Genomic DNA, 54141 nt, shown 5'->3' with positions numbered 1-54141 from the left:
GGCATAGGCTCCTCCTTGTGGATGGGTAGTTTCTGATACGTTTATCCTAACACATTGAAGCGATGAAGTAAACGGTTTTTTTCACTCCGCCTTGCGGCGGGTTTCTTTTGCACCGGGGGAGAAGTCGTGATATGATAAAAGGGAATACATGCCACACGGAAGGATGAGTCCCATGAGTTCCACAGCTAAGGTCCTACGGCCTGACATTGCCCCGGGCAGACGGGTGCTGGCCATCAGCGATATCCACGGAAACCTGCCCTTTTTTCGTGGCGTACTGAAAAAAGCCGAATTTACCCCTGAAGATGTGCTCGTCCTGGTGGGAGACTTGTTTGAAAAAGGGGAGGAGAGCCTGGGCCTCCTGCGCTATCTCATGGAGCTGGGGGAGACCCACACCGTGTACCCCCTGTGCGGCAACTGCGACCACCTGGACCTCATCTTTTTGGAGGGGCGGCCGGGCATTGACGAGGCCCTGTGGCCGGTGTTTCGCACCTGGGACCGCCGCTCCCTCATCCTCCAGATGGGGGCGGAGCTGGGGCTGCACCCCCAGGGGCCGGAAGACCTGCCCCAGCTGCGGGCGGAGATTTTGGAAAAAATGCCCCGGGAGGTGGCATATTTGCGGGGGATGGCCCACATCCTACAGGCAGGGCGGTACATTTTTGTCCACGGCGGCATTGACCGGGAGGAGGACATGGAGTCCCTGCCCGCCTACGGCTGTATGAAAAACGACAACTTTGTGGGCCAGGGCCGGAACTTCCACCACTGGGTGGTGGTGGGCCACTGGCCGGTGACCCTCTACCGCACCGACATTCCTGTGGCCCGGCCCTGGATGAAAGAGGACCAGCACATCGTCTCCATTGACGGCGGCTGTGTGCTCAAGGTGGATGGCCAGCTCAACGCCCTCATCATCCCCGACATCACCCAGGAGCACATGGACTATGTGGCCTATGACGGCCTGCCGGTGGTGACGGCCCTGGACGACCAGGCGCCGTCCCAGGACTCCTTTAACATCCGCTGGAGCGACAGCGTGGTGGAGATTTTAGAGGAGGGGGAGGACGTGTGCTGGTGCCGCCACGTGTCCACCGGGCGGGAGATGTGGATTTTGCGCCACTACCTGTACACCCGCCAGAGCGACGGCCTGACCCACACCGAGGACACCACCGACTATGAGCTCCCCATCCAGGCGGGGGACCGGCTGGCCCTGGTTACCGAATGCAGCCGGGGCTACCTGGTGAAAAAACACGGGGTGACGGGCTGGTACCGGGGAAGGATAAAGGGCAGGGAATAGGTAATAGTGAAGAGTGAAGAAGTAAGGTGTGCCGCATAGCGGCACGGATTTTAGTCGAAGGGGCCTTTCTTGACAGAAAACTCCATTGCAACAATCCCAAACCTCTGCTATACTGCATCGGGGCTTTGCCCCTACTATTACGGAAATGAGGAACGTTCATGACCAATCGTTATGATGTTATGGTGCTGGGCACCGGAGAGGCGGGCATTTTTGCCGCCTATGAGCTGGCGCTGCGCTGCCCCGAGGCCAAGGTGCTGGTGGTGGACCAGGGCGCCGATATCTACCACCGCAGCTGTCCCATTGTGGCGGGCAAAGTGAAGGCCTGCATCAACTGCAAGGTGTGCGACACCATGTGCGGCTTCGGCGGAGCCGGGGCCTTCTCCGATGGCAAATTTAACTTTACCACCGATTTCGGCGGCTGGCTCACCGACTTCCTCAGCCAGGAAGAGGTGATGGAGCTCATCGACTACGTGGACTCCATCAATGTCCAGCACGGCGCCACCACCCAGTGCTTCTCCACCACCACCCCCCAGGCCCGGGAGCTGGAGAAAAAGGCTCTGGAGTTCGACCTGCACCTGCTCCAGGCCCGGTGCAAGCACCTGGGCACCGAGAACAACCTGCGCATTTTGACCAACATCTATGAGCACATCCGGGACAATCACGACTTCCGGTTCCGCACCGCCATCCGCTCCATCACCGTGGAGGCCGACGGCACCTACACCCTGGCCAGCGAGAACGGGGACACCTTCAACGCCCCCTATCTCATCGCCGCCCCTGGCCGCTCCGGCGCGGAGTGGTTTGCCAACCAGTGCAAGGGGCTGGGTCTGGAGCTCATCAACAACCAGGTGGACATCGGCGTGCGGGTGGAGCTGCCCGCCACCGTCTTCGAGCACATCACCGACGTGGTGTACGAGTCCAAGCTGGTGTACCGCACCAAGCAGTACGGCGACTCGGTGCGCACCTTCTGCATGAACCCCTACGGTCACGTGGTGGCGGAGAACGTGGAGGGCATCAACACCGTCAACGGCCACTCCTACTCCGACCCCAAGCTGCAAAGCCGCAACACCAACTTCGCCCTGTTGGTGTCCAACCGCTTCACCCAGCCCTTCAATGAGCCCTACCGCTACGGCAAGCACATCGCCTCTCTGTCCAACATGCTGGCGGGTGGCGTGCTGGTGCAGCGGTTCGGGGACCTGGTGTCCGGCATCCGCACCAATGAGCACCGCCTGTCCAAGTCCTTTGTGCGGCCCACCCTCACCGCCGCCGTCCCCGGCGATTTGTCCCTGGCTCTGCCCAAGCGGCAGCTGGACGACATCATCGAGATGATCTACGCCCTGGACAAGCTGGCCCCCGGTACCGCCAACTATGACACCCTGCTGTATGGTGCCGAGGTGAAGTTCTACTCCGCCCGCATCTCCCTGTCCAACCAGCTGGAGACCGCCCTGCCCGGCTTCTTCGCCGTGGGCGACGGCGCCGGTGTCACCCGTGGCTTGGCCCAGGCGGGCGCCTCCGGCGTCAAGGCCGCCCGAGTGGTGGCAGACCGCTTATCAACCCGCAACTGACAAAAAAGCCGCTGTGCAGCCTTTGCACAGCGGCTTTTTCCTTACAGTTCCACAGGCGGGTGGCCCAGGCGGTACACCACATCCACAAATCGGCGGTTGCGGATGGAGCTGCGGATGGTGGGCACAGCGCCGCCCAACATGAATACATACAGCAGCACCAGGTTGGTCCAGTAGGCAGAGGGCACGATGATCTCCTCGGCCAGCAGCACGGGCACGGCCTGGAAGGCCATGGGCAGGGGCATTTCCAGTTGCTGAGACACCAGAATGGCCCAGTCGATCCGGTCTCCCACAAAGGTCATGACAATCATCACCACAATGCTGATGACAATGCCCCGGTTGGACAGCTTGCCCCCCAGCATCTCATAGCCCTTGAGGGTACACACGGCCATGATGAGGCCGGACAGGGCGGCCACATAGCCCAACTGGCTGAGCAGGATGATGCACAGCACTCCCAGCAGGGAGCCGATGAGGCTGCCCACGATGCCGCCCACCACGTTCTCGCTCTTCTGGGTCCGCTGGGCCTGGGCGGTGTTGTGGGACTGCTTCAGGGCCTGGGCGCAGTTGTCGCACACCTGCATGTAGCCGCCGGAGACAAAGTAGCCCTCCACAGGCAGCTCCTGGCCGCAGTTCTGGCAGCAGGGCCGGAAGGACTGGGTGCGCAGCAGCTCGGTGAGGGCGTTCATGGCCGCCTCCAGCCGATCTGCCCCCTTGGAGCCCTTGACCCGGACGGTGATGGAGATGGCGTTCTGGCGCTGATGGAGGAGAAAAATCTCCTTGTGCTCCCGCTTGAACTGGCGCACCTCCTCTTTGCTGAGAGGTCCGGCGGTGCGGTGGACGGGGGTGGTCACCAAAAGCTGATAGGGATAGCGGGGGTCCGTGGCGAAGATGGTCCAGGCGTAGCCGCCCCGCTGGCCGTACAGGCCACCACTGTCGTCCATCTGCAACCCCAGGCGCTGGGCAAACCCAGCATAGGCGTTGGAAACGTTCTTGTTCATAAACTCTCTCTCTTTCTCTCCCCAGGGTGGGGATGAGAGCATCTTAGCACAGGGGGAGAGAAAAGTCCAGTATCCCCCCAGGATAGCCAAACATCGGCAACAAACGGGAAACAACCCACCACCTATAGCGGCCTGTGTGGCAGGGAAGGGGGGAACAACCTCGCAGAGTTCCCGCCGCCAGGCGGGAAACATGGAAATGCATGGAATCCCAGGACATGCGCATGGGATCCCATACTTCTCGCCCTGCAAGTGTGGTTTTGGCCGCCTGTGGCGGACAAAAATGCGCGCAGCAGGGTGCAAAAAAAGACACCGGGAAAGGCGGTCTGCCTTTCCCGGTGAGAGAGACTTCCACAGCTTCCACAAAGTTTTCCACATGGTGTGTGAGTGGTGGAAGGCTATCCATAGATATGGTGTCAACCCCTAAAAAGTGACAAAAACTGTCATTTACCCACGCAAAAGCGCTGGAAAATTTGGGAAGTAATGTCGTCCCGCACCACGCGCCCGGTGAGCTGACCCAGATATTGTAGGGCGTCTTCCACATCGGTGAGGACGGCGTCGGGGGAGAGCCCGGCCTGGAGGGCCAGCTGGGCACGGGTGAGGCAGTCCCGGGCCTGAGCGGCGGCCTGGGCCTGGCGGGCGTTGGTGAGGAGCGCTCCGGGGCGCAGGCCGGGGTCGTGGGGGAACAGGCGGCCGATGGCCAGCTCCAGCTGGTCGATGCCGTCCCCGGTGAGGGCGGACAGGGTCACCGTTTCCACCCCGGTGGGGGGCTGGGGCAGGGGAGCGGCGGAGGGCAGGTCCTCCTTGTTGTACACCAGGATGGTGGGGCCGTTCTGGGCGGCCAGCCGCAGCAGCTCTTCCTCCTCCTCGTCCCGGGGCCGGGAGGCGTCCACCACCACCAGGGTCAACTCGGAGCGGCGCAGGGCTTCCCGGCTGCGCTCCACCCCCAGCTGCTCCACCTGGTCGTCGCTGTCCCGCAGTCCGGCGGTGTCGATGAGGCGCAGCAGCACGCCCCCCAGGTTCAGCCGCTCCTCCACGGTGTCCCGGGTGGTGCCGGCAATGGGGGTGACGATGGCCCGGTCATAGCCCAGCAGGGCGTTGAACAGGGTGGATTTTCCGGCGTTGGGCTTGCCCACAATGGCGCAGGGAATCCCCTCCACCAGGGCTTTGCCCCGCTGATAGGTGGCGGTGAGCTGGTCCAGCTGTTTCTCCGTCTGGCCCAGGGTGTCGGCAATCTCCTGGGCCTCGAAGGGGTCGATGTCCTCGTCGGGGTAGTCCAGGACGGCGTGGAAGTGGGCCATAAGGGCGGTGAGCTGGTGGTAGATGTCCTCAATGACCTGGGCCAGAGCGCCCCCCAGCTGTCCGGCGGCCTGATACACCGCCCCCTGGGTCTCAGCGTGGATGAGGTCTGCCACCGCCTCGGTGCGGGTCAAATCCATTTTTCCCGCCAGGAAGGCCCGCCGGGTGAACTCGCCCGCCTGGGCCTGGCGCACCCCACAGGCAAACAGGGCCTCTAGGGCCATGGTCAGCAGCACCGGGGAGCCGTGGCATTGCAGCTCGGCGGTGTCCTCTCCCGTATAGCTGTGGGGGCCACGGGAGACGGTGGCCAGGCAGTGGTCCAGGGCGTTGCCCTGGGCGTCGTGGAGGGTGCCGTACACCAGCAGGCGGTTGGGCTGCTCTGCCATGGGCTTGCCACGGGCGGGGGTAAACACCTGGTCCAGGGCAGAAATGGCCTGGGGCCCCGAGAGGCGGAGGATGCCGATGGCAGTGGCCTGGTGCCCGGTGGCAATGGCGGCAATGGTATCATTCATAAAAATCACCTCGAAAAGCCAGGGGGCGTGTGTGCAAAAGAGAGAGAAATTTACACAAGGACGGTTGCACACCCTGTCAAGTTATGGTACAATAGCGGCAGTGTCGCCAAAGGCGAGGGGCGTCAGAGACGTCCGGCCATGGTATCTCTATGGTACAATGGAACACAGGAAAAATCAACAAGAAGGGCGAGGTGCCAACCATGGCAGATTTGCAAATGCTTTCCTACAAGCTGGAGGACCTCCAGTTTTTCAACAAGCTGGACAAGGCTGGGCAGGTCCAGCTGGAGAACAACTCCAATTTCACCGTCAAGTACAACGCGGACTCCACCAAGTGCGTGGCCAAGCTGTATCAGTGCGTGAAGGACAAGACCGACAACCCCGATCACCGTTTCTTCGCCTCTGTGGAGCTGGTGGGCCTGTTCCAGGTCACTGGTGAGGTCACCGACGACGATAAGAAGGAGTTCCACGTGCGCTGCTACGAGCAGCTGTTCTGCTACGCCGACACCCTGGTCAGCCGGGTGTGCGAGGCCGGCGGTATGCCCAACTTCCGCCTGCTGCGCCGTCCCATGACCAAGGACTCTGTGCAGGTCAAGCAGCCCAACCAGAACAAGTAATTGCATAAAAAATGGGTCGGACGTTCGTCCGACCCATTTTTTTAACTTTTTTCCTCAAAGGTGGCCCCGCAGGAGCGGCAGTGGACGGTGATACGTCCCTTGCCTCGGGGCACCCGCATCTGCTGGCCGCAGCTGGGGCACTTGAAGTAACGGTGCTCCCGGTCTTTCATCCGGGTGCGGAAGGTGCGGAATTTATGTTGGATGGGCCGGACAATCTGGAGAAACCGGGTGTTTTCTGCCTGACGGCGGTAGATGTCCCGGGACAGCATCCGAAACAGCACCACCAGTAATAGTACCAGTACGATCATGTCCAGCACCCACAGCCCGGTGAGGAAAAACACCAGGTAGAGCACCAGATAGGTGACCATGAGAAACAGATTGAGTTGGTCCATGCCATAGCGGCCAGTCATAAAACGGCTGAGATATTGACGAATCACAGGTTCTTACCTCCTGACAGCCTAAGGCGTCGCTGTATTGTTTACTATTATGATAATCGCAACCCTTGACAACGTCAATGGGGTAACGGTAAACAAAATGTGAATTTGACCGTTGTGTCACGGAAAAAAGGCTGATATAATGGCAGGCAGTACGAAATATGGAGGGATGGTCCCATGCCACGCATTGACAAGACAAACTATTATCTGGACATTGCACAGACGGTGTCCGAGCGCTCCACCTGCCTGCGCCGCCACTATGGGGCCATCATCGTCCAAAACGACGAGATCGTGTCCACCGGCTACAACGGGGCTCCCCGTGGCCGGAAAAACTGCATCGATTTGGGCTACTGCACCCGGGAGGCCATGAACATCCCCTCCGGGGAGCGGTACGAGCTGTGCCGTTCGGTGCACGCCGAGGCCAACGCCATTATCTCCGCCTCCCGCCGGGAAGTGCTGGGGGCCACCTTATATATGGTGTGCGTCAACCCCAAGACCCGGGAGCTCATGGCCGGGTCCACCTCCTGCTCCATGTGCCGCCGCCTCATCATCAACGCGGGCATCTCCCAGCTGGTCATCCGGGACACCCAGACGGAGTACCGCATTGTGGATGTGGAGAAGGAGTGGATTGAAGAGGACGAGTCTCTGCCCAGCCATCTGAGAGAGGGGCAGGGGAGTTCTTGCGGTTGCAGCGGCGGCTGTTGTGGGTAATGAATAGTGAAGAATGAATAATGAAGAATTGTGGTGTGCCGCTGGGCGGCACGGATTTTAATTGAGGGTAAAGGCCTAGGGCTCGGCGCACCGTTCCCGGCGGCGGGAACGCCGCACACCAGGGTAAGGCCCTGGAAGGAGCGGTGCCGTCTCACAGAGAAGGGGGCACGGTCCATAGACTTGCCAGACCATCCATGTGACCCCACCGGTGCCAGGGCCGACCGTAGAACTGACGCAGGGTCAGCCTCGTACCCCGGGGAGGTTCTTAGGGGGGAACGCCCTAAGCGATTCTTTCCCCGATTTCTCATCGTGGAGAAATCGGGCCCAGCGGAGCGTCCCCCGTTGGGGCGCAGGTTTGCGCCTGAGACATGGGAGAAGAACAGGCCCCCGGCAAAGCGGGCCGGGCAAGCCACGGCCCCTACCACAGCGCCGCATGGGGGGCGGAAACGTCAGGAGAGCGGCAGAGGTTTTGAGGGCCTGGAGGCCGGAAAAGCAAAGGTCAAATTGCACACAAAAACCCCCTGGTTTTCCCCGGGAACTGGCGGAGTTTGCAGCGAAAAAACTTGAATTTTCCCTTGACTTTACAAAGTGTATATAGTACAATAATCAAGCGCCTGCAAAGGGTGCACTATGCGATGATGCGGGAGATTGCTCGTGAAAACGAGGTAACTTCCGCGGAGTATGTCCGAGAATCGGGCGGCTGAGAGACTCAGTTCACGGCGTATATCGCCGGGAAATGGGTGAAACCGGCCAGCTTTTGTGCCGGTTTTATTCATGCCCCAGAGTGATACGCACGGAAACGTGGACGGAGTTTTTCACCGTACGAAGGGACGACCAATCATCACTTCGTATGTTATTAAGGAGGAAAACCCAAATGGCAGCTCAGAAAGAAATGATTCGCATTCGGCTCAAGGCTTACGATCATCAGCTGATCGACCAGGCCGCCGAGAAGATCGTGGAGACCGCCAAGCGCTCCGGCGCCACCGTCTCCGGCCCCATCCCCCTGCCCACCAAGAAGGAAGTGGTCACCATCCTGCGCGCTGTCCACAAGTACAAGGACAGCCGTGAGCAGTTTGAGCGTCGCACTCACAAGCGTCTGATTGACGTGGTGAAGCCCTCTGCCAAGACTGTGGAGGCTCTGATGAGCCTGGACCTGCCCGCTGGTGTGGACATCGAGATCAAGCTGTAAGGAAGCGTGGAAAAGCCGGGAGCAGGAAGCTTGGACCGTAGCGAGCTTTTCAAAGGAGAAGTGAGCAGCACTTCGAGTTTGGAAAGCGAGTCGAAGGGAAAGCGACCGTCGCGAAGGCTTTGGAACGTGACAACATTACAACTGACTCTCACACAACTTTGTTGTACCCGCAGCTCACCGCTCAATTGAGGTGAGCGGGTCATGTTGGAAAACCAATGAGCACCCAATGTCTCACGTTTTTCAACCAATAACCTTATTAAGGAGGAATACACATGCAAAAGGCCATTATCGGCAAGAAGCTGGGCATGACCCAGATCTTCGATGAAGCCGGCAAGGTCATCCCGGTCACTGTCATCCAGGCAGGCCCCTGCACCGTGGTGCAGAAGAAGACCGAGGAAAAGGACGGCTACACCGCCGTTCAGCTGGGATTTGAGGAAGTTCCCGAGCGCAAGCTGTCCAAGCCCGAGGTGGGCCACAGCAAGAAGTCCGGCAAGGTCCTGCGCGTCCTGAAGGAGTTCAAGCTGGATAACGCCGCCGAGCTCAACGTGGGCGACGAGATCAACGCCACCGTGTTCGCCGTGGGCGATCGCGTGGACGTGACCGGCATCAGCAAGGGTCACGGCTATCAGGGCGTCGTCAAGCGCTGGGGCGCTCACACCCTGAAGAATACCCACGGTACCGGTCCTGTGCACCGTCACGCCGGTTCTATGGGCTCCAGCACCGATCCTTCCCGCATCTTCAAGGGCAAGATCGGCGCCGGCCAGATGGGCAACGAGCAGGTCACTGTGATGAACCTGGACGTTGTGGTGGTCGACGAGGAGATGGGCCTGGTTGCCGTGCGCGGCGCTATCCCCGGCCCCAAGGGCGGCGTGGTCGCTCTGCGCAGCTCCGTCAAGAAGGTCATGGAGAAGAAGGTCACCGAGGCTGGCCGCGTCAATCCTCAGAAGGCTTCCGCCCGTGTCAATCCCCAGAAGGCCTCTGCGCGTAACAAGTAAGAAAGGAGAGAATGACAAATGCCTAAAGCTAACCTTTATGATATGGCCGGTAAGCAGATCGGCGAGGTCGAGCTCTCCGAGTCCATCTTCGGCATCGAGCCCAACCAGTACGTCGTTCACGATGTGGTCAAGAATCACCTGGCCAACTGCCGTCAGGGCACTCAGAGCGCTCTGACCCGTGCCGAGGTTTCCGGCGGCGGCCGCAAGCCCTGGCGCCAGAAGGGCACCGGTCACGCCCGTCAGGGTTCCACCCGTGCTCCTCAGTGGACCCACGGCGGTATCGTGTTCGCTCCCAAGCCCCGCGATTACAGCTACACCCTCAACAAGAAGGTGAAGCGTCTGGCCCTGAAGTCCGTTCTGTCCGCTAAGGCTGCCTCCGGCAACCTGCTGGTGGTGGACGGCCTGGGCATGAACGAGATTAAGACCCGTACCTTCCAGGGCTTCCTGAACGCCGTGGAGGCCGACAAGGCTGTGGTTGTCACCAGCTGCGCCAACGTGGTCAAGTCCGCTCGCAACATTCCCGGCGTGGTCACCACTCCCGCCAACCTGATCAATGTCTATGACATTGTCAACGCCAACCAGCTGATCATCGACAAGGCTGCGCTGGCCACCATCGAGGAGGTGTTCGCCTAATGAAGACCGCTTACGATATCATTAAGCGCCCCATCGTCACCGAGCAGTCCATGATGCTGGCCACCGAGAAGAAGTACACCTTCGAGGTCGCCAAGGACGCCAACAAGATCGAGATCGCCAAGGCAGTCGAGGAGATCTTCGGCGTGAACGTGGCGAAGGTTAACACCCTGAACATGCAGGGTAAGGTCAAGCGCATGGGCCGTTATCCCCAGGGCCGTCGGGCCAGCTGGAAGAAGGCCGTTGTGACTCTGACCGAGGAGTCCAAGACCATCGAGTTCTTCGAGGGTATGGTGTAAGAGGAGGAAATTGAACTATGGCTATTCGCGTATACAAGCCCACAACGCCCTCCCGCCGTCACATGACTGTGTCCGCCTTCGAGGGCATTGATAAGAAGGCCAAGCCGGAGCGCTCCCTCACCGAGGTGCTCCAGAAGCACGCCGGCCGTAACAGCTACGGCCGCATCACCGTCCGCCACCGCGGCGGCGGCAACAAGCGCAAGTACCGTATCATCGACTTCAAGCGTGATAAGGTGGGCAGCGCTACCGTCATCAACCTGCAGTACGACCCCAACCGCTCCGCCAACATCGCCCTCATCGAGTATGAGGACGGCGAGCGCCGTTATATCCTGGCTCCCGTGGGCATCAAGGCCGGCCACATCATCATGACCGGCGCCGACGCCGACATCCTGCCCGGCAACTGCCTGCCCATCGCCAACATCCCCGTGGGTGAAATGATCCACTGCATCGAGCTGTATCCCGGCAAGGGCGCTCAGCTGGTTCGTTCCGCTGGCGTGGCCGCTCAGCTGATGGCTAAGGAGAACGGCATGGCTCAGGTGCGTCTGCCCTCCGGCGAGGTCCGCCTCATCCGTGAGGAGTGCAAGGCCACCATCGGCCAGGTTGGCAACACCGACTGGGCTAACATCCACATCGGTAAGGCCGGCCGTAAGCGTCACATGGGCTGGCGTCCCACCGTGCGCGGCTCCGTGATGAACCCCAATGACCACCCCCACGGCGGTGGTGAGGGCAAGAGCCCCGTGGGCCGTCCCGGTCCTGTCACTCCCTGGGGCAAGCCTGCTATGGGTTACAAGACCCGCAAGAAGAAGAACCCCACCGACAAGTTCATCGTCAAGCGTCGTAACGGTAAGTAAGGAGGCAGTAAAAGATGAGCAGAAGTATCAAGAAAGGCCCCTTTTGCGCTCCCGAGCTGCTGAAGCGGGTCGACGAAATGAACAAGGCCAACGAGAAGAAGGTTCTGAAGACCTGGAGCCGCGCCTCCACCATCTTCCCCTCCTTCGTGGGCCACACCTTTGCTGTGCATGATGGCCGCAAGCACGTGCCCGTGTACGTCACCGAGGACATGGTCGGCCACAAGCTGGGCGAGTTTGCTCCCACCCGTACCTTCAAGGGTCACGCTGGCAGCAAGACCGGTAAGTAAGGAGGAGAGATAGAATGGAAGCTAAAGCAACACTGAGATACATTCGTATCTCTCCCCGCAAGGTCGGCATTCTGTGCGACCTGATCCGTGGCAAGAGCATTGCTCAGGCCAACGCCATCCTGGCTCTGACCCCCAAGGCCGCTGCTGAGCCCCTGATGAAGCTGGTCAACAGCGCCGCCGCCAATGCCGAGAACAACCACGGCATGGACCCCGAGAAGCTGTACGTTGCTGCCACCTTCGCCACCCCCGGCCCCATCATCAAGCGCTTCATGCCCCGGGCCCAGGGTCGTGCCTATCGCATCAACAAGAGAACTTCTCACGTGACCGTTGTGGTCAAAGAGCGCTAAGTAAGGAGGTCAAAGAGTAATGGGACAGAAAGTTAACCCCCACGGCCTTCGCGTGGGCGTCATCAAAGACTGGGACTCCCGTTGGTATGCCCGCAATGAGAAAGTGGGCGACCTCCTGGTTGAGGACTACAATCTCCGCCGCGATCTGAAGAAGCGTCTGTACTCCGCCGGCGTGCCCAAGATCGAGATCGAGCGTGACAACGCCAAGATCCGCATCTATGTGCACTGCGCCCGTCCCGGTGTCGTCATCGGCAAGGGCGGCGAGGAGATCGAGAAGCTGCGCGTGGAGCTGGAGAAGAAGCTGGGCAAGCCCGTGGCTCTCAACATCGTTGAGGTCAAGAACGTGGACACCAACGCTCAGCTGGTGGCTGAGAACATCGCTCAGCAGCTGGAGAAGCGCATCGCGTTCCGCCGCGCGATGAAGAACGCCATGGGCCGCGCGATGCGCATGGGCGCCCTGGGCATCAAGGTGCAGGCTTCCGGCCGTCTCAACGGCGCTGAGATCGCCCGCACCGAGCAGTACCACGACGGCACCATCCCCCTGCAGACCCTGCGTGCCGACATCGAGTACGGCTTTGCTGAGGCTGCCACCACTTATGGCCGCATCGGCATCAAGGTGTGGATCTACAAGGGCGAGGTTCTGACTCAGACCCTGCGCACCACTCCCCGCACCATCGACACCAAGAACTACAAAGAGCGTGAGCAGCGCCCCCGTCGTGACCGCCGCAATGGCGATCGCCGCAACGGTGGTGATCGTCGCCAGGGCGGCTTCAACCGCAATGGTGGCAACCGCCAGGGCCGTCCCGCTGCTAAGGAAGGAGGCGCCCAGTAATGCTGCTGCCTAAGAGAGTGAAATATCGCCGCGTGCACCGTGGTCGTATGACCGGCGTCGCCACCCGTGGCAACACCATCGCTTACGGTGAGTTCGGCCTGGTGACCACCGAGCCCGCTTGGATCACCGGTAACCAGATCGAGGCCGCCCGTGTGGCCATGACCCGTTACACCAAGCGTGGCGGTAAGGTCTGGATCAAGATCTTCCCCGACAAGCCCGTGACCAAGAAGGCCCTGGGTACCCGAATGGGTTCCGGTAAGGGCGCTCCCGAGTACTGGGTTGCCGTTGTCAAGCCCGGCCGTGTCATGTTCGAGATCGCCGGCGTTTCCGAGGAGGTCGCCCGTGAGGCCCTCCGTCTGGCCAGCCACAAGCTGCCTGTCAAGTGCAAGATTATCAAGAAAGAGACGAATGGTGGTGAATGAAGATGAAAGCTAACGAAGTCCGTAAGATGAGCGCAACCGAGCTGGAGACCAAGCTGGTGGAGCTGAAGAAGGACCTGTTCAACCTCCGTCTTCAGCACGCCACCAATCAGCTGGAAAATCCCATCCGCATCGCAGAGGTTAAGAAAGACATTGCCCGAGTCAAGACCATCCTGCGTGAGCAGCAGGGCCGATAAGGAGGAGTAAACGATGAGCGAAGTGAGAACCTCTTCTCGTAAGACCAGAGTCGGCCTGGTGGTTTCGGATAAGATGGATAAGACCGTGGTGGTCGCCATCGCCGACCGCGTGGCCCACCCTCTGTATAAGAAGATTGTCAAGCGCACCTACAAGCTGAAGGCTCACGACGAGCTGAACCAGTGCGGCGTAGGTGACCGTGTTCGTGTGATGGAGACCCGCCCCCTGTCCAAGGACAAGCGCTGGCGCGTGGTTGAGATCATCGAGAAGGCGAAGTAAGAAGGAGGTGCCAGTATGATTCAGGAAGAAAGCTATCTGAAGGTTGCCGACAACACCGGCGCCAAGGAGATCAAGACCATCCGCGTACTGGGCGGCTCCAAGCGCAAGTTTGGTAACATCGGCGACGTGGTGGTCGCCTCCGTACGCAAGGCCGCTCCCGGCGGCACTGTGAAGAAGGGCGAAGTGGTCAAGGCCGTTATCGTCCGCTCCAAGCGCGGCGTGCGCCGTGCCGACGGCAGCTATGTGCGTTTCGACGACAACGCCGCCGTTATCATCCGCGACGACAAGAACCCCCGCGGCACCCGTATCTTTGGCCCAGTGGCTCGTGAGCTGCGTGACAAGGACTACATGAAGATCCTGTCCCTGGCTCCCGAAGTGCTGTAAGAGGGGGGTTACGAGGTATGAGTATGAACGTAAAGAAGAACGATACCGTGGTTGTCCTGTCCGGTAAGGACAAGGGCAAGCAGGGCAAGGTCCTGTCCGTCAACCCCGAGGCCGGCAAGGTGGTCGTGGAGGGCGTCAGCGTCGCTACCCGTCACCAGAAGGCCCGCCGTCAGGGCGAGGAGGGTGGCATCGTCAAGAAGGAGACCCCCATCTACGCCTGCAAGGTTATGACCGTGTGCCCCAAGTGCAACAAGGCCACCCGCGTCGCCCACAAGATCGTGGACGGCAAGAAGGTGCGCGTGTGCAAGCACTGCGGCGCTGAAATCTGAGAAAGAGGAGGAGTATAGAAAATGGCTAACCCCAATCTGAAGGCTAAGTACAATGCCGAGATCGCTCCTGCTCTGATGCAGAAGTTCGGCTACAAGTCCACCATGGAGATCCCCCGCATCCACAAGATCGTGGTGAACGTGGGCTGTGGTGAGGCCCGTGACAACGCCAAGGTGCTGGAGAGCGTGGTCAACGACCTGGCCACCATCACCGGCCAGAAGCCCGTCATCACCCGGGCCAAGAAGTCCGTGGCTAACTTCAAGCTCCGTGAGGGCATGCCCATCGGCGCTAAGGTCACCCTGCGCCAGGACAAGATGTGGGAGTTCATGGATCGTCTGTTCAACGTGGCCCTGCCCCGTGTGCGTGACTTCCGTGGCATCAACCCCAACGCCTTCGACGGCCGCGGCAACTACGCCCTGGGCCTGAAGGAGCAGCTGATCTTCCCCGAGATCGAGTACGATAAGATCGACAAGATCCGTGGTATGGACATCGTCATCTGCACCACTGCTAAGACGGACGAGGAGGCCAAGGAGCTGCTGACTCTCCTGGGCGCTCCCTTCACCACCAACGGTTAATGGAAGGAGAAACCAGCTATGGCTAAGAAGTCTATGATTCTCAAGCAGCAGGCTGAGCCCAAGTTCTCCAGCCGCCGCTACAACCGCTGCAAGATCTGCGGTCGCCCCCACGCTTACCTCCGGGACTACGGCATCTGCCGTATCTGCTTCCGCGAGCTGGCCTACAAGGGCCAGATTCCCGGCGTGAAGAAGGCCTCCTGGTAATTTGCCGCAAAACGGTCGAATACCGGAGAAAAATTTGGATAACAAGTCCCAGGCGGGGGGTTGCACCCCCGCCTATGGGCATGTTATAATAAATCGTTGGCCACCGTGCCAATGGTAAAAGAGACCCCCAGCGTGGGAAAAGACGGACAAAAGGTCGGAGGAACCAACCTAGCCTTCGATACCTTTCCGCCTGTACGGGCATCAAGCCCGTAAATTTTATAGGAGGTAAAAATCATGCAAATCACCGATCCCATTGCGGATATGCTCACTCGCATCCGCAACGCGAACAACGCAAAGCATGACACCGTGGATGTTCCTGCTTCTAACATGAAGAAGGCCATCGCTCAGATTCTGCTGGACGAGGGCTATATCAAGAACTTCCAGACCATCAACGATGGTACCCAGGGTGTCATCCGCATCACTCTGAAGTATGTGCAGCCCGGCAAGGAGAAGGCCATCACTGGTCTGCGCCGGGTGTCCAAGCCCGGCCTGCGTGTGTACGCTGGCGCTGAGGAGCTGCCCCGCGTGCTCCGTGGCCTGGGCATTGCTATCGTGTCCACTTCCAAGGGCGTCATGACCGACAAGAAGGCCCGCGAGGCCCATGTCGGCGGCGAAGTCCTGGCTTTCGTTTGGTAAGGAGGGTATAGGAATGTCTAGAATTGGTAGAGCTCCTATCGCCGTCCCCGCCGGCGTGGAGGTAAGCATTGCTGACAACAACGTGGTCACCGTCAAGGGCCCCAAGGGCACCCTGGTGGAGCAGTTCCACCCCAACATGACCATCACTCTGGCTGACGGCGTCATCACCGTCACCCGTCCCAACGATCTGAAGGAGAACCGTGCGCTCCACGGTCTGACCCGCACCCTGGTGCACAACATGATCGTGGGTGTCACCGAGGGCTACAAGAAGTCCCTGGACGTCAACGGCGTAGGTTACCGTGTGGCTCTGGAGGGCGGCAAGCTGGTGATGAACCTGGGCTTCTCTCACCAGGTCGTCATGGAAGCTCCCGAGGGCATCACCATTGAGGTTCCCAACCAGAACCAGATCGTGATCTCCGGCTACGACAAGCAGCTGGTCGGCCAGTTCGCTGCCAAGGTCCGTGAGAAGCGTCCCCCCGAGCCCTACAAGGGTAAGGGTATTAAGTACTCTGACGAGGTCATCCGCCGCAAGGTTGGTAAGACCGGTGCTAAGAAGTAATTAAGGAGGTGTGCCGATTATGATTAACAGACCCAACACTAAGGCTCAGCGCCTGCATCGTCATAAGCGCGTTCGTGGTAAGGTGTCCGGCACCTCCGAGCGTCCCCGTCTGAATGTGTTCCGCAGCGAGACCAACATCTATGCTCAGATCATCGACGACACCAAGGGTGTGACCCTGGTTTCCGCTTCTTCCCTGGAGAAGGGCTTTGAAGGCTCCGGCAGCAACTGCGAAGCTGCCAAGAAGGTGGGCGAGGCCATTGCCGAGCGCGCCCGTGCCAAGGGCATTGAGACCGTTGTGTTTGACCGTGGTGGCTACCTGTACCACGGCCGCGTGAAGGCTCTGGCCGAGGGCGCCCGTGAGGGCGGCCTGCAGTTCTAAGGGAGGAGGAAGAAAGTATGGCTCGTTTTGAGAAAGAACCCAAGGAGTTCGTAGAGAAGGTTGTGTACCTCAACCGCGTCTCCAAGACCGTCAAGGGCGGCCGTGTGGCCAAGTTCTCCGCCCTGGTTGTTGTGGGCGACGAGAAGGGCAAGGTCGGCTACGGCCTGGGCAAGGCCGCTGAGGTGGCCGAGGCCATCCGCAAGGGCATCGAGGATGCCAAGAAGAACATGGTGACCGTGACCCTGTCCGGCACCACCATTCCCCACGAGGTCATCGGTGAGTTCGGCGCCGGCCGCGTGCTCCTCAAGCCCGCTTCCAAGGGTACCGGTATCATCGCCGGCGGCCCCGTGCGTGCTGTGATGGAGGCCGCGGGTGTCTCCGACATCCGTGCCAAGTGCCTGCGCACCAACAACCCCCAGAACGTGGTGGCTGCCACCATGGCTGGCCTGAAGGCTCTGCGCAGCCCCGCTGAAGTCGCTCGTATCCGCGGCAAGAGCGTGGAAGAAATCATCGGTTAAGGAGGCTCACGACTATGGCTAACATTGAAATCAAGCTCGTCAAGAGCCTGAACGGCCGTCTGGCCAAGCACAAGGCCACTGCCGAGGCTCTGGGCCTGCGTCACATCGGCGATGTGACCGTGCAGCCCGACAACGCTGCTACCCGCGGCAAGATTGCCGCCATCGGTTACCTGCTCCAGGTCACCGAGAACGCCTAAGGAGGTGCCCAACATGAATCTGCATACTCTCTCTCCCGCCGCTGGTTCCACTCAGGTGGGCAAGCGCAAGGGCCGCGGCCCCGGTTCCGGTAACGGCAAGACTGCCGGCCGTGGACACAAGGGTCAGTGGGCTCGTTCCGGCGGCGGTGTCCGTGTGGGCTTCGAGGGCGGCCAGATGCCTCTGGCTCGTCGTCTGCCCAAGCGTGGTTTTAACAACATTTTTGCCAAGCGTCTGGAGACCATCAATGTCTCCGCTCTGAACAAGTTCGAGGATGGCGCCACCGTCAACGTCTGCGACCTGCTGGAGCAGGGCATCCTCTCCAAGTGCGAGTACGGCGTTAAGGTGCTGGGCAACGGCGAGATCACCAAGAAGCTCACCGTGCGTGCTTCTGCTTTCTCCGCCTCCGCGAAAGAGAAGATCGAAAAGGCAGGCGGTACAGCGGAGGTGATCTGACATGATTCAGACCATCCGTAGTGCCTGGAAGGTGCAAGAGCTGCGCAACAAGCTGCTGTTTACCATCTTTGCTCTGCTGATTTTCCGGGTTGGTTCTGCCATTCCCGTCCCCTTCATTGATACCGAATCTCTGAAGACCTACATGGCCTCTCAGTCTTCCAGTATCTTTGGTCTGCTCAATGTCATGAGCGGCGACGCCTTTGCTCAGGCTACCGTCTTCGCTCTGTCCATCCAGCCCTATATCAACAGCTCCATCATTGTGCAGCTGCTGACCATCGCCATCCCCGCTCTGGAGAAGATGGCTCGGGACGAGGGCGAGGAGGGCAAGAAGAAGATTGCCGCTATCACTCGCTACGCCACTGTGGCCATCGCCCTGCTTCAGGCCTTTGGCTACTACAAGCTCATCAGCTACTACGAACTGGTGGCTGACGGCCTGTGGCCCGCTTTCGTGATCATCTTTGCCTTCACCGCCGGCTCCGCCTTCCTGATGTGGCTGGGCGAGCAGATCACCGAGTTCGGTGTGGGCAACGGTATTTCCATCATCCTGTTCGGCGGTATCATTGCCCGGGGACCCCACATGGTCTCCTCCATGATCAACGGCGTGCGCGTGTGGGCCTCCGGCTCCACCAGCACCACCACCGCCTCCCTGCACCCCGCGTTCATCCCCCTGATTCTGGTGGGTATCCTGCTGCTGGTGGTGTTCATCGTGTTCATCACCAACTCCGAGCGCCGCGTGCCCGTGCAGTACGCCAAGCGCGTGGTGGGTCGCAAGATGTACGGCGGTCAGTCCAGCCATATTCCCATCAAGGTGAATATGTCCGGCGTGATGCCCATCATCTTCGCTCAGGCCATCGCCTCCATCCCCGCCACCATCGGCATGTTCGTGCCCTCTGCTCAGACCGAGGGCTCTGGCTGGAACACCTTCCTGAAGGTGTTTGACTCCAACGGCCTGATCTATTGCGTGGTGTACTTCCTGCTGATCATCGTGTTCAGCTACTTCTACAACACCATTCAGTTCAACCCCGTGGAGATCGCCAACAACCTCAAGAAGAACGGCGGCTTCGTGCCCGGCTTCCGTCCCGGCAAGCCCACCGCTGACTTCTTGGCCCGCGTCATCAATCGCCTGACCATGTTCGGCGCCATCTACCTGGCTGTGGTAGCCCTGCTGCCCGCCATCACCGGTAACATCATGCTGGCCTTTGGCAGCTCCGCTGGCAACAGCCTGGCCATCGGCGGTACTTCCATCATCATCGTGGTGGGCGTCGCCCTGGAGACCGTGAAGGTTCTGGAGGCTCAGCTGATGATGCGTCACTACAAGGGTTTCCTGGAGTAATTGGAGAAGGTGAACGAGATGAAGCTGATTATGCTGGGCGCCCCTGGCGCCGGTAAGGGTACTCAGGCCGCTATCTTGAGCGAGAAGCTGGGTATCCCCACCATTTCCACTGGTAACATCCTGCGCTCTGCCGTGAAGAACGGCACCCCCGTGGGATTGGAGGCTAAGAGCTACATGGACGCCGGTAAGCTGGTCCCCGACCAGGTCATCATCGGCATCGTGGCTGAGCGCTTGGCCCAAGATGACTGCTCTAAGGGCTACATTCTGGACGGCGTGCCCCGCACCATCGCCCAGGCTGAGGCTCTGGAGCAGGCCGGCGTGGTGTTCGACCACGTCCTGTCCATCGAGATCTCCGACGAGGAGATCAAGAAGCGCATGAGCGGCCGCCGCTTCTGCGCTTCCTGCGGCGCCACCTACCACGTGGTCAACGCTCCTTCCAAGGTGGAGGGCGTGTGCGACAAGTGTGGCGGCACCCTGGAGCTGCGGGACGACGACAAGCCCGAGACCGTCCAGCACCGCCTGGAGGTCTATCATGCCGAGACCGAGCCTCTCAAGGCGTTCTATGCTGAGCGGAACCTGCTCTGCTCTGTGGACAATCAGTCCAGCATCGAGGCCACCACTGAGGTCATCGAGAAGGCTCTGGGGATCTAAACGATGGAGCTGATTACGCTCAAGTCGTCCAGAGAGCTGGACGCAATGCGCCGCGCGGGCCGCATCGCCGCCCAGGCCAGAGAGCTGGCCGGGCGCCTGGTGGCCCCCGGCGTGACGACCTTAGACATTGATACCGCGGTACGCAAGTTCATCGAGAGCCAGGGAGCGAAACCTTCCTTCCTGGGCTACGGCGGATTCTCCGGATCTGCCTGCATCTCGGTCAACGACGTGGTCATCCACGGCATCCCCTCCAAGAAGGTGGTGCTGAAAGAGGGTGACATCGTCAGCGTAGACGTGGGTGCCTGCATCGATGGTTTCCACGGCGACTGTGCTGCCACCTATCCCTGCGGGAAGATCTCCGAAGAGGCTCAGCGCCTCATCGAGGTCACCCAGCAGAGTTTCTGGGAAGGCATGAAGCACGCCAAGGCCGGCCAACGAGTGTCCGACATCTCCCATGCCGTTCAGAAGTATGTGGAGAGCTTCGGCTACTCGGTCGTTCGCGACTTCGTTGGCCACGGTGTGGGCGCGAAACTCCACGAGGCCCCCGAGGTGCCCAACTACGGTCCCGCTGGCCACGGCCCCCGGCTCCAACCCGGCATGACCATTGCCGTGGAGCCCATGGTGTGTGCCGGTGACTGGCAGGTAAAGGTGCTCAAGGACGGCTGGACCACTGTGACGGTGGACGGCTCTCTGGCGGCCCATTACGAAAACACCGTACTCATCACCGACGGAGAGGTCGAGATTCTCACCCAATGCGGAGAGATGTGACATGAGTTTCCAACAAGCCCAAATCGTGCGCTCCCTCAGCGGCCACGACAAGGACCAGCTGTTCTGTGTCCTGGCCTTAGACGGCAGCTTCGTGCTGCTGGCAGATGGGAAGCGGCGGCGGGTGGAGAACCCCAAGCGCAAAAACGTCAAGCACGTCCAGTGCGTGGGAGAGTTCCAACACCCAACCATCGAAAAAGTCCGGGCCGGCGAACCTGTCCGCAACCGCGAGCTGCGGGCGGCGTTGGCGGCCATCCGGGACGAAATGGAGGTATGAAGCTTTGGCGAAGGACGATATGATCGAGCTGGAGGGCGTCGTCACCGAGGCCCTGCCCAATACGACTTTCAATGTGGACATCGGGAACGGACACATCATCCTGGCCCACATTTCCGGCAAGCTGCGCATGAACTTCATCCGCATCCTGCCCGGCGACAAGGTCACCGTACAGATGTCGCCCTACGACCTGACCAGGGGTCGCATCACCTGGCGAAGCAAGTAAGAGATAACACGACCGAGAAGGGCCGGGGCCTTGCCTCCGCCCAACTCGGGGCCATCAGGCATTCACAGGAGGTTAACCGATATGAAAGTAAGACCGTCTGTCAAGCCCATGTGCGAGAAGTGCAAGATCATCAAGCGCAAGGGCAAAGTAATGGTCATTTGTGAAAACCCCAAGCACAAGCAGAGACAAGGTTAAAGGAGGGGCAAGGAGAATATGGCACGTATTGCAGGCATTGATCTGCCTAAGGAGAAGCGAGTCGAGATCGGACTCACCTATATCTACGGCATTGGCCGTACCAGCGCTACCAAGATTCTGGAGAAGGCTGGCATTAACCCTGATACCCGCGTGAAGGACCTCACCGACGCCGATGAGGCCAAGCTGCGTGAGATCATCAGCCACGACTACGTGGTGGAGGGCGACCTGCGCCGTAATGTGGCTATGGACATCAAGCGTCTGACCGAGATCGGCTGCTACCGTGGTGTCCGTCACCGCAAGGGCTTGCCCGTCCGCGGCCAGCGTTCCAAGACCAACGCTCGTACCCGCAAGGGTCCCAAGCGCACCGTGGCGAACAAGAAGAAGTAAGGAGGGATTAGACACATGGCTACTGCTAAGAAAGTGATCAAGCGCCGTCGTGAGCGCAAGAACGTGGAGAAGGGTCAGGTGCACATCCGTTCCTCCTTCAACAACACCATGGTTACTGTGACCGACATGCAGGGCAACGCCCTGTCCTGGGCTTCCTCCGGCGAGATGGGCTTCCGTGGCTCTCGTAAGTCCACCCCCTTCGCCGCCCAGACCGCTGCTGAGACTGCCGCCAACGCTGCCATCGAGCAGTGCGGCCTCAAGAGCGTTGAGGTGTACGTCAAGGGTCCCGGCCAGGGCCGTGAGGCCGCCATCCGGGCTCTGCAGGCCGTGGGCCTGGAAGTCACCCTGATCAAGGACGTGACCCCCGTGCCCCACAACGGCTGCCGTCCCCCCAAGCGCCGCCGCGTGTAATCTGGAAGGAGGAAAAGCAATATGGCTAAGAATATGCAGCCCTATCTGAAGCGTTGCAGAACCCTGGGCATCTCTCCCGCCACCATGGGCGTGAATAAGGAGTCCAACCGGAACCCCGGCCCCCAGCGCCGCAGCAAGAAGAGCGAGTACGCTCTGCAGCTGACTGAGAAGCAGAAGGTGAAGTTCATCTACGGCGTGCTGGAGAAGCAGTTCCGTTCCTACTACGAGAAGGCCGCCCGCATGAAGGGCAACACCGGCGACGAGCTGATGACCCTGCTGGAGCGCCGTCTGGACAACGTGGTGTACCGTCTGGGTCTGGCCAGCACCCGCCGCGAGGCCCGTCAGCTGGTCAACCACGGCCATTTCACCGTCAATGGCAAGCGCGTGAACATCCCCTCCTACCTGGTGAAGGTGGGCGAGGAGATCGCCGTGTGCGAGAAGAGCCGTTCTTCCGCCAAGTTCAAGAAGCTGGTGGAGGAGGATAAGTTCGTGGCCGCTCCCGCTTGGCTGGAGAAGACCAAGAACGCCCCCCTCCAGGGCAAGGTCGTGGCCATGCCCACCCGTGAGGATATCGACTTCGAGGTCGCTGTCAACCTGATCGTGGAGTTGTACTCCAAGTAATCGTCACCCTCAACTCAAGCAGTTCGCAACCGTTTTGGAAGCTACGCCACAGTAAAAGGAGGGTATTCACGATATGGTAGAAATTCAGAAGCCGCGCATTGAGTGCATCGAAAACGTGGGTGAGGAGACCTACGGCAAGTATGTCGTAGAGCCTCTGGAGCGGGGCTACGGCACCACCATTGGCAACTCCCTGCGCCGCATTCTTCTGTCCTCTCTGCCCGGCACCGCAGTGACCACGGTGAAAATCGCCGGCGTCCAGCACGAGTTCTCCACCATCCCCGGGGTGAAGGAGGACGTGACCCAGATCGTTCTGAACATCAAGGGCATCATTGCCAAGCTGTACAGCGAAGGGGTCAAAACCGTCTATATCGAGGCCTCCGGTGAGGGGGTCGTGACGGCTGGTGACATCAAGGCCGACAGCGATGTGGAGATTCTCAACCCTGAGCATCACATCGCCACTCTGGGCCCCGATGCCACTCTGAACATGGAGCTGACCTTGTCCCAGGGCCGTGGCTACGTCACCGCCGACCGGAACAAGAATGCTCAGACGGTCATCGGCGTCATTCCCGTGGACTCTGTGTACACCCCTGTGCGCAAGGTCAACTACACCGTGGAGAACACCCGCGTGGGAGACGCCACCGACTACGACAAGCTGACCCTGGAGGTCTGGACCAACGGCACCATCTCCGCCCGGGACGCCGTGTCCCTGGGCGCCCGCATCCTGCTGGACCACTTCACCCTCTTCACCGATCTCTCTGAGACCATGGGCTCCAAGTCCACCGTGGTGGAGAAGGCTGAGACCCAGCGCGATAAGGTGCTGGAACTGACCATCGAGGAGCTGGACCTGTCCGTCCGTTCCTTCAACTGCCTCAAGCGCGCCAACATCAACACCGTGGAGGACTTGATCTCCAAGACCGAGGACGAGATGATGAAGGTGCGGAACCTGGGCCGCAAGTCCCTGGAAGAGGTCATCAACAAGCTGGCGATGATGGGTCTGTCCCTCGCTAGTGAAGAGAACTAATTAATAGTGTGTGCAATCCCCACGGGGCAACCCGTGGGGGCCCACTGGAGGCAGGGTAGAGGGTATGTAACGTTCCTCCTCACCCACACTCTAAGGGGTGTCCCTTTTCGGGTGCCAGAACGAATTTGAATGAGATCTCGCAACGCGAGGTCGGAGGAGTGTTAAAAATGGCTCAGAACCGTAAACTGGGTAAGACCAGCGATCAGCGCCGCGCCATGCTGCGCGCCATGACCACCTACCTGCTGGAGAATGGTCAGATCAAGACCACCTACGCCCGCGCTAAGGAGGTCGCCCCCATTGCCGAGAAGATGATCACCCTGGCTAAGAAGAACAACCTGGCTTCTTACCGTCAGGTGCTCAGCTACATCACCAAGGAGGATGTGGCTAAGAAGCTCTTCGACGAGATCGGCCCCAAGTACGCCGACCGCAATGGCGGTTACACCCGTGTGCTGAAGATGGGTCCCCGTCGCGGCGACGCCGCCGAGATGGCCATCATCCAGCTGGTGTAATGGAATACGGGCTACCGTATTAGAACAAAAAGAGCCTGGACTCACGAGTTCTCGTGGGCCCAGGCTTTTTTGCATCTGTACAAGGGGGCGCTTTTGTGCTATACTGACAAAAAGAGGACGGATTTCTCCGCCTTCTGTTGTGAGAATTGGGAAGAAAAGGGGGCGTCATCATGAAAAAGCGTAGAAAATTGGTGGCCATGGCCGGGGCAGCGGTACTGGCCCTGTCTCTCACCGCCTGCGGCAGCATCAGCCTGAACCTGGGCAGCGAGAAGAGCCGCATGGAGGGCTATGTCCAGGGCTATTTGGACCTGACATACCTGGGCAAGCTCAACAAGGACTATCAGACCGAAATGGAGCTGTCCGAGGAGGAGGCCCAACAGCAGTACGAAGAGGGCATCCAGGTGGAAGTGGAGTTCTTTGAAAGCGGCATTGGCCTCATTGACTACCCCACCGAGGAGATCACCCAGCGTTTGACTGAGCTATACAAGGAGATTTACAGCCACAGCGACTACACCGTGGGGGCTGCCACCAAGCTGGACAGCGGCAACTACGCCGTGGAGGTGACGGTGCGCCCCATTGATCTCATGACCAAGGTGACCTCGGACGACTTCGAGAAAATCTTCGAGCAGATTCTGGCGGACCGGGGCATCACCACCCAGGAGCAGCTGGAGGCCCTCAGCGAGGAGGAGTACCAGGAGATTGACGCGGTGTACGCCGAGAAGATCGTGGACCTGTTGGAGAAGGAGCTGCCCAACACCGGAAACGGGGAGGCGGAGACCTTCACCGTGCAGATTGAGGACGACGGGAACATCTGGACCCCCTCTCAGGACGACTTTAACTCCATTGATCTGGCCATGATCGACTACAGCAACTTTGGATATTGACGAATCGAGACAGATAAGCGGCGGGTGGAAGAACTCCACCCGCCGCTGTTTTCCTGCAAGACTTCCACACCTCTTAGAGGTTTTTGTGGAAGTATTCCTCCAGTACCGCCCACTCCGAGAAGGGCAGGCGCAGCCCACAGGTCTCAATGTACCCCTCGTGGCCCTTGCCCAGAAGGGCCACCATATCCCCGGGCTGGGCCAGGTCCAGGGCCCGGAAAATGGCCTCTCTCCGGTCGTAGATCACCTCCCAGGGGATTTGACGGCCCAGGGCCTGGGTGATGGAGCGGCAGATGTCCTCCACCGGCTCCCACCGGGGATTGTCGGTGGTGACGATGGCGCAGTCCGCCAGTTCCGCCGCCACTTGGGCCATGTCCAGCCGCCGCATGGGGGGACGGTTGCCCCCGGCCCCAAACACCACAATGATGTTCCCGTGGGGGTAGCAGTGGAGGCAGCTCAGAATGGCCCGGAAGCTGGCGGCGTTGTGGGCGTAGTCCACCACCACCCGTATGCCCCGGTCATTGGGGAACACCTGGGCCCGCCCGGGCACGGCGGCTCCCTCCAGCCCCTGGCGGATGGCCTCTTCCGGCAGCCCCAGCTGGCGACACACCGCCACCGCAGCCAGGGCGTCCTGGACGTGGTGCCGTCCGGGGAGGGGGATAGTATAGGGGGTGTCACAGTCCGCCACCGTGAAGCGGCTGCCCAGGGCACTGGGAGCCTCTATGGGGGCCACGGTGACCCCTTGCACCCCGCAGGTGGGGGAGAACCCGAAGGTGGCCACGGGGGCCTCTGGGGGCAGCTGGGCGGCCATCTGGGGCCAGGCCATGTCCTCCCCATTGCCCACCGCTCCGGCGCACTGGGCGAAGAAGGCGGCCTTACAGGCGGCGTACTCGGCGTAGTCGGCGTGCTCCCCGGGGCCGATGTGGTCGGGGGAGAGGTTGAGGAAGACCCCGGCGGCGAAGGTGAGCCCCGCCACCCGGCGGTGCTTCATGGCCTGGGAGGACACCTCCATCACCACGTGGGTGCACCCCTGGGCCACCATATCACTCAGCAACTGGTGGAGGAGCAGGGGCGCCGGGGTGGTGTTGGGGCAGTCGGCCCACTTCTCCCGGCCTATGTATGCCCCCATGGTGCCAATCATTCCGGCTGTGTGCCCGGCAGCTAGAAGAATGTCCCGCACCATGTGGGCGGTGGTGGTCTTGCCCTTGGTGCCGGTGATGCCGATGAGGGCCAGGCTCTTGGCGGGGTGGCCGTAGAAGGCGGCGGCCAGGTGGGCCAGGGCGTCCCGGGGGTCCTCCACCACAAAGAGGGGGACGGGGCAGGGCAGGGACACGGGGGAGACCACGGCAGCGGCCCCCCGGTCCACGGCCTGGGGGATGTACTGGGTGCCGTCGGCGTGTTCGCCGGGAATGGCCACGAAGAGGGCGCCGGGGGTGACGGTACGGGAGTCGCAGGAGAGGGAGGAAATGTCCACATCCTGGTCACAGGAGTGGCCGAGCACGGCCAGCAAAGGGGCAAGTTTCATGGGTCAACACCTCTGGATGAGAGATTTTGACCCAGTCTATGCGGGGGTGAAAAAGGGGGTTCCTTCTGGGGAGGGAAACCCCGTTTTTCCATGGATGGGTGCAGGCTTGCCAGCCTGGTGGGGACGCTACCCGCTGGGGGTTTCTTTTGCCCGGTCAAAAGAAACCAAAACCCGCTTAGGGCGTTCCCCCCTAAGTACCCCCCTGGGGTACGAGGCTGTCCCTGCGGTGGTTCTCAGGCCGGGCCGAAAAGCAAGTACCATACCAAGGGAGTAAAAAGCTCTGATTTTCTCTATTACTGCCGGGATAGTGCACGTTTCTCCAGGTTTCGGCCCTTTCTGGTCCCCCCCGGCCCACGGCGGCCGGGAATCGGCCGCACACCGCCAAACTTGAGGCCCTGGCAAGAGAAACGGAATCTATCAGCGGAGTAGGTATATCCCAGAGAGGCTATACGCCATCTATGTGACCTCTCCAGGTCCAGGGCCGACTACGGCCCCACCGCACAAAACAAAATCAAATCCTTGGGGTTTCAAAAGGGGCGTGCCCCTTTTGTGGCTTTTCGTCCATTTTGGCCACTCAAAATGGACCCCAGCGGAGCGTCCCTGCCAGGGACGCAGGATTCTACCAGGGAAATGGTGAAAATCAAGACAAACAAAAACCGGAGAAGCAGAAGATTTCTGCCTCTCCGGTCGGTTTTTTGTTTGGTTTTTAAGGAGTGAGAATGGTGCCAGACACCCGCTGGTGCAGCACATCCAGCAGCAGCACGTGCTCACAGTGTCCGTCCAGGATGGACACCTCCCCCACGCCGCTCTCCAGGGCGTGGAGACAGCCCTGGACCTTGGGCACCATGCCTCCGGCGATGAGTCCGGCATCCATGAGCTCTCTGGCCCGCTGGGCGTCCATGTGGGCCACGGCGGTCTTGGTGTTGTGGCTGTCAATGAGGATGCCTCCCACATCGGTGAGGAACACCAGACGGTGGGCGTGAAGGGCCTCGGCGATGGCCTGGGCGGCGTCGTCGGCGTTGCAGTTGTACCCGGCCCCGTCGCCGCCAGCGATGGGGGACACCACGGGGAGGAAGCCAGCCCCCAGCAGAGTCTCCAGCAGGCGGGTGTCCACCTGGGTGATCTGACCCACCCGGCCCAGGGCGGGATTCTTGCACTGGGCGCAAAGGAGGTGGCCGTCCTTGCCGGACACACCCACTGCCGCCACGTCCAAATCGTTCAGGGCGGAGACAATGGACTTGTTCACCTGGGCGGACAGGGCCATCTCCGCCACCCCCAGGGCGGCCTCGTCGGTGACCCGGTAGCCGTTTTCAAAGTGGGTGGGGACGTTGAGCCGCTCCAGCAGGGCGGTGATGTTCTTGCCGCCGCCGTGGACCAGCACCACCCGCAGGCCCGCCATTTGCAGGGTAGCCACATCCTGGAGGATGGAGTCCACCGCCCCGTCAGGGCCCAGGGCGGAGCCGCCGTACTTCACCACCACGGTCTGGCCCGCCATCTCCTTGAGGGCGGGGAGGACGGAGGAGATGGAGCGCACCTTCTCCAGGCCGTCCAGGCCGTGAATCACGTCATATTCTTGCAGGAAGGTCTTGGAGTAATCCACATCCGAGGGGGTGTCGATGTACTCCAGGCCCCGCTTCTGCCGGGTCTCAGCCCCCTTGCCGGTGATAAGAATCACGGTGGGCTTGTCGCAGCCCAGAATGGCCTGGCGGATGGCCTCGCCCCGGTTGGGCTGAATCTCATAGGCGCAGCCCTGCTGGGCCACATGGGTGGCGATCTCCTGGCAGATGGACACGGTGTCCTCCTCGCCGGAGTCCTCCTCGGTGAGCACCACCAGGTCGGAGTATTTGCCGGACACCTCGCCCAAGTCCCTCCGGCGGTCCAGAGCCTTTTTGCCGGGACAGCCGAACACGGTGACGATGCGCCGCCCGGGGTACTCCTCCAGCACGGATTGGAACAGGGTCTCAAAGCTCATGCGGTTGTGGGCGTAGTCCACAATGGCGGTGATGTGGTCGTTGGCGTTGGTGTACACCTCCATACGCCCCGGCACCCGGGCCTTCATGAGGCCCACATAGATGCACTGCTGGGGGATGCCCAGGGCGTGGCACACGGCGATGGCGGCCAGGGCGTTCTCGGTGTTAAAGAGGCCCGGCATGGTCAGCTGGAACTCCCGGGACTGGCCCCCGGCGATGGTGACCCGGAAGATGATGTCGTTGCCCCGCTTGCGGATGTGGGAGCCGTACACGTCCGCCTTTGGGTTGGTGCGGGAGAAGGTGACCACCCGGCGGCAGTCCCGGCGGGCGGCTTCTTCCACCCGGTCGGCGTGGTCACAGTCCAGGTTGACGCAGGACACCTCCGCCTGGGCGAAGATCTTCAGCTTGGACTGGAAGTAGTCCTCGAAGTCGGGGTGCTCGATGGGGGAGATGTGGTCGGTGCCGATGTTCAAGAAGCAGGCGGCGGCAAACCGGGTGCCCAGGGTGCGGTGGTACTTGAGCGCCTGGGAGGACACCTCCATGGTGAGATAGCCCAGCCCGGAGCAGAGTGCGTTGGCGAAGTGCTTTTGCAGCTCCAGAGGCTCGGGGGTGGTGAGGTGAGACTCGAACTCCTCCACGCCGTCGTAGGTGTCAATGGAGGAGATGACCCCGCAGCGCACCTTCCGGCTGGACAGATACTCGTCCAGGATATACTTGAGGTAGTAGGTGGTGGAGGACTTGCCCTTGGTTCCGGTGATGCCGATGACGTTCAGCAGCCGGGAGGGGTCATTGTAGTACAGCACCGCAAAGGGGGCGATGACCTGGCGCATGTCGGTGACATGGATGCAGGGCAGGTCTACCTCCGGGTAGGGGGTCTCACTGACATAGGCGAAAGCGCCCCGGTCGGCAGCTTGCTGGAGGTACTCGGGGCGGAAGTGGGCGCCCTTACAGAGAAACAGGGTGCCGGGGACGACATTTTTGGAGTCGTAGGACACCAGCTCCACGGTGCGGGACAGGTCCAGCCCGGCGGGCAGAGGGGCGGCCAGGAGGTTCTTGGTGGTGAGGAGGGAGGTGTACTCCCCCAGGGAATATTTGGTCAGATTCATATCTAGACACCTCGATGATCGTCTTGGCAATGCCAGCATTGCCAAGAGAGAGTTGCAGCCCGCTGCGTCGCACGCGCAAACGCGCACGTTTGCGGGCTGAGAAGTGTATTTTCCCATGCGCATGTCCTGGGAAAATACGTGATTTCAATTGATTTCCCCGCCTGCGGGCGGGGAAACTCTGCCGAGGGCTTTTTGGCCTACGGGGAAATTAAATGGTACGCAGCTGGTAGCCGCAGCGGGTGACGGCAGTCTCCGCCAACACCTCCATGGCATCCACGTAGAAGGGAGGCAAATTGTGGTAGGTGCGGAACACGGACAACTCGGTGCAGGCCAGAATGGCGCAGTCACACCCGGCCTGACGCATGGCTTTGTCGATGGCGGCGAACTTCTCCCGGCTGCCCCGCTCTCCCTGCTTGATCTCGTCGTAGATAATGGACATCACCAGGGCCTGAATGGCGGCATCCGGGGCCACAGCCTCCAGCCCATACTGGGCGCAGGCGGCCTGGTACAGCCCGGACTGGATGGTGCCGTCGGTGGCCAGAATGGCGGGACGGCGTCGGCCCTGGGCGTAGATGGCGGCGGCGGTCTCCCGAATCATGTGGAGAATGGGGGTGTGAAGCTCCCCTTGCAGCTTGTCCACAAAGTAGTGGGAGGTGTTGCAGGGGATGGCGATGGCGGTGCAGCCGCAGTCCTCCAGCAGCTTGGCGTCTCGAAGCAGCCGCTCATACAGGGCTTGGGTGTGCCCGGAAAGGATGGCGGCGGTGCGGTCGGGCATTTTGGTGTCAGACAGGATGAGTGTGGGCAGGTGCTCCTGGTCACAGCTGGCCTCGGTGCGGTCCAGCACATATTGATAGAAGACCTGGGTGGCCTGGGGGCCCATGCCCCCCAAAATGCCCAGCTTTTGTTCAGTCATATTCGGAATCTCCCTTAGTTCTGGGGCTTTTTGCAGTACTGGCGGAAGCGGTGGATGTTGCCGATGTGATTTTTCCACACCCGCAGTACCCGGCCCAGGGTGTAGTCGGGGCGGTACTCCATGGAGTGGTGGTCGGCCCCGGCCCGAATGAGAGCCTTCATCTGGGGGTGATAGTTCTTGGGGATGAACTCATAGGCCAGAACCCGGGGGATCATCCGCCACAGGCTCTGGTTTTTCACCACGGTGAGGGGCAGGTCCTTGCCCTCGATGAGATCCCCCACCAGGTAGGTGGCGATGTTGTGCCCCGACCCGGTGACATAGTAGTTGGAGCGGCCCTGGCGGCAGTTGATCTCAAAGGCCTTGTACTTGCCGTCCCGCTGGTCGTACTTGATGTCGAAGTTGGAGAAGCCCACGTACCCCAGGTCCTCCAGCATCCCCCGAATCTTGTCGCACAGCTCCTGCTGGTGCTCGGTGATGATGACGGCGTGGTTGCCGATGCCGTGGGGGGAGTGCTCCTCCAGGAGCACGTGGCCCAGGCACATGAGCTTGACCTTGCCGTGCTGGTCGGAGTAGTTGGTCAGCACCCGCATGTAGGTGTCGTCCCCGGGAATGAACTCCTGGAGAATCATTTTGCCCGGATACCCGGCGGCGTACACCTCGTCCAGAGCGGCCAGCAGGTCCTCCCAGGTGTCGCACAGGTACACCTTCTTCAGCTCCCGGTGTCCGGTGGCCCAGTAAGCCACGCCGTCGGCGGGCTTGGCGATGTAGGGAGCGCCGAAGGGGGGCTTAAAGTCGTGGCCCATCTCCTGGTCGTAGACAAAGGTGGTGGGGTGGTCGATGCCGTAGCGGTCGCACAGGGCGTAGAACTGCTCTTTGTCGGTGAGCTGGTCCAGCATCTCCCCGGAGATGTAGTTGCACTTGACGTTTTCGGGGAACTTGTCTTTCAGGTGGGCGGCCAGCTTCACATAGCTGTCGCCGCAGCCGATGACCAGCACCGTCTTGGGGTGTACTTCCCGGGCCACGTCGGTGACGTTTTTCAAAAAGGCGTCGGCGTCTTCATTCTCCAGGCAGGGGCGGTAGTCGATGATGGAGGAGAAGGCGCAGGGGAAGGTGGCGGCGAACTTGCCGAAGGCAATGCTCTTTACCCCATAGGCCTCGTGGAAGGCCCGGGCCACGCTGTATACGTTGATATCCCCGCCGAAGAGCAGGGGCTGGAAGGAACAGGTTTCCATTTCAAAGAGGACTCCTTACTATATATTTAAGTGAAAAATGAATAATGAATAGTGAATAATTATGGTGTGCCGCCATGCGGCACGGATTTTGTTGGAAGGGCGTAGGGGAGGGGCTTGCCCCTCCCGAATTTCTCAGGGCAACGCAAAGGAACCGACGGGCCGGGCAAGCCCGGCCCCTACCCCTTCTACCGATGTCCACCCAATGCCCTGGGAGGAACAACCAGACTGGAGGGCCTGCATTTTTCATTCTTCGTTCTTCATTATTTTTATCCGTTGGCACGCTGTACCAGGAACACGCCCTGAATCTGGGACAGCTTATTGATGACTCCGGTGAGCTCGTTGCGGTCCTTCACCGACAGCTCCAGGAAGATGGTGGCGTAGCCGTCGGGCTGGGAGCGGGCGGAGAGGTTGTTCACCTTCACCTTCTGGGTGGACAGGGCCATGGCCACGTCCAGGGCCAGGCCGTCCCGGTCCTTGGCGGAGATCTCCAGGGAGGTGCGGTAGTTGATCTGATCGCCCTCCACCCAGGACACGGCCACCCAGCGGCCTGCCTCCTCCGGCTTGCGGCGCAGGGGGTCGGCGTTGGGGCAGTCTTTGCGGTGGATGGACACGCCATAGCCCCGGGTGATAAAGCCCACCACCGGGTCTCCAGGGACGGGGGTGCAGCACTTGGAGAACTTGACGGTGCAGTTGTCCAGCCCCTCCACCAGAATGCCGTTGGAGGAGTGGCGGGGCTTTTGGCCCGTGGGGGTGGACACCTTGGCAGCGGCGGGGAAGATGGTATCTCCCTTGGCCAGAGAGGCCTGGAGCACCTTCTGTTCCGCCTTGTGCTGGTCGTCCCGAATGATGCGCTGCAACTCCTCCTTGATGCGGGCCACCGCCTTCTGGGCGGACATGCCGCCGTAGCCGATGGCGGCGTACACCTCGTCCAGGGACCCGTAGCGCAGTCGCCGCAGCAGAGCGTCGGTGACCTCGGGGGTGGTGGTGATGGAGGCCATGGTCAGGCCCATGTGCTTCAGCTCGGTCTCAAAGGCAGCTCGCCCGGTGGCGATGTTCTCCTCCCGGCGCTCCTTTTTGAACCACTGGCGGATCTTGTTCCGGGCCTCGTTGGATTTGCAGATCTTCATCCAGTCCCGGCTGGGGCCTCGGGCGGCCTTGGAGGTGATGATCTCCACAATGTCCCCGTTTTTCAGGGGGGTGTCATAGGTGACAATGCGTCCATTGACTCGGGCGCCCGTCATGGAGTTGCCCACGGCGGAGTGGATGGAGTAGGCAAAGTCGATGGGGGTGGCCCCGGCGGGCAGGCTCTTCACGTCTCCGTTGGGGGTGAACACGAACACCTCGTCGGCGAACATATCCACCTTCAAGGTGCTGACAAATTCCTCGGCGTCGGTGTCCTGCTGGCTCTCCAGCAGCTTGCGCACCCACTCAAACTCCTTCTCGCTGCCCAGCTTGTCGTTGGCCAGCCCCTGCTTGTACTTCCAGTGGGCGGCTACGCCGTACTCGGCGGTCTGGTGCATCTCCCAGGTGCGGATTTGCACCTCGAAGGGGATGCCGTCCCGGCCGATGACGGTGGTGTGCAGGGACTGATAGCCGTTGGGCTTGGGGGTGCCGATGTAGTCTTTGAACCGGCCCAGCACCGGGTTATACATGTCGTGGATGGAGCCCAGCACATTATAGCAGCTGGGGATGTCTGGGACAATGACGCGGAAGGCATATAAATCAAAAATTTCCTTGAAATTTTTGTTCTGTGTGTACATCTTCCGGTACAGGGAGTAGATGTGCTTGACCCGGCCATACACCTTGCACTGGATGCCGTCGGCGGCCAGCCGCTCCTCCAGCTGCTGCTGGATGTTGGAGAAGAACTGGGCGTTGCGGGTGGTGATGTTCTCCAGCTCCTGCTCCACCTCCTCATAGCCGATGGGGTCCAGGTAGCGCAGGGAGATGTCCTCCAGCTCCCACTTGATGCGCTGCATACCTAAGCGGTGGGCGATGGGGGCGTAGATCTCCATGGTCTCCAGGGCCTTCTCCCGCTGCTTCTTCTCCGACTGGTACTGGAGGGTGCGCATGTTGTGCAGGCGGTCGCACAGCTTGATGAGGATCACCCGCACGTCCTGGGCCATGGCCATGAACATCTTGCGCAGGTTCTCCATCTGCTCCTCTTCCTTGGAGGTGTACTGCATCCGGGTCAGCTTGGTGACCCCCTCCACCAGGTCCGCCACCGTGGAGCCAAAGAGCTTGGCGATGTCGTCGTGGGAGGCGTCGGTGTCCTCAATGCAGTCGTGGAGCAGGGCGGCGATGATGGAGTCCAAATCCAGGTCCAGCTCGTTGACGATCTCCGCCACCGCCAGGGGGTGGGTGATGTAGGGCTCTCCGCTCTTGCGCAGCTGGGTGCCGTGGTGGGCGTTGGCGTAGTCAAAGGCAGTGCGCAGCCGCTTCACATCGGCGTTGGGGTTGCGCTGAAGCACCTGTTGCTCCAGAGCCTGGTAGCGTGTTTCGATGGATTCCATGGTCATACCTCCTCGGGCGTCCGGGCAACGGACACGGGCGTGGGCCGGGCCCACACACAAAACTCTCTCTCCATAGTCTGGACCAATCTGGTCCATGGTCATACCATAACGTGGGGAATATATAGGGAATGGGGATGGATTTACCCCAAATCGTGGCGGAGCTGGCGCATCATACCCGCCTGCTCCAAATCCACCTTCTCCCGGGGGCGGCACAGCCGCACCGTGGCCTGCTGGTTTTGCACCGCCACCTGGATGAGCCCCCGCTCATCCATCACGTGCAGGCACACCAGGGCCTTGCCGTAGGAGCGGTGGCCGGAAAAGCTGCGGGTGACTTGGCGCAGCAGCTGGTCCATGGGGGCCTGGGCGGGCCCGGCGGCGCACAGCTGCTCCAGATACCGCCACAGGTGGGCGAAGTCCCGGCGCTGGGGGAGCATCAGAGACGCCTCCCAGGGGGAGAGGGTCTCCCCGGCCTGGAGCCGACGGAACAGGGAGCGCTCCAGCTGGGAGCGGGTGGGGGCGGGGCGCAGGTCGCACAGCTGTAATTGCACCGTGCGGTTGCCCCGGAACTGATTGATCTGTAACGTAAAGGCGATATCCAGCCGCTGGCCGTTTTCAATGCCGCAGGCGGCGGTGTTGGCGGAAAAGAAGATGGCGTCCATGGCCACCCCGTCCCGGCGCAGCTTCAATTTCAGGTGGCGGCCACCTCCCACATCCGTGTGGGAGAGCACACACACCGAGCGCAGCAGAAACACCGGCTTGGGGTTGCCCGAGCCGAAGGGCTCCAGCAGGGACAGAGACTCCACGTCCTGGGTGGACAGCAGGGAACAGTGGGGAATCTCACAGTCCACGTCCAGGGAGGACTCCATGGGCTGGTGTCCGGCAAACTCCTCCACCAGCTGACACAGGGCAGCCCGGAAGGCGGGGATGTTGTCCCGCCGGATGGAAAAGCCCGCGGCCAGCTCGTGGCCGCCGTAGCTGTCCAGCAGGGGAGCGCAGCGCTCCAGGGCGCCGAACAGGTTGAAGCCGCCGAAGGAGCGGCAGGAGCCTTTGCCCTTGTCCCCGTCCAGGCTGATCATAAAGGCGGGGCAGGCGTATTTCTCTGCCAGCCGGGAGGCCACAATGCCGATGACCCCCTGGTGCCAGCCCTCCCCCGCCAGCACAATCACCGGGGCAGACAGGGCTGGGGTGTGGGTCAGCAGCTGGTCGCAGTGCTGGAAAATCTCCAATTCAATGGCCTGGCGCAGGCGGTTGAGCTGGCACAGCTCCTGGGCCAGCTCCTGCCCCCGCTGGGGGTCCTGGGTGAGCAGCAGCTCCAGAGCGGTGCCCGCCTGCTCCATGCGCCCGGCGGCGTTGATGCGGGGGGCCAGGCCATAGCCGATGGTGACGGTGGTGGGCACTTGTCCCCGGGGACAGCCCGCCTCCCGCAGCAGGGCCTGGAGGCCGGGGCGGGAGCAGTCGGCCAGCCGTTCCAGCCCCAGATGGACCAAAGCCCGGTTTTCTCCTTGCAGGAGCATCACGTCCGCCACCGTGCCGATGGCGGCCAGCTCCCCGTAGTCCAGCAGCACCTGGGGGCGTTGGGCGGGGGCGGTGAGGGCCAGGGCCAGCTTCAACGCTACCCCCACACCCGCCAGATCGGGGAAGGGGTAGGAGCAGTCGGGGCGGCGGGGGTCCACCACGGCCACGGCCTGGGGCAGGACCTCTTTGCACTGGTGGTGGTCGGTGATGACCACGTCCACCCCCAGGGCCCGGGCGTACTCCACCTCCTGGGCGGCGGTGATGCCGCAGTCCACCGTGACAATCAAGGTGACCCCCTGGCGGGCCAGGGCGTCAATGGCGTGGTTGTTCAGGCCGTACCCCTCTTCGGTACGGTCTGGGATGTAGCTGACCACCTGGCCACCCAGCGTGCGGAGAAACTGAGTGAGCAGACAGGTGGCGGTGATGCCGTCCACGTCGTAGTCGCCGTAGACGGCGAGAGTCTCTTGCTCCCGGATGGCCCGGGAAATGCGCTCCACGGCCTTCTCCATGTCTTGGAGGAGAAAGGGGTCGTGGAGCAGGTCGGGGCCATGGGCCAAAAAGGCCGAGGCCGCTGGGGCGGTGTCCACCCCCCGGGCACACAAAACGGCGGCGCACAAGGGGGGTAACCCTGCCCGTTCCAGCTCCGCCCTGGCCCCGGCTGGGCCGCTGGGGCGGAGCTTCCACCGATCATACTTCATAGGGTCCCATTCCTTAAGAAAAATTATCTTTTATTATAGCAAACTTGGCGTATTATTGCAATGTCTTCCCAGTGTAAGGCTCTAATTATACAGAATACGTTTGAGCAAGAATCTAAACTAAATAAAAGCAATAGTAGTATAAGTTGATGTAATTTAATTGAAGGGGGATGGGGGCAATATTGTTGCCATTCTGTATAAAAAGTGGGACACTATTTGTGAAATTCATTCTGGTGTGTATCAAAAACCTCATTGTACAGTTGCATTTCCGTGTTCAACTGTACAAAACCGTACTTTTTATAAATAGGACGGCCACTTTCGGTTGCCTCTAGTGAAATAAATTTAACGCCAAGACGTAAGGACTCTTTGACTAAACTGTCTAATATATGGGTGGCAACACCACGATTTCTGAACTCAGGTATAGTATACATATTTGTAATGTACGCCTTACGTCCAGTAGGATTATGATAGGTGGGGAGAACCTGATAAAAGCAGATACCACCTGTTCCAATGCAAAGGGAATTTTCAAAAGCAAGATATGCAATGTGATTATTGGTTGGTATGGACCATGTATAGTACTGGTACAGCTGTTCTTTTACTAAATCAAGTGCTGCTATATCCTGTAAGCTATTGGCATCAAGCAATAAATCGATTCTGTTGTGCACTAAAAGTGGAATATCTTCTGTCGACACACGTTTATAATCAATCATTTGATTATCATCTCCTTCTATTTTTCAGGTGTAGGTAAATCAATTTGAGCTATGTATACGCTTTTATTGGATGGATGATTTAGATAGGAGTGGTAGTGCCCGGACTTTGGGCATTCAAACTGTGGCACATGGCGTTCATCATAGGTGGGAACGGTGGGTGAGTAAACTTGAAGCTTGGGTTTTGATGGTAGATTCCCCATAATTGAAATATCCAAGTCATGTATTTTTCTTCCGTAGTTTATAGGGATAATTACAAAAGTATATTGCTGTGCGCCACTTATGATTTGATTTGGAACGGTGTATTTGATTTCAAGCTTTATTTGGCCACGGTGCAATAGATTAGAAGGAATTTGAAGATTGTTGAAAACATAAAGACCAGAAAATTCTTCAGATGTGTCACCGCTTTCTCCTGAAAGCGTTGCGGGTACCAAAATTGTGTTTTCCAAGATATCATTTTCAACTTTTATATACTCGAGGTTAGGCTTACTATTTTCGCAAATTGCATAATATTTGAGAGAAGGAAGACGGTTGCGGCTAATCTGGTATGAAAAAAAATGTTTTTCAAGCCAGGATAGACGTATCTCAAGTTGTAATGTATATGTCACGTCATGTGTACGAGAAGTTGAGTGAGAAGGCGTGATTTGGTAACAAAATGTGGCCCTACTAATGTTAAAATTGTAGTTTTCCAGCTTTTTTCGTGATTCTAAAATCATAATGAGCGATCGAATAGGATGTAACTTATTGTTTTTTGCCAATATGAGCATTAGTTTATATGCATCTTCGTACCATTTATTATGATATGAAAAGATTATAAGAATTAAAAGGGAGAAGACAACTGACGATATTGAGAGACACATTTCAAAAATATTGAGTGGCTGATTATTGGAGAGTGCATATATAGTTTCTGTAATAGTTCGAATGAATGAAATTAATGTATTGAAAGCTGCAAGCAAAGAAATTATGTATGAGGCAAATTTAGAATTCATTTTTTTCCCTCCTTAGAGTTTTGAGATTTACTGTAATAAATTATATCACAGAAAAACAAATAATTCCATTATCTGAGTAGGCTTTAGTGCTAACTCGATATAGAAAATAAAAGACGAAAAATATATGATTATCTAATGAATATTAGGAAGAGTAGACAACAGTGCCTATTATGCAAGATATGTGTTAATTTAATTATCAAACCAACAAAAATGGAACAAATGTTTGACATCGTGGCGGGGACATGGTACAATGAAAAAAATGACGGAATCAGCGAGAAAGGGGCGGGGCCACATGAGTAAATTGACCCACAAGCAGCAGGAGATTTACGACTACATTTTGTCCTTCGCCCAGGAGAACGGATACCCTCCCTCGGTGCGGGAGATTGCCCAGCATGTGGGGCTCAAATCCCCCTCCACGGTGCACTTTCATTTGAAGGGCTTGCGGGAGGCGGGGCTCATCAGCCAGGCGGAGGGGAAGACCCGGGCCATCACCATCACCGACGGCTGCCACAACCGCCGGGACCAGGTGCCTCTGGTGGGCTCGGTGGCCGCCGGCAGCCCCATTCTGGCCGAGGAGTGCATTGAGGACTACCTGACCTTTGACACCGGGGGCCGGGTGGGGGAACACTTTGCCCTGCGGGTGCGGGGGGAGTCCATGATCGAGGCGGGAATTCTCCCCGGCGACCTGGTGGTGGTGCACCAGCAGCCGGAGGTGAACCCCGGGGACATTGTGGTGGCTTTGTTTGAGGACGAGGCCACGGTGAAGACCTTCCGCCGGGAAAATGGCCACGTGTGGCTGTACCCGGAGAACTCCAGCGGGGAGTACCAGCCCATTGACGGGGAGGGGTGCTCCATTCTGGGCCGGGTGGTGGCGGTGGTGCGCCGCTATTAAATGAAGAATGAAAAATGAAGAATGCAGAATGCAGGCCCTGGAGGCTGTTTGTACACCCTAGGACATACGGTGGACATCGGTAGAAGTGGTAGGGGCCGGGCTTGCCCGGCCCGCCGATTCCTTGGCGTTGCCCTGAGAAATTCGGGAGGGGCAAGCCCCTCCCCTACGCCCTTTTAATGAAATCCGTGCCGCCCCAGCGGCACACCATAATTATTCATTATTCACTATTCATTCTTCATTCCATAGTTGTCCACGAACCAGTCCCGAAAGCCCCTTCAAAAGGGGCTTTCTTTTTTTTGCCCCCCGTGGTATGATAACTCCAATCTAACACACTAAAGCGAGAGGACATGTTATGAGAATTGTGGTGAAAATCGGCACTTCCACCCTGGCACACCCCACGGGCCTGTTGAATATCCGCCATGTGGAGCAGCTGGTGAAGGTGCTGTCTGACTTGAAGAATGCAGGACACGAGACCATTTTGGTCTCCTCCGGCGCCATCGGCATGGGGGTGGGCAAGCTCAACCTGCCCGGCAAGCCCCAGGATATGCCCACCAAGCAGGCCGCCGCGGCGGTGGGCCAGTGTGAGCTGATGTACACCTACGACCGACTCTTTGCCATGTACAACCACACCGTGGCCCAAATCCTCCTCACCGGGGAGGACATCGACCACCCGGACCGGAGAGAGAACTTCCAGAATACCCTGGAGCGGCTGCTGGAGCTGGGGGTACTCCCCGTCATCAATGAAAACGACACCGTAGCCACCGCCGAGATCAAGGTGGGGGACAACGACACCTTGGGGGCCGTGGTGGCCTGCTGCATCCATGCGGATGTGCTGGTGCTGCTCAGTGATATCCAAGGGCTGTACACCGCCGACCCCCATAAAGACCCCAATGCCCAACTCATCGACCGAGTGGACCATATTTCCCCGGAAATACTGGCCCTGGCCGGAGGAGCGGGCACCACCCTGGGCACCGGCGGCATGGCCACCAAGCTGCGGGCGGCCCAGATGGTCATGGAGCAGGGCTGCGACATGGTCATCTCCCACGGCGAGCACCCGGAGCTGCTGTATGATCTGGCGGAGGGGAAGCCGGTGGGCACCCGATTCTGCGCCAAAAAGGAGGAACACGTATGACCACCCAGGAACTGCTGCGCCGCGCCAAGGCGGCAAAAAAACAGGTGGCAGCGGCCACCACGGAGGAGAAAAACCAGGCTCTGCTGTGTATGGCAGACCAGCTGGAGGCCCATGAGGCGGACATTCTGGCCGCCAACGCCCAGGACATGGAGCGGGCCAAGGGCACCATCGCCCCGGTGATGCTGGACCGCCTCCTCCTCACCCCCCAGCGCATTCAGGACATGGCCACAGGCATGCGGGAAGTGGCCCAGCTGCCCGACCCGGTGGGTCAGGTGCTGCGCCGGGAAGAGCGGCCCAACGGCCTGGTCATTGAAAAGACCGCCAGCCCCATGGGTGTCATCGCCATCATCTATGAGAGCCGCCCCAACGTCACCTCGGACGCCGCCGCCCTGGCCCTCAAGGCCGGGTCTGCCTGCGTGCTGCGCTGCGGCAAGGAGGCCCACCAGTCCGCCGCCGCCATTGTCTCGGCCCTGCAAGCTGGCCTGGAGCAGGCGGGGCTGCCGGGAGACAGCGTGGTGCTGGTGGAGGACACCACCCGGGCCTCGTCTACGGAACTGATGCAGGCCAACGGCCTGGTGGACCTGCTCATTCCCCGGGGCGGAGCGGGGCTCATTCGGGCCTGTGTGGAGCAGGCCACCGTCCCCGTCATCCAGACGGGCACCGGCATCTGCCATGTGTATGTGGACCAAGCGGCCGACTTGAATATGGCCCTGGATATTTTGGAGAATGCCAAGTGCTCCCGGCCCTCCGTGTGCAACGCCTGTGAGGTGTGCCTGGTGCACACGGACGTGGCAGAGCAGTTCCTGCCCATGGTCTATGCCAGACTGGTAAAAGGACGGCAGGCCAACCCGGTGCAGCTGCGGCTGGATGCTCGGGCCGCCGCCATCATCCCCGGCACCCCGGCGGGGGACCAGGACTTCGACACGGAGTTTCTGGACTACATCCTGGCCGTGGGGGTGGTGGACAGCGTAAGCGAGGCCATCGACCACATCAACGCCCACTCCACCGGCCACAGCGAGGCCATCATCACTTCCGACGAGGCCGCCGCCCGGGCCTTCACCACCCAGGTGGACAGCTCCTCGGTGTACTGGAACGCCTCCACCCGATTCACCGACGGAGGCCAGTTCGGCCTGGGCTGTGAGATGGGCATCTCCACCCAGCGCCTCCACGCCCGTGGCCCCATGGGCCTGGGCGAGCTGTGCACCTATAAGTACATCGTCCGGGGAGACGGACAGACGAGATGAATGAAGAATGATAAATGAAAAATGAAGAATGCAGGCCCTCAAGTCTCCGCCCCAAATTGAAATCCGTGCCGCAGGCACACCATACTTCTTCACGATTCATTCTTCGTTATTCACTTGAACATGAAAAAAAGGATGCTCGCCAAAACGAGCATCCTTTTTGTCTGTTCTCAGTTCCCCAGCTGGTCCACCACACCGGGCAGTTTGGAGGGGTCGCCCACGGCCAGCAGCACCGTGTTGCCCTGGCGGCGAATCACGCCGCCCTCCAGGCGGGGCACAGCGGCGGGGGTGTAGTTCTTGGCGGTTTTCAGCTGGTGGTCCAGCCGCTTCTCACAGGCGGTCTCGGCGGTCTTGGCGGCTTCTTCGTCGGTGAGGACCAGGATGGTCAGCTCGTCGGCGCTCACCGAGGTGTTGGAGGCCAGGTAGCTCACGCCGTCCTGAATGGTGTCCCGGTCAATGTCGTAGAGCATGGCCACGGTGTCCAGGTCGATCTGGCCCATCTCACCGTCAAACACCCCGGCGTCCAGCAGCACCTGGGCGTCGTCCACGGTGTAACCGGAGGAGGTTTTGGGGGCGCTGTTGGAGCAACCCACCAGGCTGACCGCCAGCAGGGCGGCGAACAATACTGCCAATTTCTTTCTCATAATGGATGCACTTCCTCTGATCGTTTTTGGGGGTTACTTCCGGCTGGCGTCAAAGCTCTGGAAGCTCAAGGTGTGGCTGGCCATGTAGTCCACCCAGCGGCGGTAGGCGCTGGGGACAAAGTGGACGCCGTCGGAGGCCAGGTCTGCGGGCAGGGAGCCGTTTTGGTCCCGGTACACGGAGGCGGTGTCGATGAGCGCCACTTTGTACTGGGCCGCCAGCTCTTTGATGATCTGGTTAAAGGTTGCCGCGTTGGTGTTGTTCAGAGAGGGGTCCAGCTTGTTTTTCTGAGCCACCTCTTCATTCACCGGGGGCAGGGTCTGGAGGTAGATGACGGCATTGGGCTGAATCTCGTTGACCCGCTGCAACAGCTTGGACAGCCCCGAGCGGAAGCTGGCCGCGGGATAGCCCAGCTCGTTGATGCCCATCATGATGTACACGCTCTGGTACTGCTTTCGGGCCAGAGCCTCCAAAATGGTGTATTTCTGGCCGTCAATGGTCACCACTTTGTAGTCCTCGTCATCCACACGGAACACGTTCATGCCCCGGGAGTAGAAGAAATCGCCGTATTTCAGGCCGCTGTAGGCCTGGAGGCCCTCGGTGCGGGAGTCACCCAGGAAGGCGGCGGTGGAAAACCAGCTGTCATCCACTTGGGCGCTTTCCGGCACGAAGGTGCCCAGGGTGTAGGTGCCATTGTAGGAGTTGTGGTTGGGCTTGGGTGTGGGTGCCGGGGTAGGCGCGGCAGAGGGCGCCTGGGTGGGCACGGGCGTGGGGGTAGGCACCGGGGTGGGGGCGGCAGTGATGGCCGCCGGGCGCTGGGTCTGGACCGCCGTGCTGGCGGTGGGGGCTTCCGTATGCTCTGCAGTGGAACGGCCGCAGCCGGACAGCAGAGAGATCAGACAGACGGTCGCCAATATAGAATAAAATCCACAGTTTTTCTTTCTCATCATCCGAGATCTCCTTGTTTTCCGCTAAGCTCAACTCATGATATCACGGGGGTACAGGGGGGTCAACTACAAAGCGGTAACAAAGTATTATGAGAGTTTTAATTTTGGCAAAAATATTCCAAAGATGTGGGGCTCAGTCATTCCAAAATGTGGATGATATCGTCGTAGGAGGCGGCGGTGTAGGTGGGGCGGGCGGGTCCGGTGAGGGGCTGGTTCTGGGGGTTATACCAGATGGTGTCGATACCGGAGCGATTGCCCCCTAAAATGTCGCTGCCCAGGCCGTCTCCCACCATGACTACGGTGGAGCGGTCGGTGATGTGCAGGGCGTCGCACACCTTGTCGAAGAAGCCGGGCATGGGCTTTTGCACCCCCAGCTCCATGGAGATGAACAGGTTGGGGATGAGGGTGTCTAGGTGAGTGCCCTCATAGCGGCCTCGCTGGGCCGCCGGCATGCCGTTGGTGGCAATGGCCAGGGTCAGGCCCATGGCGTTGAGCTTCTCGCAGAACTCCCAGGCCCCGGGGAGCAGATAGGCCCCTTTGCCCACGGTGTTGACAAACTCCCAGTTCCAGGCCCGGGGGTCGTGATTTCCGCCCCGTACCCGCATGAAGGCGGCAAACCGCTCCACCCCCAGAAAGTCCTGGTCGATCTCGCCCCGGGCGAAGGCGTCCCACAGGGCGTTGTTGATCTTCTGGTACAGGGCCTCCTCCTCGGGGCCGAAGTCGTAGCCCCGGCGGGTGAAGACCTCCCGCAGGGCCTCCCGCTCCGAGCGGTGGAAGTCCATCAGGGTCATATCGGCGTCCAACAGGACGGTTTGGTAGCGGCTCATAGATGGGGTTTCTCCTTTCGGGTACAGTACATGCGCACGGCGGTGGACACCAGCAGGGTGCCCAGGGCGATGCAGCCGGAGATGCCGAAGGTGCGAATCATGGTCTCCAGAAACAGCTGGGATTCTCCCCGAATGCCGTAGTCCACCGCCTGATACACGGTGAAGCCGGGGACCAGGGGGAAGTAGGACACCACCAGGTAGGAGATGGTGGGGCATTTGCGCAGCCGGGCCATGATCTCGGCGTAGATGGCCACCCCCACCGAGGCGGCCAGGTTGGAGATAAACACGTTGTTGTCCGTCAGCCACATCACCGGCAGGTACACCGCCCAGCCCAAAGCGCCGCCCAGGCAGCACAAAAAGGAGCCTATGCCCCGGACGTTGTAGAGTAGGCAGAAGCCCAGACACCCCATAAAGGCGAAGAAGCAATACCCCAGGGGGGAGTAGACTGCCACAGCAGTGAGGGGGTTGGAGTTGGGGAAGAGGTTCTGACACAGGGCCATGGCGGCGCCGGTGCCCAGGGCGATGGCCCCGGCGGTGAGCACCGCCCGGGTGAAGGTGGACAGGCCGGAGACAATGTCCCCGGTGAGCAGGTTGCTCATAAAGTTGGTGAACACCAGGCCGGGCACCAGCACCATGATGGAGCCCACCACGGCGGTACCGGGGTTGATGGGCAGCCCCAGCCCCAGGGCCACATACACCACCAGCGCCAGCACAAAGCCGCTGGCCATGGTGTTGATGAAGAAGTTGGAGCGGGTGCGGTTGAGGGCCAGCATACACATGCCGCACAGCAGGCCGGACAGGGAGGCCACCAGGGACTCCAGCCAGCCTCCCGAGAAGAACAGGGAGAAGAACAGAGAGCCCACAAAATAGCCCACCAGCTGGTAGTGGGCGGGATAGCGGCGGATGGAGGCAGCGGTCTGCCGCACCGCCAGCAGGAAGTCCTGGGGGTCCTGGGGCGGGTCGGCGCACAGGCGGCGGGACAGGGCGTTGTAGCGCTCAATGCCCTCGATGTCGGTGCCCGACACCGTGGCCTGGCGCATTCGGGTGTGGACCCGGCCCTCCGGGTCGGTGACCGAGACCATGAGACAGTTGGGAATGGCGAACACCTCACAGGTGAGGTGGTAGGCCCGGGCCAGACGGTGGAGGGTGTCCTCCACCCGGTAGATCTCCGCTCCCGAGTGGAGCAGTCCCAGGCCCAGCTCACACCAGCCTTCCAACAGTAATTCGTAATTCATTCTCCAGACTCCTTTCTGGAAACATAAGTGCCTGCATGAGTATACCATAGGATGTGTCAATTGCAAGGGATTTTCCCGTGAAAAATCCGGCGGCTGCAACGTCCGTGCAGCCGCCGGGATTTGGTGAGATCACTCCAGTGTGAGGGTGTCCAGCATGGCCTTCTGAATGGCTTGGTACTGAGTGGCATTGGGGTCCTCCATGACGTAGGACTGCTCCACCAACAACGAGGAGTTGGGCCCCAGTTCCAGAATCCAGAATTGGCGGTAAATGCCGTCCTGGGGACTGACCACCAGGGTGTGGGCGGTATAGGTTCCGCTGCCCACCTGGACCTGCTGGCCCAGGTCGGGAATCTCCTCCTGGAGGATCAGGCCCTGGCGGAGGGTGACGGCGTCCATGCCGTTGAGACGGTTTACCGACAGGTAGTTGCCCTCGCTGATCAGATAGGCGTCCCCGTTCTCCCACCCCTGGCGGGTGAAGAGGTTGGGGTCATAGACGATGGAATAGCCCTGGAGGCTGTAATGGCGCAGCCCGTTGGCGGTGAGGACGGCGCCGTCGTACTCATAGGACAGGGGGGTCTCCACATCGGGCTGATAGGCGGGGATATCCCGGGACACGTCGGGCAACGTGTCGGTCTCGTCAGGGTCGGGGGTACAGGTGCCCGTGAGAGACTGGCTGGAGGAGCCGATGGAGGCCGGGTCCGGGGAAGCAGCAGGGGCGGCAGTGCAGGCGGACAGCGCCATGCACATGAGCATGCACAGGGTACACAGCAGGGTCCGACGCATACAATTACCTCCTTGGTTCAGATATCATTATTATATCGACGCAAAAGCCCCGGTACAACAACAGAGGGGTTAAGAATGGTTACAATTTGTTTACGCCTTGGAAACATTCCACCGTTGACAGGGGGGAGGCCAGCGGCTACAATGGAAGAAAATACCCTATGGCCAGGGAGTTGGCGGGAGAACGACATGGAAGAATTACTCAGACTGTACCGGGAATATTTGGAGCAGGCGGCCCTGCCCCAGAACCAGAAACGGCCGTTCCAGGGGGCCTATGGACTCATCGGCGGCCCTGCTCCCAACTCCTTCCACCAGCAGTTTGTCCAGCAGGTGGAGGCGGCCTTGGCCCAGGTGCCGGAGACCGAGCGGCGGGAGGCGGTGGAGTACATCTTCCACCAGCCCCTGGAGCACAAGCGCAACCCCACGGTGTACTGGATGTTTGTGGCGGTGCACGGGGTGGTGATGCCCTACCTCAAGGACCTGACGGCGGAGGAGGCCCGGGACCTACAGTGGTGGTATGAGCGCTCCTACCCCCGCCGGGAGCAGACCCCGGTGCAGCGGCGGCTGGTGGCGCTGCTGAAGAAGATGCGATAACGGCAGGTGACGGACATGGAAGAACTGGAACAGCTGTATGGAGCCTATCTGGACCTGGTGGCCCAGCTGAACCGGGACCGGAAGCTGTGGGACGGGGCCTTTGGCCTGGGGGGCGGTCCGGCGGACAACCCCTGCCATGAAAAGCTGGTGCGAGATGTGGAGGCGGCCTTGGCGGACCTGGACCCGGCCCGGCGGCCCCAGGCGGTGGAGTATATCCTCCGCCAGCCCCTGGAGCACAAGGACGACCCGGTGGTGTACTACACCCTGATGGCGGCCCAGGGGGCCACCATCCCCTACCTGTCCCAGCTGCCTGTGGACCAGGCCAAGGCGCTGCGGGGCTGGTTTGAGCAGACCTTTCCCCGCCGGGAGCGGATGCCCTGCCAGGACAAGGTGCTGGCAGCACTGAAAAAAGTGAAGTGAGCAAACGGGCTGCGGGAATTTGGTCCGCAGCCCGTTTTTACGCCGATTTCCACCCAATCAACCGCTGGTTGAGGGGATAATCCCCATTTGGTTGAGCGGATTGGGGGCCACTCAACGGATGAGCCCTTCCGTTTTCCGGGGCCAGAGGGTAAGGTAAGGGTAGAAACGAAAAAGGAGAGATGGTTATGGAGACCACGTTGGGAAAGAGAATTGCCGCCCTGCGCCGGGACAAGGGGCTGAAACAGGACGAACTGGCGCAGCAGCTGGGGGTGACCCCTCAGGCGGTGAGTAAGTGGGAGAACGACCAGACCTGCCCGGATATCACCCTGCTGCCAAAGCTGGCAAAAATCCTGGGGGTGAGCGTGGATGAGCTGCTGTCCGGCAAGGCCGAGCCGGAAGTCCCTGCCGTGCGGGTGCTGCCCGCCGAGCAGCGCAAGGATTTGAAGGACATGGTGCTGCGCATTGTGGTGGACTCTGCCGAAGGGGACAAGGTGCGGGTGAATCTGCCCCTGGGCCTGGTGGAGGCGGCCTTGGACATGGGGATGGATGTGACCCAGTTTACCGGAACCGACGCGTTGAAGGGCATTGACCTGGGCAAGATTCTGGATCTGGTACGGTGCGGCTCGGTGGGCAACCTGGTGGAAGTGGAGTCCGCCCAGGGGGACACCGTGCGCATCTTCGTGGAGTGAGCCCATGCGCATCATCGTCAAAGACAAGGACTCTCATCTCAACATCCCCATTCCCACCCGGCTGGTGTTCAATGGCCTGACGGCGGGGCTGCTGTGCTGGGGGCTGGAGAAACACGGGACCCATATGACCCGGAAGCAGCTGATGGTGTTTGTCAAAGAGCTGCACCGGTTTCGCCGCCGCCACCCCAGGTGGACCCTGGTGGAGGTGGAGAGCCATGAGGGGGAACATGTGAAAATTGAGCTGTAAAAAGGAGGACTCCGGCCCACTGGCCGGAGTCCTCCTTTTAGTGCAGATAGAGTGGTTTTTATCAACGGGCGTAGGGGCCGGGCTTGCCCGGCCCGCTGGTTTTCTGGCATTGCCCTGGGGACTCGGGAGGGGCAAGCCCCTCCCCTACAACGGTCTGCCGACAGCCAGGCTGACGGCGGCAACACGTTTCACAACGTCACGGTGAAGACCACCCCGCCGGGGGTGGCGCTGGCCTGGCAGCTGCCCCCGTGGAGCTGCACAATGTGCCGCACAATGGCCAGCCCCAGCCCGGTGCCCTCCCCGGGGGCGGCGTCCTCCCGGCGGTAGAAGGGCTCAAAGAGCTGGTCCAGCTCCTCCTGGGAGATGGGCGGGCAGTCGTTTGCTACCCGCAGGGTGGTGTGGCGGTCGGTCTGGGCCACCTCCACCCCAATCTCACCCCCGGCAGGGGTGTATTTGACGGCGTTGGTGAGCAGATTTTCCACCACCTGGGCCATCCGGCCCCGGTCGGCCAGGACGGGGGCGGGGGCCTCCAGAGCGGTGGACAGCCGCAGCCCCTTGGCCTCCAGAGAGGGGGCCAGCTTTTCCAGGGTGGAGCGGGTGAGCTGGGACAGGGAGAAATTTTCCCGGCGCAGCTTTACCCGCCCCGCCTCCAGCCGGGACAGGTCCAGAAGCTCCAGCACCATGCCGTTCATCCGCTCTGCCTCGCTGCAAATGGTGGCCAGGTACTTCTCCCGCTTGTCCTCGGCGATGTGCTCTTGCAGCCCCTGGGCGTAGCTGTGAATCACCGCCAAGGGGGTTTTCAGCTCGTGGGCCATGTGGCTGGTAAAGGTGCGGCGGTGCTCCTCGGCGGCCTGGGCATAGGTGAGGGCCTGGTTGAGCCGCTGAATCTCGTCCTTCTGCTCCCGATATTCCGCCCCGTGGGCCTGGAACTGTTCTTGAAGTTTGTGGCCCTCCTGCCAGCGGCACACCTGGCTGGGGCGCAGCAGCAGCCACTTCTGCCGGGTGTCCAGGGCCTGGGACAGCTGCTGGATGGGGGCCAAAAGCTCACGGACCAGCACCCGCCGAAGAACCCCAAGGAGCAGCACGCACAGCCCAAGGGTGAGCAGGTATACCCACCAAAGGCGTTCCCAGACCAGGGGCCACAGGTCCGCCCACACCCCGCACACCAGAATGCCCTGGTCCGTGGAGACTGCGGTGCCCACCAGCAGGTTGGGCCAGCTCCACAGCTGCACCGGGACATTAGCGTTCAGCAGGTCGGGCCCCAGGGTCTCCACCAGCTGGGACAGGCTGTCATATCGGGTTCCCCGGTAGGTGAGGGGGGAGGTTTCCGGGGGGCAACAGGCGTGATACCGGGTGGCGTAGAGGGTGACGGTCTGCGCCTGTGGGTGGATGGCTGTGGGATCGTCGTAGATTTGGACCCAGGTGGGGTTCTGAGACCTTGTGGACCAGAAGGAAATGGTGCGGGGGGTGAAGATGGCATCCTCCAAGACCCCCTCCAGGCGCAGGGGCTGGGGGTGCAAGTCGAAATAGCCTGTCTCCATATCACTCCGTGCCCCCTCGGTAAGACAGGCCCGGTCCAGGATGGCCCGGGCATAGCGGCCCGAGGTCTCCACCTCCGCCTCATATTCCTCCTGGGTGAGAGACTCCAGGGCGAGGAAGTCCTGCCAGCTGCCCCCCAGGGGGTTGCCCATGGCATCGAAGAGGCCGGAGGCCCCCAGAAAGTAGCGGGCGTTCCACCCCCACCCATCCACCTGGCCCCAGGGCAGGGAGGACTGGATGACCTGCTGCCGGGCCTGGTCACTGTACCGGATGGCCAGGGCGTTGCCCTCCCCCTGGGCTACGGCTGCGGTGAGCAGCCCCATACAGAGAAGCCAGGGCACCAGCATCGCCAGGCAGAGAAGCCCGGTGAGGGTGGGCCGGGCACGGGGACGGCGTTTTTTGGTGTCTGCCATGTTCACCCCTCCAATCGGTAGCCCGCCTTGATGACGGTGCGGATGTGCCCGGCCCAGGGGCCCAATTTCTCCCGCAGGCGGCGGATGTGGGTGTCCACCGCCCGGTCGTCCCCCTGGTAGTCGTAGCCCCAGCTGTGGCGCAGCAGCTGCTCCCGGCTCAAAATCTGGCCCCGGTGGGACATCAGGCAGTGGAGCAGGGCGTACTCCTTGGGGGTGAGGGGAATTTCCTCCCCCTCCAGGTACACCTTCTGGGCGGACAGGGACAGGGCTAGCCCGTCCAGCTCCATCCGGTCCCCGGCTCGCACACTGCCCCGGCTGCGGCGGATGAGGGCCATGGTCTTGGCGTACACCACCGACAGGTTGAAGGGCTTGGTGATGTAGTCGTCCGCCCCCAGCTCGTAGCCCAGCAGGGTGTCCTCCTCGTCGGACAGGGCGGTGAGGAAGAGGATGGGCACGTCCTGGGTGCGCCGCAGGGCCCGGCATACGCTGCGCCCGTCCAGCTTGGGCATCATAATATCCAGCAACACCGCGTCAAATTCCTGGCTTTCCGCCCATTCCAGGGCCTGCGCCCCGTGTTCCGCCTGGATGGGGCGGACGCCCTTGCTGGCAAAGTAGTCGCACAGGACCTCCCGCAGACGGGGGTCGTCCTCGGCAATTAAGATACGGGTCTCCATGCTCCCGCCTCCTTTCCCCCTCAGGATACCCGGGGGATGTGTATTCTCTGTGTCATTGTAGCAGAAAATGTTCCGCCCGGATACAAAAAAGGGAGGGCCTGCCACAATCAGCGGCAAGCCCTCCAACGATGGAGTCAGGCGGAAATCTTATGCTGCATGCCCTTCAGGGCCCCGGCCTTGTCCAGGGAGAAGAGAATCACCCCGGACAGGATGGCGCCCCCGGCGGTGGACACCAGGAAGGGGATGATGTAGGCGTAAAAGGCCACCTGGGCGGCGTTGGCACCCATAAAGAGGATGGCCATGGGGTAGGCGCACAGGCCGCCGAGAATGGCGGTGCCGAACACCTCCGCCACCAGGGTGGGGAGCAGACGGCGGGTCTTCCAGTACACCACCCCGCACAGCAGCGCTCCGCACATGCTGCCCGGGAAGGCCAGCAGGGTGCCCAGGCTCAGCAGGTTGCGCAGCAGGGAGGCGGCAAAGGCCACGCCCACCCCGTACCAGGGGCCCAGGAGCACGGCACAGAGGATGTTGACCATGTGCTGCACCGGGGCGCATTTGCTGCCGAAGACGGGGAAGGAGAAGATGCTGCCCACCACGGCCACCGCGCACAGGATGCCCGCCAGGGTCAGTTTGAGAACTTTGGTATTTTTCATCTTGGTTACACCTCGTAACAGTTCCGGGAGAAACGGCATGAGACAGCGACGCTCCCCGGAGGAACTCGGAACCTCTGAATCCATCTGCCTTCGGTGCCTTGCGGAAATTTATGCGCCATAAATGCGTTGCATATTTTTGAAATACACAAAGTATTTCTGCAAATATGCGCCTTTTTCTGACACAAAATTTCTCGCAACTCACTCTCGTCAACGGAATCAGACGTTCCGGAATCGGTCGAGACTTACTGGTCTCCTCTCACGCCGGAACACGGCTTCCCATCGCTGTCATACAGGCCCAGGGCGCTCCCCCTCAGCCCGCCACGGACTCACCGTGGATGCCCATTTTCCCCCCTTTTGTTGAGGTATACAAAACCAGGAGACACCTGTGGGGATGTCTCCTGGTCACAATGGTTCCATATGACTCCCTACGGCGGCATGATCCGCATCAGGTTCAAGGGTCGAAGCGATACGGCTTCCTCTCAGCTTGCCTCACAAGCTCCCCTGTGTTTTGATTGCATCTGTGATAATACACCAAATGTCTCCAAAGTGCAATGGTTTTTTTCAAGTCCATGAGTGCGGGGAGGCCTCCATCAGGCTCAGGAGGTAGTCCCAGTCTACCTCCTGAGAAATATGGTAGTAGGTAGGGTAGCTATCATGGCCCAGCTCGGTCACCTCCATGACCTGGTGGGAGATGACGATGAGTTTGGAGTTGTCCGGGCCTTCCAGAAAGAAGGAGCAGTCCGTCTCTGGCAGGGTGTAGGTCCCCATCAGCCGGGACAGGGACAGCCCGGACAGGTAGTCGTGGAAGGCCTGGGGGGCGGTGAGGGTATATGGGGTGTTCTCCGCCTGGGCATGGGGCGGGCTCAGGTGGACGCCGTCCACCTGGTACTGGGCGGTGTCCCCGGCGGAGTAGAGCACCTGAGCGGCCGGGGCGGTATCATAGGCCAGGGTGACGCTGCCACAGGTGATGGCCGCCAGGAAGAAGAGTACCCCCACCACAACGGCCCCGCTGGAGCGGGCGGCGGGGGAGAGCACCTGCTCCAGGCGGCGGCGCAGGGTGGCGGCGGAGGCAGACAGGCAGGTGGTGAAGCCCCGGGCATCCCCGGCGGTGTTCAGCAGCAGGGCGGCGTACTCCTTGCGCTGGGACTGGTGGGCGAAGAGGAGCACGGTCTCGTCACAGCTCAGCTCCAGGTCCTGGGCGCAGCGTTTCATGGCCACCCACATCAGGGGGTTAAACCAGCAGATGGCGGTGCAGAACAGGAGAAAGAACTTGCTCCAGCTGTCCTGACGGGCCAGGTGAATGACCTCGTGGCGAATGACCCAGTACAGCTCCTCCCGGGTGTAGGAGCGGGTGGGCAGCACCACCCGGGTGCAGCGGGGCAGAAGGCCGATGGACAGGGGGGTCTTCACCTCCGGGGAGATCACCAGCTGATATTTGGGGTTGCGGAAGCCCGCCTCCTTCAGGGCCTCCTCCCAGATATACCGGGTCAGGGGGTCAGTGGCGGGGACGGCGGGGGCCAGGATGCGGCGGCGGAAGCGCAGGTGCTGGACGATGTGAAAGGCCAGCACCCCCACCAGGCCCACCAGCCATACCCACAACAGCAGGGTCCACCCGTGTCCCGGCAGGGGGATGATGAGCCAGGGCCGGGGCGGGGTAAAGGTGGAGTAGGTGGTGAGGTAGAGCACGTTGGGGATGACCCACAGCATGGCGCAGGTCCGGGCGCTGATGCGGCCTCGGAGGTGGGGCATCAGGGCTAACAGCACCAGATAATACAGGCTGACGTGGAGAAACAACCCACCATAGGAGGAAAAGGTAATGTCCGCTGCCCGGGCAAAGCCGATGAAAGGGGTGAGAAGCACTGGGCATAGCGTGACCATCACCAGCAGCAGCATAGCGGGGTAGTAGGGCAGGTAAGAGGGGTGGTTGCCCAGGTCGGGGATGCCATCGTTGCCCATGAGAGCATCGTAGCGAGAGTAGGCGGTTCCTGCCATGAGCAGGGACAGGACCAGGAAAATGAGGATGCGGAACATACTCAGTCACCTTCTTTCAGAAGCTCCCGAAGCTCTTCCAGTTCCTCCTTGCTCAGTCCGCTGTCACACAACGCCGAGGCAAAGGTGGACAGGCTGCCCCCACACAGCTTCTGGATGAAGCTGCGGCTCTGGGCGGCCAGATAGTCCTCCCGGGTGACCAGGGGGGCGTAGAGGCTCTTGCGGCCCTCTTTGTCCACCCGGACAAAGCCCTTTTCACTCAGCCGGGACAGCAGGGTCAGAAGGGTGGTGGTGGCCATGGGGTGGGTCTGGGCCAAACGCTCTTCCAGTTGGGCACGGGGGACGGGGGTGTCACTGGCCCACAGGGCCTGCATCACCTCCAGCTCCGTGTCGGGTAAGCGGCGGATGGTGTGGTTCATGGTATCCCTCCTTCTACACTTATAGTATCTAACTGTATTCTACAACTGTAGAATGAAATTGTCAAGGAAAACGCTACCCGCTGGGGGTCCATTTTGAGTGGCCAAAATGGACGAAAAGCCACTTAGGGCGTTCCCCCCTAAGAACCTCCCTTGGGGTACGAGGCTGGACCTGCGTCAAGCTGGTGTTCGGCCCGTTACCCTTGCTGTGGCGCCTAGTTCTGCCACCACACCAGGCCACACGGGGCAGCTGGCCCTATCGCCAGGTGGTTTCCACAGCCGGGCCTACCCTGGCCAAGCGGCGTTCCCGCCGCCGAAAGTTTCTGCCGCACTATCCTGTTGCGCTGTGGTAGGGGCCGTGGCTTGCCCGGCCCGTGGCTACCCTGGCATTGCCCTGGGAAATTCGGGAG

The 54141-nt window shown here is 60.6% G+C and carries 66 protein-coding genes and 1 riboswitch (1 of these 67 only partly in view); of the genes, 44 read left to right on the top strand and 22 right to left on the bottom strand.

All coding sequences use genetic code 11. The annotated features are described in order from the left end of the window. Positions 1–5, bottom strand: the 5' portion of a protein-coding gene (locus B5F22_RS06025) for a YerC/YecD family TrpR-related protein (RefSeq protein WP_087230582.1). 301 nt of this gene lie to the left of the window's left edge; 5 of the gene's 306 nt are visible here — the first part of the coding sequence; the start codon lies at positions 3–5; its stop codon lies off the left edge, out of view. A gap of 167 nt (positions 6–172) precedes the next feature. On the opposite strand from B5F22_RS06025, the gene B5F22_RS06020 reads away from it, so the two are divergent. After that, entirely contained in the window at positions 173–1285 is a 1113-nt protein-coding gene (locus B5F22_RS06020; protein ID WP_087391768.1) for a metallophosphoesterase, read from the top strand. Between the two features lie 158 nt (positions 1286–1443). After that, complete coding sequence (locus B5F22_RS06015) at positions 1444–2847, top strand: NAD(P)/FAD-dependent oxidoreductase (RefSeq protein WP_087391766.1); 1404 nt, start codon at positions 1444–1446, stop codon at positions 2845–2847. Between the two features lie 41 nt (positions 2848–2888). Here the strand turns inward: B5F22_RS06015 and B5F22_RS06010 are convergent, their stop codons facing one another. Together B5F22_RS06010 and mnmE are read right to left on the bottom strand one after the other, a co-directional pair. Beyond that, positions 2889–3842: a hypothetical protein gene (locus tag B5F22_RS06010; RefSeq protein WP_087391764.1), complete on the bottom strand. Its 954-nt coding sequence runs from the start codon at positions 3840–3842 to the stop codon at positions 2889–2891. Between the two features lie 440 nt (positions 3843–4282). Next, the gene (gene mnmE / locus B5F22_RS06005; protein ID WP_087391762.1) at positions 4283–5650 is read right to left on the bottom strand and encodes a tRNA uridine-5-carboxymethylaminomethyl(34) synthesis GTPase MnmE; all 1368 of its coding nucleotides are present in this window, start codon (positions 5648–5650) and stop codon (positions 4283–4285) included. 200 nt (positions 5651–5850) lie between these two features. On the opposite strand from mnmE, the gene B5F22_RS06000 reads away from it, so the two are divergent. Beyond that, positions 5851–6264: a protein-export chaperone SecB gene (locus B5F22_RS06000; protein ID WP_158096737.1), complete on the top strand. Its 414-nt coding sequence runs from the start codon at positions 5851–5853 to the stop codon at positions 6262–6264. Positions 6265–6305: 41 nt separating this feature from the next. Here the strand turns inward: B5F22_RS06000 and B5F22_RS05995 are convergent, their stop codons facing one another. Further along, a complete protein-coding gene (locus B5F22_RS05995; RefSeq protein WP_087371466.1) occupies positions 6306–6701 on the bottom strand; it encodes a hypothetical protein in 396 nt (131 codons plus the stop codon). A 174-nt stretch (positions 6702–6875) separates the two neighbouring features. Between B5F22_RS05995 and B5F22_RS05990 the strand changes: the two genes are divergently transcribed. The 34 genes from B5F22_RS05990 to B5F22_RS05825 all read left to right on the top strand — a co-directional run bounded on the left by B5F22_RS05990 (position 6876) and on the right by B5F22_RS05825 (position 25242). Beyond that, on the top strand, positions 6876–7409 hold the full coding sequence (locus B5F22_RS05990; RefSeq protein WP_087391760.1) for a dCMP deaminase family protein: 534 nt from the start codon (positions 6876–6878) through the stop codon (positions 7407–7409). An 874-nt stretch (positions 7410–8283) separates the two neighbouring features. After that, positions 8284–8598: a 30S ribosomal protein S10 gene (gene rpsJ / locus B5F22_RS05985; RefSeq protein ID WP_087230559.1), complete on the top strand. Its 315-nt coding sequence runs from the start codon at positions 8284–8286 to the stop codon at positions 8596–8598. 272 nt (positions 8599–8870) lie between these two features. Continuing rightward, on the top strand, positions 8871–9593 hold the full coding sequence (gene rplC / locus B5F22_RS05980; RefSeq protein ID WP_087391758.1) for a 50S ribosomal protein L3: 723 nt from the start codon (positions 8871–8873) through the stop codon (positions 9591–9593). An 18-nt stretch (positions 9594–9611) separates the two neighbouring features. Then, on the top strand, positions 9612–10226 hold the full coding sequence (rplD, locus tag B5F22_RS05975) for a 50S ribosomal protein L4 (protein WP_087230553.1): 615 nt from the start codon (positions 9612–9614) through the stop codon (positions 10224–10226). Further along, positions 10226–10522: a 50S ribosomal protein L23 gene (gene rplW / locus B5F22_RS05970; RefSeq protein ID WP_087230550.1), complete on the top strand. Its 297-nt coding sequence runs from the start codon at positions 10226–10228 to the stop codon at positions 10520–10522. The genes rplD and rplW overlap by 1 nt, the downstream gene beginning before the upstream one ends. A gap of 17 nt (positions 10523–10539) precedes the next feature. After that, the gene (rplB, locus tag B5F22_RS05965; RefSeq protein ID WP_087230548.1) at positions 10540–11373 is read left to right on the top strand and encodes a 50S ribosomal protein L2; all 834 of its coding nucleotides are present in this window, start codon (positions 10540–10542) and stop codon (positions 11371–11373) included. A 14-nt stretch (positions 11374–11387) separates the two neighbouring features. Next, complete coding sequence (rpsS, locus tag B5F22_RS05960; protein WP_087230545.1) at positions 11388–11660, top strand: 30S ribosomal protein S19; 273 nt, start codon at positions 11388–11390, stop codon at positions 11658–11660. A gap of 14 nt (positions 11661–11674) precedes the next feature. Continuing rightward, positions 11675–12007 (top strand): 50S ribosomal protein L22, encoded by a 333-nt coding sequence (gene rplV / locus B5F22_RS05955; RefSeq protein WP_087230542.1) that lies wholly within the window; start codon positions 11675–11677, stop codon positions 12005–12007. A gap of 19 nt (positions 12008–12026) precedes the next feature. Next, entirely contained in the window at positions 12027–12839 is an 813-nt protein-coding gene (gene rpsC / locus B5F22_RS05950; protein WP_087230539.1) for a 30S ribosomal protein S3, read from the top strand. Then, positions 12839–13261: a 50S ribosomal protein L16 gene (gene rplP / locus B5F22_RS05945; RefSeq protein WP_087230536.1), complete on the top strand. Its 423-nt coding sequence runs from the start codon at positions 12839–12841 to the stop codon at positions 13259–13261. Before rpsC ends, rplP begins: the two co-directional genes overlap by 1 nt. Before the next feature lie 2 nt (positions 13262–13263). Beyond that, entirely contained in the window at positions 13264–13455 is a 192-nt protein-coding gene (gene rpmC / locus B5F22_RS05940; RefSeq protein ID WP_143482197.1) for a 50S ribosomal protein L29, read from the top strand. A gap of 13 nt (positions 13456–13468) precedes the next feature. After that, positions 13469–13732 (top strand): 30S ribosomal protein S17, encoded by a 264-nt coding sequence (gene rpsQ / locus B5F22_RS05935; RefSeq protein ID WP_087230530.1) that lies wholly within the window; start codon positions 13469–13471, stop codon positions 13730–13732. 15 nt (positions 13733–13747) lie between these two features. After that, positions 13748–14116 carry a 50S ribosomal protein L14 gene (rplN, locus tag B5F22_RS05930; protein WP_087230527.1) on the top strand — a complete coding sequence of 123 codons (369 nt, stop codon included), beginning with the start codon at positions 13748–13750 and terminating at the stop codon, positions 14114–14116. A gap of 17 nt (positions 14117–14133) precedes the next feature. Then, entirely contained in the window at positions 14134–14445 is a 312-nt protein-coding gene (rplX, locus tag B5F22_RS05925; protein ID WP_087230524.1) for a 50S ribosomal protein L24, read from the top strand. 21 nt (positions 14446–14466) lie between these two features. Continuing rightward, complete coding sequence (gene rplE / locus B5F22_RS05920) at positions 14467–15018, top strand: 50S ribosomal protein L5 (RefSeq protein WP_087230521.1); 552 nt, start codon at positions 14467–14469, stop codon at positions 15016–15018. A gap of 18 nt (positions 15019–15036) precedes the next feature. Continuing rightward, positions 15037–15222 carry a type Z 30S ribosomal protein S14 gene (locus B5F22_RS05915; protein WP_080906393.1) on the top strand — a complete coding sequence of 62 codons (186 nt, stop codon included), beginning with the start codon at positions 15037–15039 and terminating at the stop codon, positions 15220–15222. Positions 15223–15456: 234 nt separating this feature from the next. Next, entirely contained in the window at positions 15457–15858 is a 402-nt protein-coding gene (gene rpsH, locus B5F22_RS05910; RefSeq protein WP_087230519.1) for a 30S ribosomal protein S8, read from the top strand. A gap of 13 nt (positions 15859–15871) precedes the next feature. Then, complete coding sequence (gene rplF, locus B5F22_RS05905) at positions 15872–16417, top strand: 50S ribosomal protein L6 (protein WP_087391756.1); 546 nt, start codon at positions 15872–15874, stop codon at positions 16415–16417. Positions 16418–16436: 19 nt separating this feature from the next. Beyond that, a complete protein-coding gene (gene rplR, locus B5F22_RS05900; protein ID WP_087391754.1) occupies positions 16437–16796 on the top strand; it encodes a 50S ribosomal protein L18 in 360 nt (119 codons plus the stop codon). Positions 16797–16813: 17 nt separating this feature from the next. Then, positions 16814–17314 carry a 30S ribosomal protein S5 gene (rpsE, locus tag B5F22_RS05895; protein WP_087230510.1) on the top strand — a complete coding sequence of 167 codons (501 nt, stop codon included), beginning with the start codon at positions 16814–16816 and terminating at the stop codon, positions 17312–17314. A gap of 14 nt (positions 17315–17328) precedes the next feature. Next, positions 17329–17511 (top strand): 50S ribosomal protein L30, encoded by a 183-nt coding sequence (gene rpmD, locus B5F22_RS05890; RefSeq protein WP_087230507.1) that lies wholly within the window; start codon positions 17329–17331, stop codon positions 17509–17511. A 13-nt stretch (positions 17512–17524) separates the two neighbouring features. Then, positions 17525–17965 (top strand): 50S ribosomal protein L15, encoded by a 441-nt coding sequence (rplO, locus tag B5F22_RS05885; protein ID WP_087371454.1) that lies wholly within the window; start codon positions 17525–17527, stop codon positions 17963–17965. Position 17966: 1 nt separating this feature from the next. Continuing rightward, complete coding sequence (gene secY, locus B5F22_RS05880; protein WP_087371451.1) at positions 17967–19298, top strand: preprotein translocase subunit SecY; 1332 nt, start codon at positions 17967–17969, stop codon at positions 19296–19298. Between the two features lie 18 nt (positions 19299–19316). Continuing rightward, the gene (locus B5F22_RS05875; RefSeq protein WP_087230746.1) at positions 19317–19949 is read left to right on the top strand and encodes an adenylate kinase; all 633 of its coding nucleotides are present in this window, start codon (positions 19317–19319) and stop codon (positions 19947–19949) included. A 9-nt stretch (positions 19950–19958) separates the two neighbouring features. Further along, on the top strand, positions 19959–20717 hold the full coding sequence (map, locus tag B5F22_RS05870; protein ID WP_087391770.1) for a type I methionyl aminopeptidase: 759 nt from the start codon (positions 19959–19961) through the stop codon (positions 20715–20717). Between the two features lies 1 nt (position 20718). After that, positions 20719–20991: a KOW domain-containing RNA-binding protein gene (locus B5F22_RS05865; RefSeq protein ID WP_087391752.1), complete on the top strand. Its 273-nt coding sequence runs from the start codon at positions 20719–20721 to the stop codon at positions 20989–20991. Positions 20992–20995: 4 nt separating this feature from the next. Further along, a complete protein-coding gene (gene infA, locus B5F22_RS05860) occupies positions 20996–21214 on the top strand; it encodes a translation initiation factor IF-1 (RefSeq protein ID WP_087230495.1) in 219 nt (72 codons plus the stop codon). A gap of 81 nt (positions 21215–21295) precedes the next feature. After that, on the top strand, positions 21296–21409 hold the full coding sequence (gene rpmJ, locus B5F22_RS05855; RefSeq protein WP_006573428.1) for a 50S ribosomal protein L36: 114 nt from the start codon (positions 21296–21298) through the stop codon (positions 21407–21409). Between the two features lie 18 nt (positions 21410–21427). Continuing rightward, entirely contained in the window at positions 21428–21796 is a 369-nt protein-coding gene (gene rpsM, locus B5F22_RS05850) for a 30S ribosomal protein S13 (RefSeq protein ID WP_087230492.1), read from the top strand. Positions 21797–21811: 15 nt separating this feature from the next. Further along, positions 21812–22207, top strand: a complete 396-nt coding sequence (gene rpsK, locus B5F22_RS05845; protein WP_087230488.1) for a 30S ribosomal protein S11 — start codon at positions 21812–21814, stop codon at positions 22205–22207. Between the two features lie 21 nt (positions 22208–22228). After that, entirely contained in the window at positions 22229–22828 is a 600-nt protein-coding gene (rpsD, locus tag B5F22_RS05840; RefSeq protein ID WP_087230483.1) for a 30S ribosomal protein S4, read from the top strand. Between the two features lie 73 nt (positions 22829–22901). Further along, a complete protein-coding gene (locus tag B5F22_RS05835; protein ID WP_087230480.1) occupies positions 22902–23849 on the top strand; it encodes a DNA-directed RNA polymerase subunit alpha in 948 nt (315 codons plus the stop codon). A 167-nt stretch (positions 23850–24016) separates the two neighbouring features. Next, positions 24017–24358 (top strand): 50S ribosomal protein L17, encoded by a 342-nt coding sequence (rplQ, locus tag B5F22_RS05830; RefSeq protein WP_087230477.1) that lies wholly within the window; start codon positions 24017–24019, stop codon positions 24356–24358. A 170-nt stretch (positions 24359–24528) separates the two neighbouring features. Next, positions 24529–25242 (top strand): hypothetical protein, encoded by a 714-nt coding sequence (locus B5F22_RS05825; RefSeq protein ID WP_087230474.1) that lies wholly within the window; start codon positions 24529–24531, stop codon positions 25240–25242. A gap of 73 nt (positions 25243–25315) precedes the next feature. Here the strand turns inward: B5F22_RS05825 and B5F22_RS05820 are convergent, their stop codons facing one another. The 8 genes from B5F22_RS05820 to B5F22_RS11990 all read right to left on the bottom strand — a co-directional run bounded on the left by B5F22_RS05820 (position 25316) and on the right by B5F22_RS11990 (position 38401). After that, positions 25316–26764 (bottom strand): UDP-N-acetylmuramoyl-L-alanyl-D-glutamate--2,6-diaminopimelate ligase, encoded by a 1449-nt coding sequence (locus B5F22_RS05820; RefSeq protein ID WP_087391751.1) that lies wholly within the window; start codon positions 26762–26764, stop codon positions 25316–25318. Positions 26765–27470: 706 nt separating this feature from the next. Beyond that, positions 27471–29840 carry an acetylglutamate kinase gene (gene argB, locus B5F22_RS05815; protein ID WP_087391749.1) on the bottom strand — a complete coding sequence of 790 codons (2370 nt, stop codon included), beginning with the start codon at positions 29838–29840 and terminating at the stop codon, positions 27471–27473. A 208-nt stretch (positions 29841–30048) separates the two neighbouring features. After that, entirely contained in the window at positions 30049–30753 is a 705-nt protein-coding gene (locus tag B5F22_RS05810; protein WP_087230465.1) for an amino acid racemase, read from the bottom strand. A 14-nt stretch (positions 30754–30767) separates the two neighbouring features. After that, complete coding sequence (locus tag B5F22_RS05805) at positions 30768–31985, bottom strand: ATP-grasp domain-containing protein (RefSeq protein ID WP_087391746.1); 1218 nt, start codon at positions 31983–31985, stop codon at positions 30768–30770. Between the two features lie 266 nt (positions 31986–32251). Further along, positions 32252–34495 carry a bifunctional (p)ppGpp synthetase/guanosine-3',5'-bis(diphosphate) 3'-pyrophosphohydrolase gene (locus B5F22_RS05800; protein ID WP_087391744.1) on the bottom strand — a complete coding sequence of 748 codons (2244 nt, stop codon included), beginning with the start codon at positions 34493–34495 and terminating at the stop codon, positions 32252–32254. A 140-nt stretch (positions 34496–34635) separates the two neighbouring features. Next, entirely contained in the window at positions 34636–36708 is a 2073-nt protein-coding gene (recJ, locus tag B5F22_RS05795; RefSeq protein WP_087391742.1) for a single-stranded-DNA-specific exonuclease RecJ, read from the bottom strand. A gap of 209 nt (positions 36709–36917) precedes the next feature. After that, positions 36918–37415 (bottom strand): GNAT family N-acetyltransferase, encoded by a 498-nt coding sequence (locus B5F22_RS05790; protein ID WP_087391741.1) that lies wholly within the window; start codon positions 37413–37415, stop codon positions 36918–36920. Positions 37416–37432: 17 nt separating this feature from the next. Continuing rightward, positions 37433–38401, bottom strand: a complete 969-nt coding sequence (locus B5F22_RS11990; protein WP_143482196.1) for a hypothetical protein — start codon at positions 38399–38401, stop codon at positions 37433–37435. A gap of 292 nt (positions 38402–38693) precedes the next feature. Here B5F22_RS11990 and lexA point away from each other — a divergent pair, with 292 nt between their 5' ends. The 3 genes from lexA (at position 38694) to B5F22_RS05775 (ending at position 41669) form a co-directional block, all read left to right on the top strand. Next, positions 38694–39293, top strand: coding sequence for a transcriptional repressor LexA (lexA, locus tag B5F22_RS05785; protein ID WP_087230453.1), 600 nt, complete (start codon positions 38694–38696; stop codon positions 39291–39293). A gap of 352 nt (positions 39294–39645) precedes the next feature. Continuing rightward, positions 39646–40425 carry a glutamate 5-kinase gene (proB, locus tag B5F22_RS05780; RefSeq protein WP_087370817.1) on the top strand — a complete coding sequence of 260 codons (780 nt, stop codon included), beginning with the start codon at positions 39646–39648 and terminating at the stop codon, positions 40423–40425. Further along, positions 40422–41669: a glutamate-5-semialdehyde dehydrogenase gene (locus tag B5F22_RS05775; RefSeq protein WP_087391739.1), complete on the top strand. Its 1248-nt coding sequence runs from the start codon at positions 40422–40424 to the stop codon at positions 41667–41669. The genes proB and B5F22_RS05775 overlap by 4 nt, the downstream gene beginning before the upstream one ends. A gap of 167 nt (positions 41670–41836) precedes the next feature. On the opposite strand, the gene B5F22_RS05770 is transcribed toward B5F22_RS05775, so the two are convergent. The 5 genes from B5F22_RS05770 to B5F22_RS05750 form a co-directional block, all read right to left on the bottom strand. Beyond that, positions 41837–42310 carry a DUF4358 domain-containing protein gene (locus tag B5F22_RS05770; RefSeq protein ID WP_087370823.1) on the bottom strand — a complete coding sequence of 158 codons (474 nt, stop codon included), beginning with the start codon at positions 42308–42310 and terminating at the stop codon, positions 41837–41839. A 33-nt stretch (positions 42311–42343) separates the two neighbouring features. Next, the gene (locus B5F22_RS05765; protein ID WP_087391737.1) at positions 42344–43258 is read right to left on the bottom strand and encodes a GDSL-type esterase/lipase family protein; all 915 of its coding nucleotides are present in this window, start codon (positions 43256–43258) and stop codon (positions 42344–42346) included. A 134-nt stretch (positions 43259–43392) separates the two neighbouring features. Further along, on the bottom strand, positions 43393–44082 hold the full coding sequence (locus tag B5F22_RS05760) for a YjjG family noncanonical pyrimidine nucleotidase (RefSeq protein WP_087391735.1): 690 nt from the start codon (positions 44080–44082) through the stop codon (positions 43393–43395). Then, the gene (locus B5F22_RS05755; protein WP_158096634.1) at positions 44079–45317 is read right to left on the bottom strand and encodes a threonine/serine exporter family protein; all 1239 of its coding nucleotides are present in this window, start codon (positions 45315–45317) and stop codon (positions 44079–44081) included. The genes B5F22_RS05760 and B5F22_RS05755 overlap by 4 nt, the downstream gene beginning before the upstream one ends. Before the next feature lie 129 nt (positions 45318–45446). After that, complete coding sequence (locus tag B5F22_RS05750; protein WP_087230431.1) at positions 45447–46100, bottom strand: hypothetical protein; 654 nt, start codon at positions 46098–46100, stop codon at positions 45447–45449. 186 nt (positions 46101–46286) lie between these two features. Here B5F22_RS05750 and B5F22_RS05745 point away from each other — a divergent pair, with 186 nt between their 5' ends. From B5F22_RS05745 to B5F22_RS05730, 4 genes are all read left to right on the top strand, one after another. Then, positions 46287–46691 carry a hypothetical protein gene (locus B5F22_RS05745; protein ID WP_087230419.1) on the top strand — a complete coding sequence of 135 codons (405 nt, stop codon included), beginning with the start codon at positions 46287–46289 and terminating at the stop codon, positions 46689–46691. Positions 46692–46706: 15 nt separating this feature from the next. Further along, the gene (locus B5F22_RS12740; protein ID WP_087391732.1) at positions 46707–47111 is read left to right on the top strand and encodes a hypothetical protein; all 405 of its coding nucleotides are present in this window, start codon (positions 46707–46709) and stop codon (positions 47109–47111) included. Positions 47112–47296: 185 nt separating this feature from the next. After that, entirely contained in the window at positions 47297–47800 is a 504-nt protein-coding gene (locus B5F22_RS05735; protein ID WP_087391730.1) for a helix-turn-helix transcriptional regulator, read from the top strand. A 4-nt stretch (positions 47801–47804) separates the two neighbouring features. Further along, entirely contained in the window at positions 47805–48047 is a 243-nt protein-coding gene (locus tag B5F22_RS05730) for a hypothetical protein (protein WP_087391728.1), read from the top strand. 188 nt (positions 48048–48235) lie between these two features. Here B5F22_RS05730 and B5F22_RS05725 read toward each other — a convergent pair whose 3' ends face one another. The 5 genes from B5F22_RS05725 to B5F22_RS05705 form a co-directional block, all read right to left on the bottom strand. Beyond that, positions 48236–49999: a HAMP domain-containing sensor histidine kinase gene (locus B5F22_RS05725; RefSeq protein ID WP_087391726.1), complete on the bottom strand. Its 1764-nt coding sequence runs from the start codon at positions 49997–49999 to the stop codon at positions 48236–48238. Between the two features lie 2 nt (positions 50000–50001). Further along, the gene (locus B5F22_RS05720; protein WP_087391724.1) at positions 50002–50673 is read right to left on the bottom strand and encodes a response regulator transcription factor; all 672 of its coding nucleotides are present in this window, start codon (positions 50671–50673) and stop codon (positions 50002–50004) included. Positions 50674–50807: 134 nt separating this feature from the next. Continuing rightward, positions 50808–51326, bottom strand: a complete 519-nt coding sequence (thiW, locus tag B5F22_RS05715) for an energy coupling factor transporter S component ThiW (RefSeq protein WP_087230401.1) — start codon at positions 51324–51326, stop codon at positions 50808–50810. A gap of 405 nt (positions 51327–51731) precedes the next feature. Then, positions 51732–51839, bottom strand: a riboswitch (TPP riboswitch). Positions 51840–51887: 48 nt separating this feature from the next. Next, on the bottom strand, positions 51888–53357 hold the full coding sequence (locus B5F22_RS05710) for a M56 family metallopeptidase (protein ID WP_087391722.1): 1470 nt from the start codon (positions 53355–53357) through the stop codon (positions 51888–51890). 2 nt (positions 53358–53359) lie between these two features. Beyond that, positions 53360–53734 (bottom strand): BlaI/MecI/CopY family transcriptional regulator, encoded by a 375-nt coding sequence (locus B5F22_RS05705; RefSeq protein WP_087391720.1) that lies wholly within the window; start codon positions 53732–53734, stop codon positions 53360–53362. Between the last annotated feature and the right edge of the window lie 407 nt (positions 53735–54141).

The sequence above is a fragment of the Pseudoflavonifractor sp. An187 genome (genome assembly GCF_002160275.1).
In the GTDB taxonomy this organism is placed as follows: Bacteria; Bacillota; Clostridia; order Oscillospirales; family Oscillospiraceae; genus Enterenecus; species Enterenecus faecium.
This window is presented reverse-complemented; position numbering and strand designations above follow the sequence as displayed.

Bases quoted from the DNA above. Each gene is read 5' to 3' on its own strand.
- B5F22_RS05835 (WP_087230480.1), top strand. From the start codon at position 22,902: ATGGTAGAAATTCAGAAGCCGCGCATTGAGTGCATCGAAAACGTGGGT.
- B5F22_RS05800 (WP_087391744.1), bottom strand. From the start codon at position 34,495: ATGGAATCCATCGAAACACGCTACCAGGCTCTGGAGCAACAGGTGCTT.
- rpsD (WP_087230483.1), top strand. From the start codon at position 22,229: ATGGCTAAGAATATGCAGCCCTATCTGAAGCGTTGCAGAACCCTGGGC.
- B5F22_RS05710 (WP_087391722.1), bottom strand. From the start codon at position 53,357: ATGTTCCGCATCCTCATTTTCCTGGTCCTGTCCCTGCTCATGGCAGGA.
- B5F22_RS05805 (WP_087391746.1), bottom strand. From the start codon at position 31,985: ATGGAAACCTGTTCCTTCCAGCCCCTGCTCTTCGGCGGGGATATCAAC.
- B5F22_RS05775 (WP_087391739.1), top strand. From the start codon at position 40,422: ATGACCACCCAGGAACTGCTGCGCCGCGCCAAGGCGGCAAAAAAACAG.
- thiW (WP_087230401.1), bottom strand. From the start codon at position 51,326: ATGAAAAATACCAAAGTTCTCAAACTGACCCTGGCGGGCATCCTGTGC.
- rpsK (WP_087230488.1), top strand. From the start codon at position 21,812: ATGGCTACTGCTAAGAAAGTGATCAAGCGCCGTCGTGAGCGCAAGAAC.
- B5F22_RS05865 (WP_087391752.1), top strand. From the start codon at position 20,719: ATGAGTTTCCAACAAGCCCAAATCGTGCGCTCCCTCAGCGGCCACGAC.
- rplC (WP_087391758.1), top strand. From the start codon at position 8,871: ATGCAAAAGGCCATTATCGGCAAGAAGCTGGGCATGACCCAGATCTTC.
- B5F22_RS05875 (WP_087230746.1), top strand. From the start codon at position 19,317: ATGAAGCTGATTATGCTGGGCGCCCCTGGCGCCGGTAAGGGTACTCAG.
- rplW (WP_087230550.1), top strand. From the start codon at position 10,226: ATGAAGACCGCTTACGATATCATTAAGCGCCCCATCGTCACCGAGCAG.
- rplE (WP_087230521.1), top strand. From the start codon at position 14,467: ATGGCTAACCCCAATCTGAAGGCTAAGTACAATGCCGAGATCGCTCCT.
- secY (WP_087371451.1), top strand. From the start codon at position 17,967: ATGATTCAGACCATCCGTAGTGCCTGGAAGGTGCAAGAGCTGCGCAAC.
- rplO (WP_087371454.1), top strand. From the start codon at position 17,525: ATGAATCTGCATACTCTCTCTCCCGCCGCTGGTTCCACTCAGGTGGGC.
- B5F22_RS05750 (WP_087230431.1), bottom strand. From the start codon at position 46,100: ATGCGTCGGACCCTGCTGTGTACCCTGTGCATGCTCATGTGCATGGCG.
- rplV (WP_087230542.1), top strand. From the start codon at position 11,675: ATGGAAGCTAAAGCAACACTGAGATACATTCGTATCTCTCCCCGCAAG.
- rpmD (WP_087230507.1), top strand. From the start codon at position 17,329: ATGGCTAACATTGAAATCAAGCTCGTCAAGAGCCTGAACGGCCGTCTG.
- recJ (WP_087391742.1), bottom strand. From the start codon at position 36,708: ATGAAGTATGATCGGTGGAAGCTCCGCCCCAGCGGCCCAGCCGGGGCC.
- B5F22_RS05730 (WP_087391728.1), top strand. From the start codon at position 47,805: ATGCGCATCATCGTCAAAGACAAGGACTCTCATCTCAACATCCCCATT.
- B5F22_RS06000 (WP_158096737.1), top strand. From the start codon at position 5,851: ATGGCAGATTTGCAAATGCTTTCCTACAAGCTGGAGGACCTCCAGTTT.
- lexA (WP_087230453.1), top strand. From the start codon at position 38,694: ATGAGTAAATTGACCCACAAGCAGCAGGAGATTTACGACTACATTTTG.
- mnmE (WP_087391762.1), bottom strand. From the start codon at position 5,650: ATGAATGATACCATTGCCGCCATTGCCACCGGGCACCAGGCCACTGCC.
- B5F22_RS05770 (WP_087370823.1), bottom strand. From the start codon at position 42,310: ATGAGAAAGAAATTGGCAGTATTGTTCGCCGCCCTGCTGGCGGTCAGC.
- B5F22_RS06015 (WP_087391766.1), top strand. From the start codon at position 1,444: ATGACCAATCGTTATGATGTTATGGTGCTGGGCACCGGAGAGGCGGGC.
- rplB (WP_087230548.1), top strand. From the start codon at position 10,540: ATGGCTATTCGCGTATACAAGCCCACAACGCCCTCCCGCCGTCACATG.
- rpmC (WP_143482197.1), top strand. From the start codon at position 13,264: ATGAAAGCTAACGAAGTCCGTAAGATGAGCGCAACCGAGCTGGAGACC.
- rplN (WP_087230527.1), top strand. From the start codon at position 13,748: ATGATTCAGGAAGAAAGCTATCTGAAGGTTGCCGACAACACCGGCGCC.
- rplD (WP_087230553.1), top strand. From the start codon at position 9,612: ATGCCTAAAGCTAACCTTTATGATATGGCCGGTAAGCAGATCGGCGAG.
- B5F22_RS05990 (WP_087391760.1), top strand. From the start codon at position 6,876: ATGCCACGCATTGACAAGACAAACTATTATCTGGACATTGCACAGACG.
- rplP (WP_087230536.1), top strand. From the start codon at position 12,839: ATGCTGCTGCCTAAGAGAGTGAAATATCGCCGCGTGCACCGTGGTCGT.
- B5F22_RS05760 (WP_087391735.1), bottom strand. From the start codon at position 44,082: ATGAGCCGCTACCAAACCGTCCTGTTGGACGCCGATATGACCCTGATG.
- B5F22_RS06020 (WP_087391768.1), top strand. From the start codon at position 173: ATGAGTTCCACAGCTAAGGTCCTACGGCCTGACATTGCCCCGGGCAGA.
- B5F22_RS05725 (WP_087391726.1), bottom strand. From the start codon at position 49,999: ATGGCAGACACCAAAAAACGCCGTCCCCGTGCCCGGCCCACCCTCACC.
- B5F22_RS05755 (WP_158096634.1), bottom strand. From the start codon at position 45,317: ATGAATTACGAATTACTGTTGGAAGGCTGGTGTGAGCTGGGCCTGGGA.
- rpsJ (WP_087230559.1), top strand. From the start codon at position 8,284: ATGGCAGCTCAGAAAGAAATGATTCGCATTCGGCTCAAGGCTTACGAT.
- B5F22_RS05765 (WP_087391737.1), bottom strand. From the start codon at position 43,258: ATGATGAGAAAGAAAAACTGTGGATTTTATTCTATATTGGCGACCGTC.
- rplQ (WP_087230477.1), top strand. From the start codon at position 24,017: ATGGCTCAGAACCGTAAACTGGGTAAGACCAGCGATCAGCGCCGCGCC.
- B5F22_RS05720 (WP_087391724.1), bottom strand. From the start codon at position 50,673: ATGGAGACCCGTATCTTAATTGCCGAGGACGACCCCCGTCTGCGGGAG.
- B5F22_RS05790 (WP_087391741.1), bottom strand. From the start codon at position 37,415: ATGATTGATTATAAACGTGTGTCGACAGAAGATATTCCACTTTTAGTG.
- B5F22_RS05735 (WP_087391730.1), top strand. From the start codon at position 47,297: ATGGAGACCACGTTGGGAAAGAGAATTGCCGCCCTGCGCCGGGACAAG.
- rpmJ (WP_006573428.1), top strand. From the start codon at position 21,296: ATGAAAGTAAGACCGTCTGTCAAGCCCATGTGCGAGAAGTGCAAGATC.
- argB (WP_087391749.1), bottom strand. From the start codon at position 29,840: ATGAATCTGACCAAATATTCCCTGGGGGAGTACACCTCCCTCCTCACC.
- B5F22_RS06010 (WP_087391764.1), bottom strand. From the start codon at position 3,842: ATGAACAAGAACGTTTCCAACGCCTATGCTGGGTTTGCCCAGCGCCTG.
- rpsH (WP_087230519.1), top strand. From the start codon at position 15,457: ATGCAAATCACCGATCCCATTGCGGATATGCTCACTCGCATCCGCAAC.
- rpsC (WP_087230539.1), top strand. From the start codon at position 12,027: ATGGGACAGAAAGTTAACCCCCACGGCCTTCGCGTGGGCGTCATCAAA.
- B5F22_RS05915 (WP_080906393.1), top strand. From the start codon at position 15,037: ATGGCTAAGAAGTCTATGATTCTCAAGCAGCAGGCTGAGCCCAAGTTC.
- rplX (WP_087230524.1), top strand. From the start codon at position 14,134: ATGAGTATGAACGTAAAGAAGAACGATACCGTGGTTGTCCTGTCCGGT.
- rpsM (WP_087230492.1), top strand. From the start codon at position 21,428: ATGGCACGTATTGCAGGCATTGATCTGCCTAAGGAGAAGCGAGTCGAG.
- B5F22_RS05820 (WP_087391751.1), bottom strand. From the start codon at position 26,764: ATGAAACTTGCCCCTTTGCTGGCCGTGCTCGGCCACTCCTGTGACCAG.
- rpsQ (WP_087230530.1), top strand. From the start codon at position 13,469: ATGAGCGAAGTGAGAACCTCTTCTCGTAAGACCAGAGTCGGCCTGGTG.
- proB (WP_087370817.1), top strand. From the start codon at position 39,646: ATGAGAATTGTGGTGAAAATCGGCACTTCCACCCTGGCACACCCCACG.
- rplR (WP_087391754.1), top strand. From the start codon at position 16,437: ATGATTAACAGACCCAACACTAAGGCTCAGCGCCTGCATCGTCATAAG.
- rpsS (WP_087230545.1), top strand. From the start codon at position 11,388: ATGAGCAGAAGTATCAAGAAAGGCCCCTTTTGCGCTCCCGAGCTGCTG.
- B5F22_RS05745 (WP_087230419.1), top strand. From the start codon at position 46,287: ATGGAAGAATTACTCAGACTGTACCGGGAATATTTGGAGCAGGCGGCC.
- rplF (WP_087391756.1), top strand. From the start codon at position 15,872: ATGTCTAGAATTGGTAGAGCTCCTATCGCCGTCCCCGCCGGCGTGGAG.
- B5F22_RS11990 (WP_143482196.1), bottom strand. From the start codon at position 38,401: ATGAATTCTAAATTTGCCTCATACATAATTTCTTTGCTTGCAGCTTTC.
- B5F22_RS12740 (WP_087391732.1), top strand. From the start codon at position 46,707: ATGGAAGAACTGGAACAGCTGTATGGAGCCTATCTGGACCTGGTGGCC.
- B5F22_RS05705 (WP_087391720.1), bottom strand. From the start codon at position 53,734: ATGAACCACACCATCCGCCGCTTACCCGACACGGAGCTGGAGGTGATG.
- rpsE (WP_087230510.1), top strand. From the start codon at position 16,814: ATGGCTCGTTTTGAGAAAGAACCCAAGGAGTTCGTAGAGAAGGTTGTG.
- B5F22_RS05810 (WP_087230465.1), bottom strand. From the start codon at position 30,753: ATGACTGAACAAAAGCTGGGCATTTTGGGGGGCATGGGCCCCCAGGCC.
- B5F22_RS05825 (WP_087230474.1), top strand. From the start codon at position 24,529: ATGAAAAAGCGTAGAAAATTGGTGGCCATGGCCGGGGCAGCGGTACTG.